The sequence below is a fragment of the Corynebacterium casei LMG S-19264 genome (assembly GCF_000550785.1).
Taxonomy (GTDB): Bacteria; Actinomycetota; Actinomycetes; order Mycobacteriales; family Mycobacteriaceae; genus Corynebacterium; species Corynebacterium casei.
Genome location: NZ_CP004350.1, coordinates 1,897,224 through 1,954,894, shown reverse-complemented (window position 1 = coordinate 1,954,894; position 57,671 = coordinate 1,897,224). Strand labels below are relative to the sequence as shown.

At 56.0% G+C, this 57,671-nt stretch carries 45 protein-coding genes, 1 tRNA gene and 1 pseudogene (2 of these 47 cut by a window edge); 23 read left to right on the top strand and 24 right to left on the bottom strand.

Annotated elements, in window-relative coordinates:
* Both CCASEI_RS08915 and CCASEI_RS08910 read left to right on the top strand, forming a co-directional pair.
* Nucleotides 1-1,629, top strand: the 3' portion of a protein-coding gene (locus CCASEI_RS08915) for a carboxylesterase/lipase family protein (RefSeq protein ID WP_025387753.1). The gene continues 171 nt to the left of window position 1, outside the view; the window shows 1,629 of its 1,800 coding nt (coding positions 172-1,800); the start codon falls outside the window, past its left edge; the stop codon is at nt 1,627-1,629.
* Nucleotides 1,630-1,803: 174 nt separating this feature from the next.
* Nucleotides 1,804-2,742, top strand: coding sequence for a hypothetical protein (locus CCASEI_RS08910; protein WP_025387752.1), 939 nt, complete (start codon nt 1,804-1,806; stop codon nt 2,740-2,742).
* An 83-nt stretch (nt 2,743-2,825) separates the two neighbouring features.
* Here CCASEI_RS08910 and CCASEI_RS08905 read toward each other — a convergent pair whose 3' ends face one another.
* Nucleotides 2,826-3,377 carry a hypothetical protein gene (locus CCASEI_RS08905; protein ID WP_038575125.1) on the bottom strand — a complete coding sequence of 184 codons (552 nt, stop codon included), beginning with the start codon at nt 3,375-3,377 and terminating at the stop codon, nt 2,826-2,828.
* Nucleotides 3,378-3,511: 134 nt separating this feature from the next.
* Between CCASEI_RS08905 and CCASEI_RS08900 the strand changes: the two genes are divergently transcribed.
* The gene (locus CCASEI_RS08900; RefSeq protein WP_006822915.1) at nt 3,512-4,765 is read left to right on the top strand and encodes an MFS transporter; all 1,254 of its coding nucleotides are present in this window, start codon (nt 3,512-3,514) and stop codon (nt 4,763-4,765) included.
* A gap of 230 nt (nt 4,766-4,995) precedes the next feature.
* Nucleotides 4,996-6,357: a YjiH family protein gene (locus tag CCASEI_RS08895; protein WP_025387750.1), complete on the top strand. Its 1,362-nt coding sequence runs from the start codon at nt 4,996-4,998 to the stop codon at nt 6,355-6,357.
* Here the strand turns inward: CCASEI_RS08895 and hutG are convergent.
* Entirely contained in the window at nt 6,347-7,297 is a 951-nt protein-coding gene (hutG, locus tag CCASEI_RS08890; protein ID WP_025387749.1) for a formimidoylglutamase, read from the bottom strand. The two genes, CCASEI_RS08895 and hutG, sit on opposite strands and share 11 nt — an antisense overlap.
* A 49-nt stretch (nt 7,298-7,346) precedes the next feature.
* On the opposite strand from hutG, the gene CCASEI_RS08885 reads away from it, so the two are divergent.
* The 5 genes from CCASEI_RS08885 (at nt 7,347) to hutI (ending at nt 13,809) form a co-directional block, all read left to right on the top strand.
* The gene (locus CCASEI_RS08885; RefSeq protein ID WP_170316203.1) at nt 7,347-8,129 is read left to right on the top strand and encodes an IclR family transcriptional regulator; all 783 of its coding nucleotides are present in this window, start codon (nt 7,347-7,349) and stop codon (nt 8,127-8,129) included.
* Nucleotides 8,130-8,134: 5 nt separating this feature from the next.
* On the top strand, nt 8,135-8,806 hold the full coding sequence (locus CCASEI_RS08880) for a GntR family transcriptional regulator (protein WP_025387747.1): 672 nt from the start codon (nt 8,135-8,137) through the stop codon (nt 8,804-8,806).
* A gap of 186 nt (nt 8,807-8,992) precedes the next feature.
* Nucleotides 8,993-10,546, top strand: coding sequence for a histidine ammonia-lyase (gene hutH / locus CCASEI_RS08875; protein ID WP_006822921.1), 1,554 nt, complete (start codon nt 8,993-8,995; stop codon nt 10,544-10,546).
* A gap of 274 nt (nt 10,547-10,820) precedes the next feature.
* A complete protein-coding gene (locus tag CCASEI_RS08870; protein WP_025387746.1) occupies nt 10,821-12,500 on the top strand; it encodes a urocanate hydratase in 1,680 nt (559 codons plus the stop codon).
* 106 nt (nt 12,501-12,606) lie between these two features.
* The gene (hutI, locus tag CCASEI_RS08865) at nt 12,607-13,809 is read left to right on the top strand and encodes an imidazolonepropionase (RefSeq protein WP_025387745.1); all 1,203 of its coding nucleotides are present in this window, start codon (nt 12,607-12,609) and stop codon (nt 13,807-13,809) included.
* On the opposite strand, the gene CCASEI_RS08860 is transcribed toward hutI, so the two are convergent.
* The 3 genes from CCASEI_RS08860 to CCASEI_RS15285 are packed head-to-tail and all read right to left on the bottom strand — an operon-like array spanning nt 13,806 to nt 16,506.
* A complete protein-coding gene (locus tag CCASEI_RS08860) occupies nt 13,806-14,492 on the bottom strand; it encodes a response regulator transcription factor (RefSeq protein WP_006822926.1) in 687 nt (228 codons plus the stop codon). The genes hutI and CCASEI_RS08860 overlap by 4 nt on opposite strands.
* A gap of 10 nt (nt 14,493-14,502) precedes the next feature.
* Nucleotides 14,503-15,924 carry a sensor histidine kinase gene (locus tag CCASEI_RS08855; protein WP_025387744.1) on the bottom strand — a complete coding sequence of 474 codons (1,422 nt, stop codon included), beginning with the start codon at nt 15,922-15,924 and terminating at the stop codon, nt 14,503-14,505.
* A gap of 45 nt (nt 15,925-15,969) precedes the next feature.
* Nucleotides 15,970-16,506 carry a hypothetical protein gene (locus CCASEI_RS15285; RefSeq protein ID WP_006822928.1) on the bottom strand — a complete coding sequence of 179 codons (537 nt, stop codon included), beginning with the start codon at nt 16,504-16,506 and terminating at the stop codon, nt 15,970-15,972.
* Nucleotides 16,507-16,910: 404 nt separating this feature from the next.
* Here CCASEI_RS15285 and CCASEI_RS08845 point away from each other — a divergent pair, with 404 nt between their 5' ends.
* Nucleotides 16,911-18,950: a DEAD/DEAH box helicase gene (locus CCASEI_RS08845; RefSeq protein ID WP_025387743.1), complete on the top strand. Its 2,040-nt coding sequence runs from the start codon at nt 16,911-16,913 to the stop codon at nt 18,948-18,950.
* A 500-nt stretch (nt 18,951-19,450) separates the two neighbouring features.
* Here the strand turns inward: CCASEI_RS08845 and CCASEI_RS08840 are convergent, their stop codons facing one another.
* The 3 genes from CCASEI_RS08840 to putP form a co-directional block, all read right to left on the bottom strand.
* Nucleotides 19,451-19,897, bottom strand: a complete 447-nt coding sequence (locus tag CCASEI_RS08840) for a hypothetical protein (protein WP_025387742.1) — start codon at nt 19,895-19,897, stop codon at nt 19,451-19,453.
* Between the two features lie 76 nt (nt 19,898-19,973).
* On the bottom strand, nt 19,974-20,777 hold the full coding sequence (locus CCASEI_RS08835) for an HNH endonuclease family protein (protein ID WP_051461200.1): 804 nt from the start codon (nt 20,775-20,777) through the stop codon (nt 19,974-19,976).
* A 355-nt stretch (nt 20,778-21,132) separates the two neighbouring features.
* Nucleotides 21,133-22,689 carry a sodium/proline symporter PutP gene (gene putP / locus CCASEI_RS08830; RefSeq protein ID WP_025387740.1) on the bottom strand — a complete coding sequence of 519 codons (1,557 nt, stop codon included), beginning with the start codon at nt 22,687-22,689 and terminating at the stop codon, nt 21,133-21,135.
* Between the two features lie 401 nt (nt 22,690-23,090).
* On the opposite strand from putP, the gene CCASEI_RS08825 reads away from it, so the two are divergent.
* The 8 genes from CCASEI_RS08825 to CCASEI_RS15230 all read left to right on the top strand — a co-directional run bounded on the left by CCASEI_RS08825 (nt 23,091) and on the right by CCASEI_RS15230 (nt 32,996).
* A complete protein-coding gene (locus CCASEI_RS08825) occupies nt 23,091-26,201 on the top strand; it encodes a DEAD/DEAH box helicase (protein WP_025387739.1) in 3,111 nt (1,036 codons plus the stop codon).
* 3 nt (nt 26,202-26,204) lie between these two features.
* Nucleotides 26,205-27,317 carry an SWIM zinc finger family protein gene (locus CCASEI_RS08820; RefSeq protein WP_025387738.1) on the top strand — a complete coding sequence of 371 codons (1,113 nt, stop codon included), beginning with the start codon at nt 26,205-26,207 and terminating at the stop codon, nt 27,315-27,317.
* A gap of 47 nt (nt 27,318-27,364) precedes the next feature.
* Nucleotides 27,365-28,528, top strand: coding sequence for a metallophosphoesterase family protein (locus CCASEI_RS08815; RefSeq protein WP_006823413.1), 1,164 nt, complete (start codon nt 27,365-27,367; stop codon nt 28,526-28,528).
* Nucleotide 28,529: 1 nt separating this feature from the next.
* Nucleotides 28,530-31,184 carry an AAA family ATPase gene (locus CCASEI_RS08810; RefSeq protein ID WP_025387737.1) on the top strand — a complete coding sequence of 885 codons (2,655 nt, stop codon included), beginning with the start codon at nt 28,530-28,532 and terminating at the stop codon, nt 31,182-31,184.
* A 171-nt stretch (nt 31,185-31,355) separates the two neighbouring features.
* Nucleotides 31,356-31,832 carry a MarR family winged helix-turn-helix transcriptional regulator gene (locus CCASEI_RS08805; RefSeq protein ID WP_006823411.1) on the top strand — a complete coding sequence of 159 codons (477 nt, stop codon included), beginning with the start codon at nt 31,356-31,358 and terminating at the stop codon, nt 31,830-31,832.
* Nucleotides 31,833-32,017: 185 nt separating this feature from the next.
* Nucleotides 32,018-32,242 (top strand): PspC domain-containing protein, encoded by a 225-nt coding sequence (locus CCASEI_RS08800; protein WP_006823410.1) that lies wholly within the window; start codon nt 32,018-32,020, stop codon nt 32,240-32,242.
* Nucleotides 32,243-32,390: 148 nt separating this feature from the next.
* Nucleotides 32,391-32,705 (top strand): hypothetical protein, encoded by a 315-nt coding sequence (locus tag CCASEI_RS08795; protein WP_006823409.1) that lies wholly within the window; start codon nt 32,391-32,393, stop codon nt 32,703-32,705.
* A 117-nt stretch (nt 32,706-32,822) separates the two neighbouring features.
* Complete coding sequence (locus CCASEI_RS15230; RefSeq protein ID WP_006823408.1) at nt 32,823-32,996, top strand: hypothetical protein; 174 nt, start codon at nt 32,823-32,825, stop codon at nt 32,994-32,996.
* A gap of 146 nt (nt 32,997-33,142) precedes the next feature.
* On the opposite strand, the gene CCASEI_RS08790 is transcribed toward CCASEI_RS15230, so the two are convergent.
* The 7 genes and pseudogenes from CCASEI_RS08790 to CCASEI_RS08765 all read right to left on the bottom strand — a co-directional run bounded on the left by CCASEI_RS08790 (nt 33,143) and on the right by CCASEI_RS08765 (nt 39,914).
* A tRNA-Arg gene (locus CCASEI_RS08790) sits at nt 33,143-33,216 on the bottom strand.
* A 78-nt stretch (nt 33,217-33,294) separates the two neighbouring features.
* Complete coding sequence (locus CCASEI_RS15705) at nt 33,295-33,588, bottom strand: alpha/beta hydrolase (RefSeq protein ID WP_404825304.1); 294 nt, start codon at nt 33,586-33,588, stop codon at nt 33,295-33,297.
* A 543-nt stretch (nt 33,589-34,131) separates the two neighbouring features.
* Nucleotides 34,132-34,548, bottom strand: a pseudogene (locus tag CCASEI_RS15700) (alpha/beta fold hydrolase); the annotation flags it as partial.
* Nucleotides 34,549-35,055: 507 nt separating this feature from the next.
* Nucleotides 35,056-35,685: a LutC/YkgG family protein gene (locus CCASEI_RS08780; RefSeq protein WP_006823406.1), complete on the bottom strand. Its 630-nt coding sequence runs from the start codon at nt 35,683-35,685 to the stop codon at nt 35,056-35,058.
* Nucleotides 35,686-35,688: 3 nt separating this feature from the next.
* Nucleotides 35,689-37,221, bottom strand: coding sequence for a LutB/LldF family L-lactate oxidation iron-sulfur protein (locus tag CCASEI_RS08775; RefSeq protein ID WP_025387735.1), 1,533 nt, complete (start codon nt 37,219-37,221; stop codon nt 35,689-35,691).
* On the bottom strand, nt 37,221-38,006 hold the full coding sequence (locus tag CCASEI_RS08770) for a (Fe-S)-binding protein (protein ID WP_006823404.1): 786 nt from the start codon (nt 38,004-38,006) through the stop codon (nt 37,221-37,223). Before CCASEI_RS08770 ends, CCASEI_RS08775 begins: the two co-directional genes overlap by 1 nt.
* Nucleotides 38,007-38,243: 237 nt before the next feature.
* The gene (locus CCASEI_RS08765) at nt 38,244-39,914 is read right to left on the bottom strand and encodes an L-lactate permease (RefSeq protein ID WP_025387734.1); all 1,671 of its coding nucleotides are present in this window, start codon (nt 39,912-39,914) and stop codon (nt 38,244-38,246) included.
* Nucleotides 39,915-40,293: 379 nt separating this feature from the next.
* Between CCASEI_RS08765 and argS the strand changes: the two genes are divergently transcribed.
* The 4 genes from argS (at nt 40,294) to thrB (ending at nt 45,921) form a co-directional block, all read left to right on the top strand.
* A complete protein-coding gene (argS, locus tag CCASEI_RS08760; RefSeq protein WP_025387733.1) occupies nt 40,294-41,946 on the top strand; it encodes an arginine--tRNA ligase in 1,653 nt (550 codons plus the stop codon).
* A gap of 4 nt (nt 41,947-41,950) precedes the next feature.
* Nucleotides 41,951-43,288: a diaminopimelate decarboxylase gene (lysA, locus tag CCASEI_RS08755; protein WP_006823401.1), complete on the top strand. Its 1,338-nt coding sequence runs from the start codon at nt 41,951-41,953 to the stop codon at nt 43,286-43,288.
* Nucleotides 43,289-43,626: 338 nt separating this feature from the next.
* Nucleotides 43,627-44,961 (top strand): homoserine dehydrogenase, encoded by a 1,335-nt coding sequence (locus tag CCASEI_RS08750; protein ID WP_006823400.1) that lies wholly within the window; start codon nt 43,627-43,629, stop codon nt 44,959-44,961.
* Nucleotides 44,962-44,991: 30 nt separating this feature from the next.
* Entirely contained in the window at nt 44,992-45,921 is a 930-nt protein-coding gene (gene thrB, locus CCASEI_RS08745) for a homoserine kinase (RefSeq protein ID WP_006823399.1), read from the top strand.
* Nucleotides 45,922-46,078: 157 nt separating this feature from the next.
* Here thrB and CCASEI_RS08740 read toward each other — a convergent pair whose 3' ends face one another.
* A complete protein-coding gene (locus tag CCASEI_RS08740) occupies nt 46,079-48,016 on the bottom strand; it encodes an ATP-binding cassette domain-containing protein (RefSeq protein ID WP_081748481.1) in 1,938 nt (645 codons plus the stop codon).
* A 23-nt stretch (nt 48,017-48,039) separates the two neighbouring features.
* Complete coding sequence (gene modA / locus CCASEI_RS08735; protein WP_025387731.1) at nt 48,040-48,807, bottom strand: molybdate ABC transporter substrate-binding protein; 768 nt, start codon at nt 48,805-48,807, stop codon at nt 48,040-48,042.
* Nucleotides 48,808-49,061: 254 nt separating this feature from the next.
* Between modA and CCASEI_RS08730 the strand changes: the two genes are divergently transcribed.
* A complete protein-coding gene (locus CCASEI_RS08730; protein ID WP_025387730.1) occupies nt 49,062-51,953 on the top strand; it encodes an FAD-binding and (Fe-S)-binding domain-containing protein in 2,892 nt (963 codons plus the stop codon).
* On the opposite strand, the gene CCASEI_RS08725 is transcribed toward CCASEI_RS08730, so the two are convergent.
* The 7 genes from CCASEI_RS08725 to CCASEI_RS08695 form a co-directional block, all read right to left on the bottom strand.
* On the bottom strand, nt 51,943-52,716 hold the full coding sequence (locus CCASEI_RS08725) for a helix-turn-helix domain-containing protein (RefSeq protein WP_006823395.1): 774 nt from the start codon (nt 52,714-52,716) through the stop codon (nt 51,943-51,945). The two genes, CCASEI_RS08730 and CCASEI_RS08725, sit on opposite strands and share 11 nt — an antisense overlap.
* Before the next feature lie 136 nt (nt 52,717-52,852).
* Nucleotides 52,853-53,113, bottom strand: a complete 261-nt coding sequence (locus CCASEI_RS08720) for a DUF2249 domain-containing protein (RefSeq protein ID WP_025387729.1) — start codon at nt 53,111-53,113, stop codon at nt 52,853-52,855.
* Nucleotides 53,114-53,228: 115 nt separating this feature from the next.
* Complete coding sequence (gene mobA, locus CCASEI_RS08715; protein ID WP_025387728.1) at nt 53,229-53,861, bottom strand: molybdenum cofactor guanylyltransferase; 633 nt, start codon at nt 53,859-53,861, stop codon at nt 53,229-53,231.
* Nucleotides 53,862-53,910: 49 nt separating this feature from the next.
* Nucleotides 53,911-54,387, bottom strand: coding sequence for a cyclic pyranopterin monophosphate synthase MoaC (gene moaC / locus CCASEI_RS08710; protein ID WP_025387727.1), 477 nt, complete (start codon nt 54,385-54,387; stop codon nt 53,911-53,913).
* Between the two features lie 97 nt (nt 54,388-54,484).
* Nucleotides 54,485-55,804, bottom strand: a complete 1,320-nt coding sequence (locus CCASEI_RS08705; protein WP_025387726.1) for a molybdopterin molybdotransferase MoeA — start codon at nt 55,802-55,804, stop codon at nt 54,485-54,487.
* 11 nt (nt 55,805-55,815) lie between these two features.
* Complete coding sequence (gene moaA, locus CCASEI_RS08700; RefSeq protein ID WP_006823390.1) at nt 55,816-57,018, bottom strand: GTP 3',8-cyclase MoaA; 1,203 nt, start codon at nt 57,016-57,018, stop codon at nt 55,816-55,818.
* A 61-nt stretch (nt 57,019-57,079) separates the two neighbouring features.
* Nucleotides 57,080-57,671, bottom strand: the 3' portion of a protein-coding gene (locus CCASEI_RS08695; protein WP_025387725.1) for a helix-turn-helix transcriptional regulator. 197 nt of this gene lie beyond the right edge of the window; 592 of the gene's 789 nt are visible here — the last part of the coding sequence; the start codon falls outside the window, past its right edge; the stop codon is at nt 57,080-57,082.

Genomic DNA, 57,671 nt, shown 5'->3' with positions numbered 1-57,671 from the left:
GAAAAGCTCACCATTAAAACCAACAGTGGTTGGGTACATGGCCGCCTCGAGGACGTTGACGGAAAATTCATACGCTCCTGGCGCGGCATTCCTTTCGGCGCTGACACCTCCGGCCCCAATCGCTTTCGTGCTCCTCAACCGGTCGAGCCGTGGGAGGGGATTCGATATTGCAACGAGTTTGGTCCCGTAGCGCCGCAGCCGACTTATTCTTGGCATGACCGGATCATCGGCAGTGAAGATTGCCTGCACTTGGACGTGGTGCGCCCCGATACGGATGAGGAGCTACCGGTTGTGGTCTATTTCCATGGCGGGTCATTCATTGTTGGTTCCTCTCACATGTTGATGCTTCGCGGGTTTCAGCTGGCTGAGGCCATGAATGTGGTTTATGTGTCGATTAATTTCCGTCTTGGCGCTTTAGGTTATCTGGATTTGCGATCTCTTTCCGATGACTGCGTGGCCAATCCAGCAGTCATGGATCAGCTTTTGGCGTTGCAGTGGGTCCAGGACAATATCTCAGCCTTCGGCGGCGATCCGAATAGCGTGACCGCGATGGGCGAGTCGGCGGGTGGCGCTGCGGTTTTGACGTTGATGGCAAGTCCAGCGGCGAAGGGCCTGTTCCATCGCGCCATCGCGCAGTCTTCGCCGGTGGGCATGATCCATTCGCGGACTCAGTCGACGTGGTGGGCTAGGGAGCTGGTCAAGCGCATGGCCTTGCCGCGTGGCTCGACCGTTGATGCATTGCGGGAGGCTGAGGGCGCGGACATTGTGCGCGCTGGGCAGTCCATGATGTGGCGCAATGGTGAGATTTTGCATTTGAACTCCTCCTATTCGCCAACGGTTGATGGAGATTTGATTCCGGACCACCCTCTGGAGGTCTTTGCACGCGGCGAGCAGATGGATATTCCGCTGCTGATTGGCACCAATAGTGATGAGGCCAGCTTTTCCAAGTTCGTCTTTCAGCGCGAGCACATTCGCCAGCGCGCGGCCCTGCGGCTGTTGGCTTCTTATGATGAAGACAATGCGCCCGGGGTGGTGGAAGCTTACGGTGGTGCAGCAAACCGTTCCGAGTTTGCAGAGTTGCTTGCCGATGCCCTCTTCTGGGCGCCGTCGATTCGGGTTGCGCAGTCCCATGCTTTGAAGAACTCGACGTGGATGTATCGCTTCTCCTATGCGTCGAAGGCGTTGCGTGCGTTGGGCCTGGGGGCGATGCACTCGATGGAGCTGTCGAATGTATTTGGTGACTTGAGTGCCTCCCGGGCGTCGTTGTTGCTGAAGATGGGCAGCTCGGAAGAAATGGAAGAACTGACCGTGGTGATGCAGCGTCATTGGGCGAACTTCATCCACTTCGGCCGCCCTGGTGATGACTGGCCGATTTATACGACCTCGGCATCGGATGCAAAAGAAAACAAGCACCCGGCACCGGATGCTGAGCGCCATGGCCTGGCGTTGCAAGGAAAGCCGCCGGTGCACCGGGCCACCATGGTCTTTGATGTGCCGCACACGGTGGTTTATGACCCGCGGGGAGAGCGCCGGAAGGCATGGAATGACTACAACATGTTGGAGTGGGGACTTGGCCGACCAGATATCTTGGCAAAAATCGAGTTCTTAATCGAAGGATTAAGCCCATAGTGTCGGCCTTCTTTCATGCTGTGTGCTGGCATAAGGGAGGTTGGGAAGTTGTGAAAAACTGCCCAGATTGGCTGCCCAAGTTTGTAGGATCGCGGTAGGCTTGGGCGACGGCAGCGAACACACCCGTTGTCGCACGGCCCACGCTTTTTTATCAACAAGGACGGATTGCCAGATATGAGCTTTTTCGAGAACATTGCAGCGGCCTTGGATGCCGAGGGTATTGAGTCTCGCGTCAATGACGACATTATGTTTGTGCCGATTACTTCGGACTTGGAAATCCAATTCGTTGAAATCGATCCATTGCTGCCAGCAGCCAATGTCTACATCGCAGCAGCTGATGTTGATGAAGACGATGAGGACTTTGAAGCAGTACTAGTGTCTGTGGCTTTTTCCGTTGAAGATGCAGTAGAAGCAGTGGCACGCCACATTGCCACTGACCAGGTTGTCACTGTGTTGCGTGACTTGCTGGAAGGCACTGATGAGCGCATCGCTGAACTGGAGTTCATGCAAGATGAATTCAACCCGAACCTAGTCGTGGCAGAGGTTGCCAATGACTCGGAGCTTCGCGTGTTGGTCGAAACCGTGGATGGTGTTCCTTCGGCTATCGTGCGCTTCTTGTCATTCGCGTACACCGAAGATGACCTCGAAGGAATTGAGGACACATCAGAGGTTGATGACTACGATGATGCAACTATTCAAGAACTGTGGGATGTGGATTCTGAGCAGGGCGTTGCTTCCGAAGAGCCATTGAGCGACGACGAATACCAGTTGCTGTTGGAGTCTTCGATGTTTGATGGCACTGAGCCCATTATCGAAATCCCTGCAGAGACCCTTGAGTTGGGCACCTACATTGACTTTGACCGTCTCTTCGATGTCCTCGGTCTCGTTGTTGAGCGCGCATTGGACTGGGAGTCACAGCTGGTTCCTTTCGATGCTGAAGAGTTTGATGAGCCAGATGTGTATGACATCTATGGTGAGGACACCCTTGATGAAGAGCTCGAGAGCGAACTCGAAGGTTACGACGAGGACGATGATGACGACGACCTCGAAATCCACGAACTATCCGGCTCTCGTGGCGATGATGCCGGCGAAGATTCTGGAGGTAAGAACTAGGCACCACACCAGCTCTTGAGAGCTAGTTTCATGCCCGCGGTAGTGCTCGAAATTCTCGAGTACGGCTGCGGGCTTTGTGCTGTCTAGGCTGCGCGGTCAAGGCCTGCGAACATGGAACTCGGGGAGCGCAGGGGTTGGTATTCGCGGTCAACCATCCATACAAACGTGATGGCTTGGCCGGAAGGAATCTCATGGACCGCAGTCGCTGCGTGCGGTGGGATGAGTGCGCGAACCCAACCTTCTGCAATTTCGGGGCGGACCTCGAAGCCGGTGGGGTCAGTGAGACGCAGTCGAATAAGGTAGGCGGGCTTGCGGCGCTCGCCGTAGCCGTGGATGCGCGACATCGCGCGGGGACCGACACGGAAGCGGGAGATGCTCGCGGTCAGCTCGCCATGATCGATGACCCTGGGGAGCTGCTTTATTGGCGGGCGCCAATTGGCTATGTCTCGGTTGAGGGAGCGCGGGTGACGCATTATCGACTGCAGGGCTTCAATGGTGTCCGAATGGGCGAACATGACCTCTGTGGCCACCGTGGCGGCATCGGCGAGCGGAATGCGAGGCGCATGCGACTGCGAACGAGACTGGGAAATGGACCGTGGGTGGATGGTTGCTGGAATGTTCTTGTGCTTTTTCATGTTTGACACATTAGGACCATCTTCGGACATCCGTTCTAAAGCCCTCGAATGTTTATAGAACATTCGTTCTAAAATGTTCGGTGGTTTCGAGCGAAAAGACTTTATTGTTGATAAGGGCTAGAGTTAAGCAAGCTATGAAAAATATTGAATCTACCTCCCCGGATGCGGAACTGGTTGCGGAGAAGGACCAGCCGAAAGTCCCGCGCGAAATCTGGGTTCTGGTCGTCGCGGCATTTATCATTGCTTTGGGCTATGGACTGATCGCGCCGCTTTTGCCGCAGTTCATTGTTTCTTTTGATGTCTCCATGGCCGCCGCGGGCTTGGTAGTTTCAATTTTCTCGGTCTCGCGCCTGGTCATGGCGCCTGGTGCTGGTGTGCTGGTGGATAAGCTGGGTACGCGCGCGGTGTACATTACTGGCCTACTCATTGTTGCTGTGACCACCGGTTTAGTGGCCGGTGCCATGGAATATTGGCACATTGTTGTGCTGCGCGCACTGGCCGGCATTGGTTCCACCATGTTCACGGTCTCGGCCATGGGCTTGATTGTGAAGATGGCGCCGCCGACTATTCGCGGCAAGTGTTCGGCAATCTATGGCACGTCATTTCTGATTGGCAACGTCATTGGTCCAATCATGGGCGCTGCACTGTCCTTCTTGGGATTTAGGTGGCCTTTCTTGATCTATGGCATCGGTGTTGCACTCGCGGCACTCGTTGTGTGGATCATGATGCCGAAGGTGGACAAGGTCACAGAGGCGACCACCACGAAACCGCCAATGAAGCTGAAAGAAGCATGGGGAGACACAGCATTTCGTGCGGCGCTAACCTCGAACTTTGCCCATGGCTGGGCGAATATGGGCGTGCGTGTTTCTGTAGTGCCGCTGTTTGCCGCGGCAATGTTTAACAACGGTGCGGCGGTGGCTGGATTCGCACTGGCTGCTTATGCTTTTGGAACCGCCGTGGTACTGCAGGTTTCAGGACGGATGGCCGATAGTATCGGCAGGCGTCCGCTGATCATTGCAGGACTTACGGGCACGGCAATCTTCGTTGGTATCTTCGGCTTTGCGGAATCCGCGCCGGTTCTAATTATTCTCTCGGCGCTGGCGGGTGCAGCGGGTGGCTTTACCAATCCAGCGCAGCAGGCAGTAATTGCAGATGTTATTGGCAATGAGCGCTCCGGTGGTCAAGTATTATCCTCGTTCCAGATGGCGATGGACTTAGGCTCTATTGGTGGGCCGATTATTGTTGGCTTCCTGGCAGATGTTTTTGGCTTCAAGATTGCCTTCGCGGTCTGTGGCGTGCTGTCGCTTATTGGCGTTGTTGCCTGGATTTTTGCGCGTGAATCACTGGAGAATCCGAAGCCGCGGATGCGGCGTTTGCCAAAGAAATAAATGCGCACCTTCGGGGGGTAGTGGGTGTAATCTCACGCGAAAAACTAGTGACTTTGTTGCGCAGGACACTTATTATGTTTCTAACTCGCGTCAGGCTGTCGCGCGGGCATGTTCTTAACTCGCAACATCATTTACTGTGTTGCCACACGTTGAAAAGCATGCCCTTTTTGCGCATGCTTGTGACCTCCGTGGCAAGTGGTAAATGTTAAGCCCACAGTCAGGAGTCAGTCATGACGACGCCCGAATCCGTCGTGAATCCGAGTGATAATAATTCACTTGATAATCAAGACACCTCAATCCCAGATGTCAAAGGTAAATGGCGTCTGCTTGTCTACAGCGCGATTGGCGCATTCGTATTCTTCTTTCCCATGGATTACCAGGGAAAGAACTCTATTCCCTTGGACCACATGGTCACTATTGTCAGGGAAGCAATCCCCGGCGTCGTGCCGTGGCTGATTCTAGCCCTGGCAGCGTTTGGTACTTACCGCGGTATCGCCACCAAGTCGTGGGAGCGCGGTTGGGTGCACGGCTTGTTCGCAGTACTCAATTTTGTTGGTCTCACCGTTTCCTTCCTGCACGTCATCGGCCAATTACCGTGGGTACTGGGCGAAGATGACTTGGTTCCATTCCTGTGGAACTCCATCGCTATTCCAGTGGGCCTGATTGTGCCCATCGGTGGCGCATTCTTGGGCCTGCTCATCGGCTATGGCCTGTTGGAATTCGTCGGCGTGTTCATGCAGCCGATTATGCGCCCGTTGTTCAAAACTCCTGGCCGCAGCGCGATTGACGCGGTGGCTTCCTTCGTGGGCTCGTACTCCCTGGGTATTTTGATCACGGACCGCGTCTACCAGCAAGGTGGTTACACCGGGCGGGAAGCAGCGATTGTGGCAACAGGCTTTTCCACGGTGTCCGCGGCATTCATGGTGATTGTGGCGAAGTCATTGGACTTGATGCACATGTGGACCACGTTCTTCTTCACTACCTTGGTGATTACTTTCGCGGTGACCGCGATTACCGTGCACATTCCGCCGCTGCGCACCATCCCGGATGACTACTTTGAAGGCTCGACTCCCTCGCCAGAGCAGATGGTGAAAAGCAACCGCTTTAAAGCTGCTGTACGCGAGGGCCTGATGACATTGGATCAAGCGCCGAGCCTAGCCATGTCGATTTGGATCAACTTCCGTGATGGCCTGCGGCTTGCAGGTGCGATTGTTCCATCGATCATGTCGGTTGGTCTCATCGGGCTGCTGATGCAGCGTTTCACCCCAATCTTTGAGTGGATCGGATACCTCTTTTACCCATTCGCGTGGCTGGTGCGCCTGCCAGAGCCACAGCAGGCCGGTGAAGCAGCAGCGCTGGGCATCGCGGAGATGTTCCTGCCTGCAACTGCGGTTGCCGGTAGCGATGACCTGGTGCTGAAGTTTGTTATCGGTGTGGTGTCAATCTCCGCGATTATCTTCTTTTCCGCGTTGGTGCCCTGCATCATGGCCACACGAATTCCAGTTTCTATCCCGCAGATGCTGCTCATCTGGTTTGAGCGTGTAGCGCTGACCATCGTCATCGCTACACCAATTGCTCACCTCATTTTGTGAGGTAGTGGGCCACAGCAATGTCATTGATCAACCGCGCACCCAACTTGGCTGTGCGGTTGTCTTGATCAAAGCGCGGGTTAATCTCCACAACATCAACTAAAGCCAGCTTTCCGGTTGAAGCAATAGCCACTGCGATGGCACGGATGCGATCAAAGCTCACGCCCAACGCCGCTGGAGCAGACACACCCGGCGCCTGGTCGGCAGGCAAAACGTCCATGTCAATGGAGAGATGAATGCGTTCGTGCGGCGAGTTGTTGACCAAGTCGCGTGCTAGTTGCGCGGATTCTTTGACGCTCATTTCCGCAAGCTCCTCGTCGACGGTGATGTGCACGCCGAGTTTATCTGCCGTTGCGAAAAGCGTGGTGGTGTTGTTGGGCACGGAAATACCCAAGACTGAGTAGTCGAATGATTCAGCGCCGACTAGTTCGGAAATCTGCAGAAATGGCGTTCCGGACGTCGGGCGGGATTCGGAGCGTAAGTCAAAGTGCGCATCCAAATTGATAATTTGTGCTGGTCCCTGGGCATTAAACAACCCGAGGTGGGAGCCGAAAGCGGTTTCGTGTCCGCCGCCCAAGATGATGGTGAGGTGACCGGCATCGATGAGCTGCTGCACACGCGTTGAAAGTTCGGCGTGTGCGCCCTCGAGGTCGGTGCCTTGGGTGGTGATTGTGCCGGCATCGAAAAGCGAAAGCGGCTCATGCACCGCCAAACCACCCAACGCTTGGCGCAATGCTGCCGAGCCTGCCGCCGCGCCCTGGCGCCCGCCGTTGCGTTCCACGCCTTCATCCGATGCGAAACCTAAGAGAGCAACTCCGGCAGGAGAATCTTGCTGAATAGGGCGAATGGTGCTGTGCCAGCGGGCATGTTCAGGGCCGGGGCCGTCATTGCGGCCAGACCACGTGGGGGCTGGGGCGTACAGGGGAGCGGTCTCAGTGTTCATGTACCCGATGATAAACCAGCTAATTGTCCGGTTCGTGTTCTATGGTGAAATGGTGAGCAAAATTCAGGTTCCTGCGGCGCGCAACACATTGCGCATTTTGGCATTGCTATCGAGTATTGATGTGCCGATATCTGCTGCGCGCATTCGTACGGAGTTAGATTTGCCGCGCTCCACCACCTACCATTTGCTCGCTGAGCTGGAGACTTCCGGGTTTGTGGTGCACCTTCCAGAGAATCAAACCTATGGTTTGGGGTTGGCTGCGTATTCGATGGCTTCGGCGTATACCACCCAGCAGCCTTTGGTGCGCATGGCCCAAAAGCCATTGGTGGAGGCAGCTTCGCTTGTCGATGGATCGGGGCACCTCGCGCGTTTGTCCGGCTCGGAGACTTTGTACCTGAGCGAGGTGCGCTCGGAACAGGCCGTTAGTTTGATCACCGAGGTGGGCGTGCGTTTGTCCGCGGCGCGCACCGCCTCAGGCCGGATCATGTTGGCGCATCTGCCGCAGGCGGAGGCCAAGGCGGCGCTAAGTTCTAGCGGTCTGGAGAAGTCCTGGCGTGAGATCAAGGAACGGTTGGAGCTGTTTCGGCGCCGCGGTTGGGCCGAGGAAATCGAAGAGGTCTCGCGCGGGCAACGCTCGGTTGCTGTGGCGATTGTGGATCACTTGCAGCGCCCGGCGGCGTCGCTGGCGGTGACCTACCGTGCGGATTTGGCTGATAGTGATGAGGCGGTGGATGTAGCAATCGCGGTGTTGATGAAGTCCGCCAAGTCCATCTCTAAGCGCATGTACGGCACGAAGGTCGATGCTCAGTATGAGTCGGAGCGACTAGGATAGCGGGTATGGCTTTAGGAAAACTCGGTGGGCAAACGCGCGTGAGTGATCGCGCATTCGAAGCGCTGTACATGGCGATTATGCAGGGGGATTTAGAAGCTGGACGGCGCCTGCAAGTCCGTGAACTTGCGGAATCTTTGGGTACGTCGATGATGCCGGTGCGTGAAGCTTTGAACCGTTTGGAAGAATTCGGCCTGGTGGAGACCTCGCCGTATCGGGGTGCGGTAGTCAAGACTTTTACCCAGGATGAGCTGTTGGAGATTTACTCGGTGCGCACCGTTTTGGAATCTGAGGCCGTCAAAGCGGGTATCGCGCATGTTGATGAACAGTGCGTTGAGGCGCTAAATGTGCAGCTGCAGCACATTCGCACCGCGCTGGAGGCCAAGGACTCCGCAGGGTTTTTGGATGCGGAAGAAGCGCTGCTGAGCTGCGTGTTTGAGCTTTCGGGTAACAGTACTTTGATGGGGTTTATTCGCACTTTGTGGGCGCGTTCGCGCTATTACAAGATGGTAGGCGTCAAGGATATTTTTGAAAAAGACAATGTTGCATTGCTTGTCGATGAAGCCACGCAGTTCGTTGCCGGCGCCACCGCGAAGGATGAGCAGATGACTCTGGATGCTCTGTTGGTCTCACTTCAGCGTGCTGAGGATGGAATCCAGGCGGAATTCAGGCGGAACTAAGCTAAGTGCGCCGGGGGCAGATACTACTTTTGAACTGCAAGGGCTGGTATCTGAGACACCCCGGTGTGTGATTGTGTGTACCACACCACATTGACTCTGTAGGTTTAATCTCAATCGAGCGCGAGCATTGAAAAACTCGACTCCCGCCGCCCACAAAATGCCTGAGATTAACTTTAAGGAGTTTGCATGTCGCGTCACTACCCAGAGACTGTCACCGTTGGAATCGGTGCGCTGTCTATTGAACAAGTTGTTGCAGTAGCTAGGCTTGGCGCACAGGTTGAGATTTCTGAGGAATCGCTTGCAGAAATTGGTGCAACCCGCGATCGCATTGAAGAGCTAGCTAAGGATCCAACACCTGTATACGGCATCTCCACGGGTTTCGGCGCGTTGGCGCGTCGGCATATCCCGGAGGAAATGCGTGCCCAACTGCAGCTGTCTTTGGTGCGTTCACACGCTGCCGGGTCTGGCCCTGAGGTAGAGACCGAAGTCATCCGCGCGTTGATGCTGCTGCGCCTGTCCACTTTGTGCACGGGACGTACCGGTGTTCGCCCCGTTGTGGCGCAGACCTATGCGGCAGCATTGAACGCAAAGATTCACCCAGTTGTGCATGAGTATGGCTCTTTGGGTTGCTCCGGTGACTTGGCTCCGCTGGCGCACTGCGCGCTGGCGCTATTGGGTGAAGGCCCAGTTCGGGTAGACGATGGCGATGTGCAAGACGCCGGTGATGCGCTCGCGGCAGCGGGTATTGAACCGCTCGTGCTGCGGGAAAAGGAAGGCCTGGCGCTGATCAACGGCACTGACGGCATGTTGGGCATGCTGTGTTTGGCCATTACTGACTTGCGCGATGCCGCCAAGGTCGCTGATATTGCCACCGCCATGACAGTGGAAGGTTTGCTTGGCACCCTGGCCGTGTTTGCCGATGACTTGCAGCAACTGCGCCCGCACCCAGGTCAAGCTGCGTCGGCGCGCAATATCCGCACCGTCGCTGCCGATTCCCCGATTTTGGAGCAGGCCTTCGAGGACTTCAAAAAGACCCAGGTCCAGGATGCATACTCGGTGCGCTGCGCGCCGCAGGTCGCCGGCGGATTCCGTGACACGCTGGACCACACCGCACTGGTCGCTGGCCGTGAGCTAGCAGCGGCAGTGGATAATCCGGTGGTGGCCCTTGATGGGCGCGTGACCTCCAACGGCAACTTCCATGGCGCGCCGGTCGCGTATGCGCTGGACTTTCTCGCCGTGGTCACCGCTGATTTGGCATCTATTTCTGAGCGTCGCTCCGATCGCTTCCTCGATGTTGCGCGCAGCCGTGGCCTCAACGCCTTCCTCGCTGATGATCCAGGAGTGGACTCAGGCCACATGATTGCCCAGTACACCCAGGCTGGCATCGTATCTGAGCTCAAGCGTCTAGCAACGCCAGCGTCCGCCGACTCCATTCCATCATCGGCGATGCAAGAAGATCACGTTTCCATGGGCTGGGCGGCAGGGCGCAAGCTGCGCAAGTCTGTCGATGGTCTTCAGCGCGTCCTCGCTATCGAGGTGCTCACGGCTGCGCGTGCCATCGACCAGCGCAACGCGAAGCCTGCCCCAGGCACCGCCTCTGCCATCGCAGCACTGCGTGCGGTGACCCCAGGGCCAGGACCTGACCGATTCCTCGCGCCAGAAATCGAGGAAGCCGTCCAACTCGTCCAATCTGGAAAGCTGGTTGAGGCTGTCGAGGAAAGCATCGGCAAGCTGGCGTAAAACCCTAAGACCTGAATCACCGTAAGCCGCTCTACGCCCCTATCTGCCTGGGTGAGTAGAGCGGCTTTTTGCATGCTTGAAGACCGCAAAAATAGCAAACGTAGTGCAAAGTCTGGTATTTCGGACACCTAGCCCTCTTGTGGCCTGTTGCACACGACTATTTCACTTTAAGTTAAGTAAGTGAACGCACAAGGAGGGGGACAGCCCCGGGAAACCGGCCCCACACCGCGTAAACCAGTCAACGCTTCACACCCTTGCTCCGAAAGGAAAAACAGTGTCTCAACCTCGCGAAGTCCGCGCCCCGCGCGGCACCGAACTCAACGCCAAGAGCTGGCAGACCGAAGCGCCTTTGCGCATGCTGATGAACAACCTAGACCCTGAGGTTGCTGAACGCCCTGAAGACCTAGTGGTTTATGGCGGCACCGGCAAAGCAGCCCGAAACTGGGAAGCTTTCGATGCAATCGTGGAAACCCTCAAGGACCTCGAATCCGATGAGACCTTGCTGGTGCAGTCCGGCAAACCAGTCGGCGTGTGGAAGACCAACGAATGGGCACCGCGCGTGCTGCTGGCTAACTCCAACCTGGTCGGCGACTGGGCGAACTGGGAGCACTTCCGCAAGCTCGAAGATGAAGGCCTGATGATGTACGGCCAGATGACCGCTGGTTCCTGGATTTACATCGCAACCCAGGGCATCCTGCAGGGAACCTATGAAACCTTCGGTGCTATCGCCCGCAAGCGTTTCAACGACACCTTGGCCGGCACCTTCACCCTTACCGGTGGCTGCGGCGGCATGGGTGGTGCACAGCCACTGGCCGTCACCCTCAACGGTGGCGCCGTGCTGATTGTGGATGTGGATGAAACCCGCCTCAAGCGCCGCCAGTCCAAGCGCTACCTGGATGAAGTCACTTCCAATATCGATGAAGCCCTCAAGCTGGTGCTCGACGCGAAGGAAGAAAAGCGCGCCCTGTCCGTCGGCCTAGTTGGCAATGCTGCCGAGGTCTTCCCAGAAATCCTGCGCCGCCACAAGGCCGGCGAATTCACTGTGGACATTGTTACGGACCAAACCTCCGCGCACGATCCGCTCAGCTACCTGCCAACGGAAATCAGCATGGAGAACTGGCACACAGAAGCCGAGGCTGATCCTGAAACCTTCACCAAGAAGGCCCGCGAATCCATGGCCGCGCAGGTCCAAGCAATGGTGGAATTCCAGGACGCCGGCGCGGAAGTCTTTGACTACGGCAACTCCATCCGTGATGAGGCTCGCCACGCTGGCTACACCCGTGCCTTCGAATTCCCAGGATTCGTTCCTGCCTACATCCGCCCGCTGTTCTGCGAGGGCCTTGGCCCATTCCGCTGGGCAGCACTGTCAGGCGACCCAGAAGACATCAAAGTCACCGACGCCGCGCTCAAGGAGCTCTTCCCAGAAAACGAGCACCTGCACAACTGGCTCGACGCCGCCGCAGAATACGTCGAATTCGAAGGCCTGCCAGCACGTATCTGCTGGCTCGGCTACGACGAGCGTCACAAGGCCGGCCTGTTGTTCAACGAGCTCGTGCGTGACGGCAAGGTTTCTGCACCAATCGCCATCGGCCGCGACCACCTTGACTCCGGCTCCGTGGCATCCCCATACCGTGAGACCGAAGCCATGCTCGATGGCACCGATGCCGTGGCTGACTGGCCACTGCTCAACGCCATGACCGCCGTGTCTTCCGGCGCGACCTGGGTGTCCATCCACCACGGTGGTGGCGTGGGCATGGGTCGCTCCATCCACGCCGGCCAGGTATCTGTGGCCGACGGCACCGAATTGGCCGCAGCGAAGCTGCGCGCCGTTCTAACCAATGACCCAGGCATGGGCGTTATCCGCCACGTTGACGCCGGTTACAACCGTGCCAAGGAAGTTGCTGATGAGCGCGGCGTACGCATCCCGATGCAGTTCCATTCCCGCGAAGACTAAACACACACTTTAAGCAGCCTTAGATAGATACCCTTATCTACTAAGGCTGCTTTGGCAATGAGACTTTGAAAAATGAGACTTTGAAATAAGAAACAAGGACAATGACATGAAGCTGTTTACAAACATCTCTGAACTTCGTACCGTGTCCGATGCCGGAACCATCAAGGACGCAGCACTCGTGGAAGACGGCGGGGTTATCGTGTGGGTCGGCCCTGCCAGCGAGGTTCCCGCCGACTACGCTGCGGCTGAGCACATCGACTGCGGCAACCGCGCCGTGCTGCCCGGCTGGGTGGATTCGCACACCCACATGATTTTTGACGGCAACCGTGCTGAAGAATTCGAAGCACGAATGGCCGGCTCCGACTACGCCGCCGGTGGCATTGCCGTCACGATGGAAGCCACGCGTTCCGCCGGCGCGCAGCGCCTAGAGCGACTTCTGGTTGAGCGCATCCAGGCAGGCCACGCCGGGGGCACCACCACCTTTGAAACCAAGACCGGCTACGGGCTAAACACCGAGTCCGAGCTCGAAGCCGCGCAAGTTGCCGCCGCTCACGTTGAAGACGTGACCTTCTTGGGCGCCCATCTGGTCCCGCCAGGAGCAGATGCCGAAGAATATGTCACCGAAGTAGTCGGCCCCATGCTTGAGCAGGTTGCCCCACACGTGGGCTGGATTGACGTCTTTTGTGAGCGCGGCGCGTTTAATGAAACCCAGTCGCGCCGGGTGCTGGAGGCAGGCCGTGCGGCGGGGCTGAGGTTGCGCGTGCATGGCAATCAGCTTGGCGATGGCCCCGGGGTCCAGCTTGCCGTAGAGCTCGGCGCCGCCTCCGTTGACCACGTCAACTACCTGACCGACGCGGATGTTTCGGCGCTCGCGGGATCGGAGACCGTGGCAACCATGCTTCCTGCATGTGACCTATCTACTCGGCAGCCGCTGGTAGAAGCCCGCCGGCTTATCGATGCCGGGGTCACCGTCGCCATCGCCTCCAACCTCAACCCGGGCACCAGCTACACTTCATCGATGAACTACTGCGTGACCACCGCGGTGCTGCAGCAGTACATGAGCTTGGACGAGGCCATTGAGGCAGCGACCTTGGGCGGTGCGAAGGCGCTGCGCCGCCAAGCGGTTGCTCACGATGGTGATGCGCGTGGCCTTGATGCGCAGGGTCGCCCGGCGAAAGGTCAGTTAATTGTTGGCGCGGCGTGTGACCTGCACATTTTGGATGCAGTAAACGCCATCAACCTGGCTTACCGCCCGGGCATGCCCGTAACCTATCAAACCTGGAAAGCAGGGGAGAAGGTCTTCGGCTAAAGCAGGCGATAGCCTGCGCCGCGGACGGTTTCGAGGCGCTGCGCACCAATCTTTTTGCGCAGCGTCGCAATATACACATCCACCACATTCGATCCGGGATCAAAGTCCAGACCCCACACGTGGCTCAGCAACTGCGCGCGGGATAAAACCATCCGAGGGTGTCGCATGAAAGTTTCCAAAAGTCCCAGCTCGCGCCGGGAGAGATCTTTCCACTTGCCGTCGACTTTTACCCGGTGCTGGCGCATGTCCAAGGTGAGCTCACCGTGATTTAAAGTGCCGTACTCCCGTGCTGAGGCGGTAGTTTCCGCATCGGCTGCCGGCGTGGAATCATGCAGGCGCAGCCGCACGCGCGCCAATAGTTCCGCGAACTGGAAAGGCTTTGGCATGTAGTCATTCGCGCCGCCTTCTAGCGCGCGGACGCGGTCTTTCAAAGCGGTGCGGGCCGTGAGCACGATGACCGGGACATCCACGCCGGCGCCGCGTAATTTGGTGAGTACATCAGTGCCATCAAGAAGCGGAAGCGACAAGTCCAGCACCACGAGCTGATACGTATTTGACTGCGCCAAACCCAAAGCGAGCGCGCCATTATCAGCGATATCGCAGACATAACCTTCTGCTTCGAGTCCGCGCTTGATAAAGCTTGCGATATCTTGGTCATCTTCAACAATTAAAATGCGGCTCATCGTGTCCTCGTCATGTCATTGTGCTTTCGATAGGGATTTCAATACCAAAGGTTGCGCCCTGCGGCGCCTGCTTGCTGTTCTCAGGTGACGCTACAAATGCGTGCCCGCCATGTGCCAGCGCGATGGCCTGCACAATGGACAATCCAAGGCCTGCGCCCTTACTGCTCGTGCGTTCTTGCTCGTCCTTATTATCTAAAGAACCACGGTGGAAGCGCTGGAAAAGTGCCTCTTGCTGCGCCGGGTCGACGCCCGCGCCGAAGTCCGTGACAGTAAAACGCGCTCTTCCTTCTTCGACAGTGGTCGCGATGTGGATGGGGGAACCCGCCGGGCTGTACTTGGCAGCATTGCGCACAAACTCCAGTACGGCTTCAGTAATTCGTGCTGAATCACAAGAAACCTGCCCCTCGCCGATGCCGACGACCTCGGAGCGGCCATCGGTAAGCATGTGCGCCTTGTCATCAATATCAATGGTCAGCTGCGACAAATCCACCTGCTCGATATTCAGGAAGTCTGAATCCGCCGACTCGGCGATAGCCAGTGTCAACAAGTCATTGACCATGCGCGTCATGCGGTCAAGCTCAGAGATACACAGCTCGATGGAACGCTCCCGCTCAGCCGGTGTCGCAGTATCCAGCAGCTCCAGATTGCCGCGCACAATCGTAATCGGCGTGCGCAGCTCATGTCCGGCATCATCAATAAACTGCCGCTGGGAACGATATGCCTCATCAATGCGGTCCAACATGTGATTAAAGGTGCGCGCTAATTGCGCGACTTCATCATCCCCATGTACTGGCACACGTGTGGTCAGATTCGATTGGGAAATGCGCTCTGCCACATGGGCGACTTCACGCACCGGGGCAATAATGCGAGAAGAGATAACCCACGCAATCGCCGCCGCCATCGCTAAGCTAATAAGCCCCAGACCAGCAAAGATAAGAGTCTGCCGGTTCAGGTCGGCATAGACTTGCTCAGTGGATACCAGGACCACAACGTAGTCCAAGCCCTCTGCGGACGGCACCGTAATCTTGCCCCAGTGAATTCCATCCGTGATGCCCGAGGCCGGCTCACTAATCACGATCGAGCGAACCATCGGGCTAAACGCCCGGGCATCCACATCGGGACGCGTTAGCGAATCTAGCTGCTGAAACACCAGGCGATCATCAATGACCCCGACCAACACCTCATTAGCCTCTGGGACTTCGTGGCTGAGATAGGTCTCAATAAGTTCTGCGCTTGAGGAATGCCCGCCCGGTAGACGCGAATGCGCCTCCACTTCGACCGCTGTTTTCTCTACGGCTTCATTAGCTAAATCGTGCACGTCAGCGCGGCGCAAGGAATCGGTGAAATAAATCATCGATGCCAGCGCCGCGAAGACGACGACGATAATCCACGCCAAGATGGAAAAGCGCAGGGAAACAAAGAAACTATTCATAGGGTGTCAGTGAATGTTGGATACTCTGTGCCGACTTATGCCGACTTAGTCGTCATCATCATCGTCGTCCCAGTCATCATCCCAATCATCGTCGTCCCAATCGTCATCGTGGTCATCATCCCAGTCATCGTCGTCCCAATCGTCATCGTGGTCATCATCCCAGTCATCATCGTCATCGTCCCAATCCTGGTAAGTCAGTGGGACCTGTGGAGTGATGTAGGCAGGAGCCTGCTGGTCGCTGATATCGGATGGCCGGTCATCGAGATCATCGCGGTCGTCACGGTCATCCCAATCGTCGTCATAGCGATCATCATCGTGGTGCGCACGTGATGTGGTGGTTGCGGAAGTCGAGGTTGGGCGCTCGGGTGTTTCCTCGGCGCTTACGGATGCTTCAACGGTGACGGCAGAAGGATCGATTTCCGGCGCCGTGCGGGTATTCGCCAGGGCGGTGCCGGCAACAACGATGGTGCCCATCAGCGCAACGACGCCAGCAAGGGGAGCGAAGCGCCTGACAGGAGAAGCTTTGGCTTCGTCTTCGGGCTGAAAAGCGGAGGTGTTCGGGGTGTGTGGAGCCTCGGGCATGATGAAAACCTTCTTTCAAAAGTTCTGGGTCAAAAAGTAGCACGTTTGAACTACTTTCGGTGGGGTAATTAGAAATGGCGGTGGTGGCTGTCTGAAATCGCAGAATGATGGGGCTCAGTCGATGGGAATGGCGAGTTGAGGACTCCTTTTCATTACCTTTTGTTGGTTGAACACTTACAAGTATGAAAAGCCACAGTGAAATAGCGATGAGCCAATTATTAGAACTTCTTAATGTTGCTTTATTGCTGCTGAACTGCAGTTTTAAGCACTGCCTTTGTTAGGTGAGGATTGCTAATGGTGAGGGCGGGGCAGAAAGTCGGGCGCTGTGTTTACCGACACCATCGACAATTTTAAGTAGCTATTAATAGTATTTCCCTCGCACCTAGCGTAAGGTTGTGCGAGCAATGAGCATTACCGATAACGCCACCGGCGGCGCAATGGAGCCGGAAGATAATTTCAACCAGTCGGAATCTCAGGATAAAACGCAAGGTGACGCAGTAGATACTGCACAGGTCACCGGGGCTGCGGATACTTCTGAGGACACCGGCGCTGAGGATAAGAACTCAGCCAACGATAATCCCCAGGGGTTCGCCAATTTGGGCCTTCCTGACAACGTTCAGGACGCCGTAGCCAAGGTTGGTTACACAACCCCTTCACCAATTCAGTCCGAAACCATCCCAATTTTGATGGAAGGCCGCGACGTCGTCGGCCTGGCACAAACTGGTACAGGTAAGACTGCAGCATTCGCGCTGCCTGTCTTGTCCCAAATCGATATCAATGCCCGCCATCCGCAGGCATTGGTGCTGGCTCCAACTCGTGAGCTCGCGCTGCAGGTCGCAGATTCATTCCAGTCATTTGCAGATCACTTGGGACGCATTGAGGTGCTGCCAATTTACGGTGGACAGGCATACGGCATTCAGCTGTCTGGCCTGCGTCGTGGCGCACAGATCATCGTGGGTACTCCAGGCCGTGTCATTGACCACCTGGAAAAGGGCTCGCTGGATATTTCCCAGCTGCGTTTCCTCGTCCTGGATGAAGCAGATGAGATGTTGAACATGGGCTTCCAGGAAGATGTTGAGCGAATCCTTGCTGACACTCCGGAAGAAAAGCAGGTCGCACTGTTCTCGGCAACCATGCCGAACGGTATTCGTCGCCTGTCCAAGCAGTATTTGAACAATCCTGCTGAGGTCACCGTCAAGTCGCAGCAGCGCACGAATGACAACATTAAGCAGCGCTTCCTTCTGACCGCACACCGCGCAAAGCTGGATGCCTTCACCCGCATCTTGGAAGTCACGGACTACGACGCAATGATCGTATTCTGCCGCACCAAGCATGAGACTGAAGAAGTTGCAGAAAAGCTTCGCGATGCAGGTTATAACGCTGCCGCCATCAATGGCGACATCGCGCAGAACCAGCGTGAGCGCACCGTTGACCAGCTGAAGGATGGCCGTTTGGACATCCTGGTTGCAACTGACGTTGCAGCTCGTGGCTTGGACGTTGACCGCATCACTCACGTGGTCAACTTCGATATCCCGAACGATACTGAGTCTTACGTTCACCGCATTGGCCGTACCGGCCGCGCGGGTCGTACCGGCGAGGCAATCTTGTTCGTTACTCCTCGTGAGCGTCGCATGCTGCGTTCCATCGAGCGCGTAACCAACGCCCGTCTCGAAGAGATGGAACTGCCTACCGTTGATGAGGTCAACGCAAAGCGCAAGGAAAACTTCGCTTCTCAGATCACTGAAGTTCTTGGCGATGGCCAGATGGAACTCTTCCGTGGCCTAGTTCGCAAGTACTCCGAGACCAACAATGTAGCGATGGATGACATTGCTGCAGCGCTTGCGGTCAAGCTGCAGGGCGGCTCTGAGTTCCTGGTCAAGGACATGCCTGCTCCTAAGCGTGACCGTCGTGAACGTGACCGTTTCGATCGTGATGATCGCGGCGGACGTGGACGCGACCGTGACCGCGGTGGCCGTGGCCGTGACCGTTTCGACCGCGACGATCGCGGTGGACGCGGCGAGCGTCGTTCCGACGGCGACTTCCAGACCTACCGTCTGGACGTGGGCAAGCGTCAGAACGTTCGCCCAGGTGCCATTGTTGGCGCTATCGCGAACGAGGGCGGCCTGTCCGCTAAGGACTTCGGACGCATCACCATTTCGGTTGGCCACACCTTGGTTGACTTGCCAAAGAAGATGGATCCTTCCGTTCTGGATCGTCTGCGCGACACCCGCATCTCGGGTCAGTTGATCAATATCCAGAAGGATACTGGTCGACCACCTCGCGACCGCGACTTCGATGACCGTGGTGGTCGTGGTGACCGCGGCGGTGACCGTGGTGGACGCGGCGGCCGTGGCGGACGTGACTTCCGTGGTGGCGACCGTGACCGTGGTGGTCGTGGTGACCGCGGCGGCGATCGCGGTGGACGCGGACGCTGGCGCGATTAATTCCGCAGCCTAGCTTTTAAATAGCTAAACCGAGAGCTTCCCTCCAGTTCAATGGAACTGGAGGGAAGCTCTTCTTTTTGTCTTTTCTCTTTACAGCATTTCTTTCATCCTGCGGATTCAACCCGCCATTCCCACGGGCCGCTGACTGTCTATCTCCCGCGTACCCTCGCGCTCACCAGAACAGCGCTCCTCGCTAGAAGACCATCAGGTGTGAGCGCGAAAGGTACACGAGCACTAACTACGCGCGCAGTCCTGGGCAGTGCGCCCTCGCTTCCGGCTCTCCGCAGCTCCTCAGTACTCGCCGTCGTCCTCGAGACCGTCGGCGCCTTTGATTCTGGCCGCGTGCCCTTCGCGATCACCGAAGGACGGCTGCTCACCAGAGCGCTTGCGCTAGTGAGCGCCAAAGGGACATGTGCGCCTCAGCGACTGGCTGGGGCACGAGGATCAAAAAGCTCCTCTCAGCCACATGGCTGGAGGAGCAAGCAGTGCGATGTTGGAGATTAGACGAACATCAGCAGTGCGGTGATGATCCACAGAAGGTTGAAGATGCCGCTGAACATGGACAGCTGCTTCTTTTCCTTGGCGAAGTCAACAACCTGGTCGCCGCCTTCAAGGGCTGCGAGGGTCTTCTTCTGACGTGGGATGATTACAGCGATGAGGATTACCCACGCGATGACTGCCAGCAAGATGGAAATGTGGAAGCGTCCCTCGGAACCAAATGCGCTCAAATTGGTGAGGAAGACTGCGATACCTGCAACAGGAACGATTGCGGACAGTGGGCCATACTGGCTGGTCAGACGATGCAAGGTGGTTGCAGCGCCGAGGGCCTTAGTATCGCCATCCTTCGCCTTCATCATTTGACCCTGGTATGCCGACACGGTGATCATTACTGGGCCCATCAACAGGACCGCAGCCAAAACGTGAATTGCGATAAGAAGTGAAGTCATGGGGGAACTTCGCTGCCTTTCTATTGTTTTATGTACGCCGCCCACTTCGGCCGCGCTCAGTAAAACAGCCTAGTCATCACATGAATGGAATGCCCAACTGACATCGACGTTTCATGGTGGTGATGTCTGTTTCAGCCAGCGTTAATGAGTATGCGGCAGCAACCCCAGCAACGCGTTCGGCATACCAACAGTGGGCAGCAGGGTTGGGTGGTATCCACTCACCGGGCAGGCTGTCAGACTTGGATTGGTTCAAGGTACGTGACGTGGCCACGAGATTGAGCGGGTCGTTGGCAAAGTGTTTGCGGGTGTCGTCGTCCCACGCATATGCACCATGGTCCCACGCGGCAGAGAGCGGAAAGATGTGGTCAACTTCGATATTGGCGTTAGGAATGAGGCTCTGGCTGTACGGATCAAATAGTTCCGTGCTTTCGGTAGTGCAGTCGGAGACACTGGGCGACTGACTGGAAATTACTACCTGCCTGGTATCGCAGGAACTTCCTGGCGCAATAGCCCAGTCGGCGCCGAACACTTCACGCTTGTATCCCAGTATCTTGTGTCGCGCGGGAATGGTGTCGATGTTCTGTAGGGAAGTCTTGAGGTTGGGCAGTCCTTCCTGGCTGTACGGATGAAGCCGAGGTGAGAGCATCGACAAAGCGAATAGTGCGGTGGCGATGGTGAGAATAATGAGGAACGCATTTCTAATGCGCGCCACTAGAGCTGCTTTTCGCGCCAGCTCAGCGGCGTCTTCGAAGGTGCTTGGCGTATCTGAGGTTGTAAATTTTCGCGCCCGGCTGGTGGGAGTGGTAAATACCGTGACGTGATAGGGCTGGGATGGGGTGGACGGTCGCGTGCGGTGCGGAGTGTTCCCAGGTTTTCCCATAACTGCTTAGACCCAGATTGCGCCGAAGAGGTTCCCTTCACGCCGGATGTACCTTTCGCGCTCACCACCGCAGCCCAACTTGCCAGCGGCGTAAATACGGTGAGCACGAAGCGCACGGGGACGGCTCGAGTCGTGGGGGCGCCGCAACAAAACTAGGTGGCGTACCCTTCGCGCTCACGGGGGAAGAGCAAGTTGCTTTTCGATGCTCCCCAGTGAGCCCGAAGAGTACGCGGGGCGGTGGGGAGACGGGCAATGCGAGGTAAAGCGTAGTGGGGCAGAAAACTGGAAGAAGCCTTCCGGCGCACCGGCGAGGGTGCATCGGAAGGCTTCGGGGAAGTGCCGGATGTCTAAGGGATTAGATCTTGTCGGCTGCTTCCTGGAAGTCGAGGTCTTCGTCTTCAGCAGCCATGTGTGCAAGCTTGGCTGCGCGGTCGAACTCTTCGCGAACTTCTTCGGAAGGTTCCTTGGTCAACAGGGTGACAACAACTGCGACAACCAAGTGGGCGATGAAGCCTGGAACGATTTCGTAGATCAGGGAGGAAGTCGCTGGGACCATGCCCCAGACCATGGAAACCACAGCACCGGTGACCATACCGGCGATAGCACCCTTGGAGTTGAGACGCTTCCAGTACAGAGCCAACAGAACCAGTGGGCCGAAGGCGGAGCCGAAACCTGCCCAAGCGAAGCCAACCAGACCCAGGATGGAGTCGGATGGGTTAATCGCAAGGACACCACCGATAACGGCGATGACAAGAACTGCGCCACGGGACAGGTTGATCAGAGTCTTCTCGCCGAGCTCCTTGTTGGTGACCATCTTCCACAGGTCCTCAATGAGGGAGGAGGAAACGATCAGCAGCTGAGAAGACATGGTGGACATGATTGCTGCCAGAACAGCGGTCAGAACCAGGCCAGCAACAAGTGGGTGGAACATAACCTGAGCCATGTCCAAGAAGATGGTTTCGAAGGACTCTTGGTCAGTGATGGAGTAGTCGTTCTGGGTAAAGAAGACCGTACCGATGATGGCGGTAAATACCGCACCTGTGACGGAGAGGATCATCCAGGAGATGCCGTATGCGCGGCCGGCCTTGGCATCGGAAGCCTTACGCATCGCCATGAAGCGGACGATGATGTGTGGCTGGCCAAAGTAGCCCAAGCCCCATGCAGCGTTACCGATGATGGCTGCAGCCGAAACACCGGCGATCATGTTGAAGTAGTTCGGGTTCTCAATTCCGGTGGTGCCATAAGGATTCTCAGCGGCGAAGGAGAAGATTTCTGATGGGTTATCCAAAGAAACCAGCGCCATGATTGGAACGATGATCAGGGCAGCGAACATCATCACGCCCTGAACAGTGTCGGTGTAGGACACTGCCAAGAAGCCGCCTACTAAGGTGTAGATGAGGGTGACAGCGGAGACAATGAGCAAGCCGGTCAAGTAGTCACCATTGAACGTGGCCTCAAAGTAGCGGCCGCCTGCCACCATGCCGGAGGAGACATAGAAGGTGAAGAAGAAAATAATGATGATTGCGGCGATAACGCGTAGTGCACGGGAGTTATCGCGAAGGCGGTTCTCAAAGAAGGATGGAACCGTAATCGAGTTGCCGGCAATCTCTGAGTAGGAGCGCAGTCGCGGCGCAACCCACTTCCAGTTCGCCCAAGCACCTACGGTCAGGCCAATGGCAATCCACAATTCAGACATACCGGTGAGGAACAGTGCACCAGGCAGACCCATGAGCAGCCAGCCGGACATATCTGATGCGCCCGCCGACATAGCTGCGACGAATGGGTGCAAGCCACGTCCACCTAGGACGTAGTCGTCATACTTATCGGTTCTCTTGTAGCTCCAAAAGCCGATGGCAAGCATGACTGCCAGATAAATGACAATGGCAATCACGTACCACGTTGATTGACTCATAATGGTCTCCTTAGACCTGTCGAAATGTGTTGGTTAAGCCAGTAATTCAAAAATTTGATCAAATCCGCAGGTCGCCGCAGAATGCGGTTTGCGGAACAGAGTTACTTTAACGAGAGGATGTGCTCCACCCAACTTTTTACACGTCATTTCACAGTCAAAACCCAGTTATGTGTGGTCAGAACGGCATGACTTACTGGCGTTATAACGGTGCGATAACGATTGCCTGTGTGTGGACGAATTTTAGTAACTTCACTCGGAAACACATTCATTAGTGATGTGTAGCACAAATTAACCACAGTGGATTGGGCAAAACCGCATTAGCGGGGCAAATGGTGCCTGAAAAGCTATGTAAGCAGAATCTAAGGCTGAGCAATATCGAAGACTGCGATATACTGGCGCTTATGGCTTCTTACCTTATTCACGGACTCTGGCTGCCCGTTTCAGGCTTGAGTTTGTGGATTGAGCAGGTAGATGGGCACAAGATTGTTACTCCACAAGCAGTGCCAGAGGGGACTTTCCCGCCAGGCATTGGCAAGATGTTGGAGAAGAAGTCTTTCCGCACTCGCTCGCGTGTGTATTTGCGTACGCCGAAGGGCAAGAACGTTGAGTTGATGGCTCCGATGGCACGCTTTGGGCCTGCCGATGCCGTCGTGGCGCTATCTCAATTGGCGTATCTAGATGACGAAGAACAACGCGGAGTCATTCCCGCAGAGCAGCGCGCGGCCATCGCCCCGGACCTGCAGTGGATTATTCGCGCTTACCGCGGACTGACCCGCTTCGCGCGGGCAGGACGTGTGACCATCCGCCTGAGCTATCAGGCCGGCGAGTGGTATCCAATGTGGCAGCTGGCTAATGGTCTGGGGGAGCGCGGCTGGCTGGCAGAGATGGTGGCGGCTGCACCGGGGATTTTGACTATCAATAACCGTTCCTTGTCAGAGGACATGGCGGATGATTTAACGCACTGGATTGTCTACACGCAGTTGGCAGATCTGACCAGCCATCCGCGTCCTTATCCATGGCACGATTTTGCCAAGGCGTTGCTGCAGACCACTCCAATCGCGCGTGGTCGCGCGCAGCTGCTGCGCGGGCTTAATGAGTGGAAAGATTCCATCACTGCAGTCGATCTGGGTGTGGTGTTCATTGTTGAAGAACCGTTTGAGACAGAGTCTGAAGTAGATGACTCACCGTCCGCACCGAAGACATCGGAAAGCGCGTTGTGGCCAGTGCGCGTGTGCGTTCGCTCGGGTGCAGATTCCCCGCGGCCAATTCATGAGGGTCGCTTGGACCGCAGTAGCTTGGAAAAGCTGAAAGAATCGCGTCGTCGTGCGATAAGTATTAGCCCGCGGGTGGATCCGCAGGCTTCGAAGACCCCGAACTATTTCGATGAAGGTGCCGGCGACTGGGACGTCTACCTGGACACTTCAGCATTGGTGGAGTTTGTCAGTGACGATGCATCGGCACTGAAAGCAGCAGGCTATACGGTCATGTTGCCAAAGGCGTGGACACAGATGGCGGCCTCAGCCAAGTTGGTAACCAAGGAACTTAGCGGGGATTCGCCGCTGCAGAAGAAGCTTGGCATGGACCAGCTGGTCGAATATGACTGGAAGCTCTCGGTTGGCGATATGGAGTTGTCGGATGAAGAGATGCAACAGCTGGTCAACTCCAAGACCGGACTGATTCGTCTGCGCGGCGAGTGGGTCATGGCGGACCGCACCGCGCTGGGCAAAATCACCGAGTACATGGACCAGCTGGCGTCCAATTCCAAGACGCGCATGCGCAAGGAGCTGGACGCTTTGGCCCGCGAGGCCGAACGCATGCGCATGCTGGAAGAACCAGGTTGGCAGGACAAGGTTGCCGAGGTTGAGCGCAAGCTCGAAGAGTTTAACCTGCAGCTGAAGGAAGAAGACGCGGACTTCGGCGTGGCCACAATGGCTGAGCTACGAGAGCTCGCGCTGGAAGCTATGGCTAAGGAGCCGATTGAGTTTGCGGGCTCGCAGTGGCATTCCTCCATGTTGGGTGGCATGGAAACGCCAGCGCCGACGCGCGTGAAAATCCCAGATTCCGTGCATGCGGAGTTGCGTGATTATCAGCATCGCGGCGTGGATTGGTTGTATTGGATGTCGCGCAACAACGTGGGCGCAGTGCTTGCCGATGACATGGGCCTGGGCAAAACCCTGCAGCTTCTTACTTTGCTCGCGGTCGAAAAAGACCGAGGAGAATCCACCGGGCCGACATTGGTTGTGGCACCAACTTCGGTGGTGGGAAACTGGGTGCGTGAGGCGCACAAGTTCGTGCCGGATTTAAAGGTTATGGTCCACCACGGCTCAACTCGTGCGAAAGACCAGGAACTTCTGACTTCTGCCGCCGAGCATGATTTGGTAGTGACCAGCTATGGAACCATCAGCCGTGACTTCAAAGTCCTTGGCATGGTGGCATGGGATCGCGTGGTGCTGGATGAGGCGCAGGCGATTAAGAACTCTTCGACTCGTTCATCGAAAGCAGTGCGAAGTCTGCCTTCGCGGCATCGAATAGCGCTGACTGGTACGCCAGTGGAAAACCGCCTGTCCGAAATGCGTTCCATCTTGGACTTCTGTAATCCTGGTGTGCTGGGATCAGCGTCGTTTTTCCGCAACCATTTTGCTTCCGCCATTGAGAAGTACCAAGACGAGGACATGACCGATCGTCTGCGTCAGCTGACAGCGCCGTTTATCATGCGCAGGCTCAAGACTGACTCGGCGATCATTGATGACTTGCCGGAGAAGTCAGAAGAGATTTTGACGGTCACCATGACCTCTGAGCAGGCCGCGTTGTACACGGCGTTGGTGGAGGACATCCAGCTGCGCATGCAAAACGCGCCGAAGGGCATGGCGCTGCGCGGACTGGTGTTGTCCTCGCTGACGCGCATCAAGCAGATTTGTAACCACCCTTCGCACTACTTGGGTGATGGTTCTCCGGTGACGTCCAAGGGCCGGCACCGTTCGGGCAAGGTGGAAAAGCTGATGGAGATTTTGGACTCTGCGGTTACCCACGATGAACGAGTTCTGATTTTCACGCAGTACAAGGCTTTTGGCGATATTTTGCAGCCTTATCTGACTGCTCAGTTGGGCGCGAAGATTCCTTTCTTGCACGGTGGTGTGCCAAAGAATCGACGAGATGACATGGTCACGGAGTTTCAGGCTGCCGATGGCCCACCGGCGATGATCCTGTCGCTGAAAGCCGGCGGTACTGGTTTGAACCTGACCGCGGCAAACGTGGTAGTCCATATGGACCGCTGGTGGAACCCCGCGGTGGAAAACCAGGCGACGGACCGCGCTTTCCGCATCGGCCAGAGCAAGAACGTGCAGGTGTACAAGATGATTACTGCCGGTACGCTGGAAGAATCCATTCAGGATATTCTAGACGGCAAGACACAACTTGCTGGTGCCGTGGTTGGGGAAGGCGAAGGCTGGATCACGGAGCTGAATCCGGAGCAGCTGGCGCAATTGATGAGTTATCGAGAGAGGGAGAGTTAGGCAATGTCACCTCGAGATACTCCTGATAACAATAAGAAGGGCCGCGCAAAAGGTGTGCCGGGCCGTGGTGATGAAGACAATGTCACCTATGTGAACTTTGGCAAGCGCCGCAAGGTGGAATCCGCCGAAGAGACCCTGCCTGAGAAAGCCCAGACTGAGAAAGCCCAGCCCGAAAAGAAGCAGCCGGAAAGGGCGCTGACCCGGGAGTCGATTGAAGAAGCCGCAGTTGAGTTTCATAATCGGCAGCAGCCGCGCTGGTCGAAGCGGATTACGTCCGATAAACCACGCGATAGCATCTTCAATCCGGCTGCTGAGCGAATCATGAAGTTCGTGACCACTACGACGGATTCAGGCCGGCTGGCACGCGGACGCCAGTATGCACGCAGCGGCCATGTGGTGGATCTGGATTTGCGTGTGAGTGCAGTCCACGGCCAGGTTGCCGGCTCGCAGAATCAACCATTTTCTGTGTTGATTCAGTTGCCGTATCGGGACAAAGAAGACATCGAAAAGCTCACTGGCATGTTGGCGCGAAGTGCCAACTCTATTCGCGCCGCCATGCGCGGTGACCTGCACTCGGAGGTCCTTGACCTGCTGCTCGCGCCGACTGCCGATGACGTGCGGATGGATTGTGACTGTCCTGACTACGGCCATGTGTGCAAGCACATCGTGGCTGTTGCCGACCGCTTGGCGGCGCGTATTGATGCTGACCCGCTGCAGCTGTTTGCCCTGCGCGGAATAAATATCCAGGCCCTGGAAACCATGGTGATGGATGCCGCGCAAAAGGTCGCGGATGAATCAGCTGCCGAGGCAAGCGATGAAGACAGCGCGGACATGCCCGACAGCGTCACCTCGAATGCCGCTAGCGGATCAGGTACAGCACAGGGGGCTGCGGCGAATAATCCGAGCAAGGCCCGTTCGGTCAACAATGACTTGTTCTGGAATGGCCGTGACTTGCCGGATATGCCGGAGCCGAAGGTTGCTCCGGCGCTCGATGACTCGGACCCGGACCTGCTGCGCAAAGCAATGCGCGCAGTGTCGCACACCAATGTGGATTTGCTGCGCGCGGTGAGCGACATTGAAGATCTCTACCACTTTATGACGGATAAAAACTCCTAAAATTGCTGCTCACGGCGGATGTCCGAAAGGCATGCTAGAACGGTGACATGAACAAAACGACGTTTATTCATACCTCAGATTTTCAGCTGGGGATGCAGCGCTGGTTTCTCTCCGGCGAGGCCCAAGCCCGCTTTGATGATGCCCGGCTGGAATCAATTAAGCGGCTAGGGGAGTTGGCCGAGCGCACCGGCGCTGAATTTATCGTCGTTGCGGGTGATGTATTTGAACGCAATTCTTTGAGCAGCCAAGTCACTGGCCGCGCCCGGGAGGCACTAGAAAAGCTTCCCGTGCCGGTGTTCTTGCTGCCTGGCAACCACGATCCGCTCATTGCGGACTCGGTGTTTTTCACCGCGGTCAATAAAGAGACCGCGCCGGATGTTCACGTTATTGCTGATTATGAGCCCTATGTCTTGCGCGAGGGCGTAGAAATTGTGGGCGCGCCCTATAAGGCACGCACCGCAACCCACGACTTGGTGGCTGAGATGCTGGGGACACTGGAGCCGACTGCTGGAATCCGCGTCGCAATTGGCCACGGCCAGATTCACGGCTGGGGTGATGCAGACAAGCTGGACTCCATTGATTTGGGCAATGTCGAGTCTAAGGTTCGGGACGGCGTCATTGATTACCTGGCGCTGGGGGACACCCACTCAACCATGGAGCTGGGCAGCACTGGCGCCGTGTGGTTTTCCGGTTCGCCTGAGACCACAGATTTCAGGCATCTTCCCGCGGGCGGCGGGGAGTCTGATTCCGGAAACGCTTTGGTAATCACCATTGAAAAGGACTCAGCCGCGCAAGCCCAGGTCACCGTGGAGAAAGAAGCCATTGGGCAGTGGATCTTCGAATCCATAGACATGGATGTCAACAGCGAAGATGACGTCGAGCGCTTCATCCAGCAGCTCAATGATTATCCGGATAAACACCGCACGGTGATCAAGTATGGCCTGCGTGGAACTATTAACCTCGCTGCGCAAACCCGGCTTGATGCCGCGATTGAACAATTGGAGCCAGTTTTCGCATCACTGAAACCTCGTCAGCGGGTCATGGACTTATACCTGGCACCGGAAGAAGATGAGCTTGCCAACTTGTCTTTGACTGGCTTTGCCGCCAGCGCCTTGGATGAGCTGATGGCGGATATCCACAATGATCCTGACTCTATTTCTCGTGATGCTGCGAACTTGTTGTTTCGTCTGACTCGAAAGGATGCTTCTTAAGATGAAAATCCATTCCATCGAGCTCACCGACTTCCGCGGTGTTAATCATCTCAAAGTCAATGACATTCCGGATACTGGTGTCACCATCATCCATGGGCGCAATGAGGCCGGTAAGACAACCATTCTTAAAGGTATCGATGCGCTGTTCAACTATAAGTTCAGCAGTAAAGCGACAGCTGTTAAAGCGCTGCAGACGGTAAACGCCGATGTCAGCCCACAGGCCGCCATGGAATTTAGCGTCGGACCGTACCGTCTCAAGCTTTCTAAGCAGTGGATCAAGCAGGCTTCCGCGCTGTTGGAAGTACTCGAACCGAGCCACAATATGTACAAAGGTGAAGAGGCAGAGACCCAGCTCAATGAGTTTTTGAGCAGGCATCTCGACCGCAACCTCTTTGATGCCATGTTCTTGAACCAAGATGACCTGCATGAGGGCATCAAAGCAGCGGGCATTTCTAGCGTTGCTGGTGTTCTGAGCAATCAGACTGGGGAAGAAGCAGTTCTTGGCGAGGATGCTGAGGCTGCCACGAAACTGATGAAGCAGGTTGATGCGACTTATGAGCGCTATTACTCGCTAAAGACCGGTATTGAGGCCAAGGAACTCAAGGCAGCACGTGCAGAGCACAGTGCAGCTTCCGATGAACTTGAGTCAGCGTCCGAAGCTCTCGCAGCTCTAGCCGAATATGTGGAACGCTTCGAAAAGGCTCAGGAGCAGCAGCGCACTGCCGATGAAAAGATTCCAGGTGCGCGCAAGGAAGTTGAAGAGGCAGAACAGCAGCTCAAAGAGATTGAGGGACTGCAGTCCACTGTAAATGGCCTACTCAAAGACCAAGAAGTTGCGCGGCAGGGCTTGGAACTTGCGCAGTCCCGACGTGATGAACGCGCAAAGCTGCGTGAATCACTTGATGCGGCAGTCAAAGAGTCGAAAAAGATCAACGAGGCAGTCGAGTCTGCGGAAACGAAAGCTAAGGAAGAAGAACAAGAAGTCGCGGGGCTCAACGCCGAGGTCGAGTCTGCGAAGAAGCTCTATACCCAGGCACGAGAGCGCTCGAAGCAGGCGCGAATTTCACTGGCGGAGCTTCAGAAGAAGCGCCAGGCTCATGAACTAATTTCCAAGTCTGCTCAGGTTGAGGAACACGCTGAGAAGCTTTCTGCGGTCCGTTCCGAGGTTGAGAAGTTTGGACCCGCGGTGGTTGATAGGGATCTTCAACGCGTGGAAAAGCTTGAGCAAGAGCTAGAGCTTAATCGCCGCCTGCGTGAAGCTGCGGTGGCCAAATTGGTTCTGACTTCAGCGACTTCGCAGCAGATAAGCGTCAACGGTGAGGAGCTGGACGTTGGCGCTTCTGGCCAGAACGTGGAACTGACACCAGGGCTAACACTGAACATTGGGGACGTTACCGCGCGATATGAACCAGGCACGGGCGCTGACTCAGCCCAAGAGCTGGACCGCAAGATTACCGCAACCACTGAAGAGCTAGAGCTTGAACTAGAAAAGCTGGACTGCACTGATGTAGACGCGGTTCGTGCCAAGCGTGATAAATATCGAGAACTACTCCAACAGCGCGAACAGCATGAAGCTGAGCTCAAGCGGATTTTGGATGGCGAAGACCTTGAGGAGTTGCGCGCGCGGGCTGCAGCGGTTGAAGAAATCGATGAAGTCCCTGATTCAGCGGCAATTGAGAAGGCTGAATTGGAGATCTCGGAGGCTGAAGAAGCAGAAGAGAACGCTAATAATGCGGTGGAGAAGGCTGAGGCAAAGCTGAAGCCGTGGGCGGAGCGTCCTGCGCGCAATGCTTTGATCAAGATTCAATCTGAAGCTGAGCAAGCGAACAAGCAAATAGAACGCCTGGATCACGAACTCAAGGTGCTTAAGGAAACTACCTCTGACGAAGCGCTTGAGCAGCAAGCACTGGATGCCGAAACAGCTCTGGGGAAGGTCAATGAGGACGTAGCTCAAGCACGCGAAAAGCTTGAGGCAGCTAAACCAGACTTGGCGCAGAGCCTTGCTCGCGGTGCGCGGGCACAGTTAGACAACCTTCAGGCCAAACACCGCAATGCTGAGAATGAGCAGATTTCTATGACGGGGCACATCCAGATGCAATCTGGTGTGGCTGAGCGCGTGGAGAAAGCAGAAGCGGCTGAAGAATTAGCTCGCAATATTCTGCAGGCAGTTGAGCAACGTGCTTTGGCCGTCAAGCGTTTGCGTGAGGTTCTTCTAGGTCATCAACGTGAGGCACGGGAACGCTATGCGGCACCATTTGCTCAGAAACTAGGTCAGCTCGCCGGGCGTGTGTTCAACGGCGAGGTGCAATTCCACCTCAGTGATGATCTGGTTGTAGAAAAACGTACCCTAGATGGGGTTACTGTCGGCATGCAAGATCTCTCCGGCGGAGCAAGGGAACAAATGGCGATTCTAACCCGCTTTGCTATTGCTGAATTGCTCTCTACAAGCGGTGAACAAGGTGCTCCGGTTGTCGTCGATGATGCATTGGGAAGTACCGATGCCAGTCGTATCCAACTGATGGCAACGCTGTTTGCCGATGTGGGGGAGAAGTCCCAGGTCATTGTGTTTACCTGCGAGCCTGCACGCTATGACAGGGTGCCGGATAGCACCTTCCTGGACATCGATCAGCTCAAGTCCGCAGCACCAATAGGATAGGCTTTAGCCCGGTTCAAGAAATTCTTATTAGAACATAGTTACCGTGGCGCGATTTCTTATCGCAAACTATTGCTAATCTTATTGTGACCGGGAGTCTTATTCAATATGATTCGGGACTCCAAATAGTCACACCTATAAACCTTTCTAAAAAATTAGGGTAAATTATCTCCTATGATTGAACAGCCGCGGTGGTTAAGCGACGAAGAGCAAGAACTGTGGCAGCTAATTCTTGCCGCTACACGAAAACTAGATCGGGGTATGGAAAATACCTTGCAAGCTGGTGGGGAACTCTCCATGCCGGAATTTGCGGTATTGGCGACTTTGTCCGACGCAGAAAATCATCAAATGCGTCTTCGAGAGCTGTGCAACTTCCTGGAATGGGACCGTTCCCGAACTTCTCACCAGGTCACGCGAATGGAACGCCGTGGCTTTGTCAATAAGTGCAAGAGTGAGGGCGATGCTCGTGGCGTAATGGTCTGCTTGACCGATGAGGGCGCACGCCGCCTGGAATCTTCGGCACCAGACCATGTGGAATCAGTGCGCCGCTTGGTCTTTGACCATTTGAAGCCAGAAGATGTCCCATCCTTGCAGCGTTTCCTCAAGGGCATCTTGGATGTCAACAACGTTCCTGGTTACGGGGAATGCTAGTTAGCTTCTAACGCAGGTCGGACTCTCCGCGGAAAGTCCTAAGGGTAGGTTGCTGAACAATATCAGTGAAAACTCAGGGTGGATCCCCGATGCGCGAAGCATCTCAGATGCGTTTAATTATGGGTGTAGCGAAAAACAGTTAGTGCCAGGTTGGCACATACACCCATGAGGAGAAGTGAGACATTATGTCTAACCAATACGGTCAGTACAACGAGCAGCCAGTCCACCGTCGTAGCCTTCGCCGTTCAGCCACCAACAAGTACGTTGCTGGTGTTCTCGGCGGAATTGCAGAAACCTACAACATTGACGCAACGCTAGTCCGCGTTCTGTTCTTGCTGTCCTTCCTGCTTCCAGGACCACAGCTGCTGCTGTACTTGGTTCTGTGGGTAGTTATCCCAGCGGGTGACTAATAGCAGCAACCGGTGGAGGCTCATTCAAGCTAGTAGACACCTTCAGACCCTCCGCGTACCGCACTCGGTGATGTCACTGGCATCCCGAGTGCGGTTTGTATTTTGCCCAGCGAATGACAGGGGATAGGTGCGGGGTAGAATCAGGCGCATGATGAGCCAAGAGCTATTTGAGCGTCCTGAGAAGCAATACCAAAAATATTCAATCACTGCCTTTCCAGAGCAGTCTAAAATCATCGGGGATCCGGCCGTCTTTGAGACCGCGGAACCAAGCGAAGAACAGGAAGCAGCGATGGAGTCCATCTTGGATTCTCATCCAGAAGCCGCGCTAACTTTTGATGAAACCACTGGCCTGTGGATTGTTGGCGAGGAAGACAACCTGGAAGCTATGTTTGCTGACCGCGACGTATTCGTGGATGCCCTGGAGTCTGATGATGGCTCGGCACGCGTAACGGAATCCGACTAGTCATTTTGACCTACACGTGAATGGGGTAGGCGCCCATTTATTAAAGGTTTAGAATTGAAAAATTCCTGTTATGATGAGGAAAGTTTAATAGCGCTCAGGTGAGTCGGAGGATTAAGAATGTCTGAATTAACACGTCATGAAAGTGATGTACACGAGGCAGAAGCTCGTGACGCCGAAGACGGTATCGTTCGTGAGTTTCTCGCGTGGATTCCAGCAGCAGCTGCCATGACCATTGGTCTGGGCGCTCTGCTCTACGGCATGTGGATGATTGACGTAGCAGCTCAGGTCTAATTTAGTTCCTTAAGCTTTTAAAATATCCCAGCGCATTGCACATGCGCTGGGATATTTTGATCTGCAGACAGGCCAGCCTGCACAAATGAAAACACCTAACTACCTGCACGAGAAATGCTGAATAGTTAGGTGATTAAAATAATTTGTGTCCCCGACAGGGATCGAACCTGCGACCTTCGGTACCGGAAACCGATGCTCTAATCCGCTGAGCTACGGAGACAAATTACACCGCTGCTTGATTCAAGCAACGGTGTAATTCTAGCCTATGAACTTCGTGGCTATGAAACCGACCCTCACACTAGGAATGCAGGCCCGGTGCGTTGGAAACAGTTGCGTTTCCGGTGCGCAGGTATTCCACCACAATGTCATCAACAACCTCGTTGCCGGCAGCGACGTGGCCGTGGCCAGGACCGTGAACAGTCACGACGTGAGAGTTCATCTGACGCGCCATCTCACCGTGGTAGCGGTAAGGCGTCTGTGGGTCACCGGTCGCGTTAATCTGCAGCGGGCGAACCTCCAGCTTGGATCCGTTCAAGGTTGGGTTCTTGGTCACCTCGCCACGGCCGTTGCAGGCCGCGCCGGACGCGAACATTGCGGGTGGAGCTGCGAAGATATCACCCACGACGTAGTTGTTCCACACAAAGCTTGGAATGGCAGCGTAGTCCGCCGGAACGGTGTTCTCATTACAGATGATGAGGTTTTGGAATGACTGTCCCTGAATCAGCTGTGCCTGCTGCAATTCGATTTCCTCAGCGCTCATGCCGCTGTAGCCCTGATCGATGCGTGCGGTGCCGTTGATGTGCTTTGCCAAGGTATCCCACTCAGCAGCGAGAGGAACCAGACCACGGGTCAGGCTCAACGTCACGGAGTAGGCCTGGTTTGCGCCCGGGTTAAGGGCTGCGTCACGCAGGTTCTCACCTTGGACACGCAGCGGGCCGGTGGCGGTCATGATGTCCGCGCCTGGCTGGCCAGCGAATTCGAGCCCTGGTGGCAAGTCACCAAGCTCCGCTCCTGGAGGAAGAGCCGTTGGGCGTGCGCCTGCCTCGCGGGCAATCACGCGGGACCAGCGCTCATAGACCTTCAGCGGAGTATTACCCGCCTTGTAGGTGGCGTCATTGTCTGCCATCCAGGTGAAAAAATCATTGAGCGCGTTGTTGTAGCCAGCTTCCTGGGAAGCCAAGATGCCGTTCCATGCAGCAGATGGCTTCATCGCGGAATCCAGCACTACGCGGTCGGTGTGCTGTGGGTACAAGGTTGCATAGGTGGAGCCGAGGAAAGTGCCGTAGCTAAGACCCATCACGGACAGCTTTTCCTCACCGAGAGCTTGGCGCACCATCTCCCAATCGCGAGCGGTGTTCTCAGTGGTTAGTGAGTTGGTATAGCCCGGGGTTGCCTTCTCACAGGAGGTGCGAATGTAGGCACCCATGTTCAGCATGGCATCCATGTCATCGCCGCCAGGGGCGGTGCAGTCTACTGGGGTGGATCCAGGCAAACCACGTGGCTGCACGCCAACGAAGTCCCATTCCTGACGGATTTCTTCTGGCCACACCATGGCGTCATTCGCCACGTAGGAGTAGGCGTCACCGCCCGGGCCACCTGGGTTGCCAAAGAGCACGCCACGTTTGGCGGATTGGTCCAGTGCCTTGACGCGGACGAAACCAACGCTGATGGATCCCTTGGAAGGATCAGAGTAGTAGGTCGGGACATCGATTCGTCCGCACTCAGCGCCTGAGTGGTTGACCTGCGGTGGGCATTCTTCCCAGGTAATTGCAGGGGAAGATTCTTGGGCCTGTGCCGCGACTGGCGGCGCTAACATTGCTGTGAGTGCTGCGACCGCAGCAACAACTAGACGTTGGGCTTTCACGCGCTGTCTCCTGAAAAATAGTCTGTGGAATTATCACTAAGTTCAAATGTTCCTTAGCAAACCCTAGCAGTTTCATGGCCACGATGAAGGGCGTATAACCCCGAACGGGAAATGAAAATTAGATAACAAAAAGGCGCTGCGAGAAAATCCCTTGGAGATCCATCCCCGCAGCGCCCCTTTGCGCCGAAGCTCTTGCTATTTCACAATGACCACAATCAGGTCACGCGGCCCATGCACGCCCTCGACACGGGAGAGCTCAATATCGGAGGTCGCCGAAGGGCCGGACACCAGCGCTGCCGGGCGTTCCGGATTGATTCGAGCAACCATCTCTGGCACGCCGAAAACAATGTCTGAACTGCGCACAATACACACGTGGCGGTCGGGGACCAAGGTTAGCGCGCGGCGGCCGTTGGTCTCACCTGATTCCAACACAATGGTTCCGGTCTGCGCACAAGACACCGTGGACTCGGTAATCACCGCGTCGACTGAGTCCAGCTCACGTGGGTCGACCGATGCGTCGTCGGCGGCGGCGTCGCCCGCGAAGGCATCGAAAAGCTGTGCATCCATGCCTGGAGCAAAGCGAACCGTGCGGCACTGGCGCTGCTCCAAAATGCCCACCACGGTGGATGCCAGGTCAGCTTCTGCGCACACATGCACGTCGGCTTTGTAGTCCTCGAGGCGATCAATAAGCAGCTCACGCAGCTGCTCAGCATCCGTGGTGCCAGAAACCACATAGTTGCGCGGGGCATTAACAAATTCCGGCAACTTGGCGGATTTTTGCGCGGTGCGAATGCGCGCGAGGATCTCAGATTTTGCAGAAGCCATAATCTATTTCTCCTCTTTCTGCAGGTTGTTTTGCGGAATACCCTCGGCGCGTGCGGCAGCGAGCAACGCTTGCGCATCATCGGAATCAAACCACTGGCGGAAAGATTTCTTCGGAGGCACCGCGGTATTGCGGCCATCAGACCAGCCAGACATAAACAGCGGCAGGGATTCAATTACGCCGTTGAACCCACCCAGCACGCGGCCGGCAAAGACCATGCGCGTGATCTGGTTCCACAAAAATGGGTTCTTCCACGCCATTTCCACAACTTTGAACAGCTTGGATTCCACCGGCGGGGTGGCATGGGTGACCTTTTGGTAGCGGTTTTCCAAGATGACATCAGACAGCGGGATCTTCACGGGGCAGACCTCATCGCAGCGCCCGCACAGTGAGCAGGCATAAGGCAAGCTTGCCGATGGATCATGATGATCCTTCATGCCTGTCAGCTGCGGGGTGAGCGCGATTCCGATGGGGCCGGGATACACAGAACCGTAGGCGTGCCCGCCGGCGCGCTCATAAACCGGGCACACATTTAGACACGCGGAACAGCGAATGCACTTGAGTGCCTTGGAACCAATCTCACTGGATAATGCAGCGGTGCGGCCATTATCCAGGAGGACAATGTGGAAGTTCTTGGGCCCGTCTTCGTCTGTCACACCCGACCACAAAGAGGTATAAGGATTCATGCGCTCAGCGGTAGAAGAGCGGGGGAGCAGCTGCATGAACACTTCCAGGTCTTGGAAAGTGGGCAGCAGCTTTTCGATACCCATCAGGGTAATCAGCGTCTCTGGCATGGTCAGGCACATGCGGCCATTGCCTTCGGATTCTACGACGCAGACATTGCCAGTTTCTGCGATACCGAAGTTTGCGCCAGAGATTGCAACCTTGGCCTTCATGAACTTCTCGCGCAGAAACAGTCGCGCTGCTTCCGCGAGCTCCGGCGGGTTGGTGGACAGCGAGTCATCCGTATTGGGCATCTTATTAACAAAGATGTCCCGAATTTCCGCGCGGTTGCGGTGGATGGCGGGGACCAAGATGTGCGATGGTTTGTCATCGCCAAGCTGCACGATGAGCTCCGCGAGGTCGGTTTCCTGGGCGTGGATGCCGACTTCTTCCAAGTGCTCATTGAGCCCCGTTTCCTGGGTGGCCATGGACTTGACCTTGACCACCTCAGTCTCACCGGTCTCACGAATGAGATCCGTGATGATGTCATTGGCCTCTTTGGCATCCCGCGCCCAGTGCACAATGCCGCCGCGGGCGGTCACGGACTTCTCAAACTGCTCAAGCAACTCCGGCAAGCGTGCTGCCACGTCTTCTTTGATGCCGGAACCGGCATCACGCAGATCCTGCCAATCATCAATCTCATCGACTGCATGCTGGCGCTTGTTGCGAATAGTGGTGGTGGCGTGCAGCAAATTGCGGCGCTGGGTGGCATTGTTCAGGCCATCGTGGGCGGCGGGAACAAACCCGCGCTCACCACGCAGATTGCCGTAGTCCTCCGGCGCTCGCGGTGGAGTGGTGTCTAGAAAGGTAGCCATTAGAGCATCTTCTCCCTGGAGTAGACGGCGGTGGTGGGCGTCCACGGGTGCTCCTTTGTGGAAGCCAAAATCTCTGCCATGTGGACTGCGCGGACACCGGTTTGCTGGCGCGATAGAGAACCACCGATGTTCATCAGGCAGGAGGAGTCACCGCCGGTGACGTATTCTGCGCCGGTCTCTTTGATGTGGCGAACCTTGTCAGAGACCATCGCCTGGGAAGTCTCAGCGTTTTTAATGGCGAAGGTGCCGCCGAAACCGCAGCACTCTTCGGCATTGGCAAGCTCAACAAGATCGATTCCCTCAACTTCCCGCAGAAGCTGATAGGGCCGGTCTGCCAGTTTGAGAAAGCGCAGTCCGTGGCAGGAAGAATGGTAGGTGACCTTGTGTGGGAAGAATGCGCCGACATTGGTGACTCCGGCGATATCAACCAAGAACTCCGGCAGGTCCAAGGTTTTCTGGGAGGCCTGCTTGGAGCCATCCACGTCTGCGGAAGAACCGAAGCGGTCTGCTAGGCGGACGTGCTGCTCGCGCACCGCGCCAACACAGGAACCAGACGCGGCCACAACATAGTCAATGGAAGGATCCGCGAAAGCGTCGTTATAAGTGCGGATCATGCCCAAGGCCTGCTTTTGGTAGCCGGTGTTGATGTGCATCTGCCCGCAGCAGGTTTGTTCCTCGGGGAAGACCACCTCGTGGCCTAGGCGGGCCAAAATGATGGCGGTTGCTTTGTGTGCATCAGGAAACAGAGAGTCTCCAATGCATGTTGAAAATAATGCGATACGCAAAATTCTGCTCCTTTTCGTCCCTCACTCGTGTGCGCGTCATGGGGGTGGGCACGCACATAAAGTCAACGAGCTGTATTCGAAGGGTTTGTACACTTCATGCTACCCGCGAAAGCCTGAAAACGGGCGCATTTCAGTGAATTGAAATTAGCGATGGCCAGCGGCTATTTCCGCAACACTAGTATTGCGGAAAGCTGCGGTTGATGGTCCATTGCGCGTTCGAGCTTTTCGGAAATTGAACTAGCCGACTACCGGTGCCATGAAGCTCAAAACGTTGGTTTGCAGGAAGACCAAGATACACAGCAGGATTAGGAAGAAGGTGGAATAACCAATAACTGCCTTGAAGATCTTGGACTCTTCGCCTTCCATCTGCACGGCGGTTGCAGCGATGGCCAGCGACTGCGGGGAGATCATCTTGCCGGTCACGCCACCTACGGTGTTAGCTGCCAGTAGGAGGTCTGGGTTAATGCCAATGTTGTTTGCGGCGGTGACCTGCAACTTACTAAATAGTGCATTGGCAGAAGTGTCAGAGCCGGTGACTGCGGTACCAATCCAACCCAGAACCGGTGCGAGGAAGGCGAAGATGCCGCCGAGGGCTGCCAGGTATTCGCCCATGGCCACGGTCTGGCCGGAGTAGTTCATGACATAGGCAAGCGCCAGCACCAGCACGATGGTCAGTGCTGCCCAGCGCATGCGGAATGCGGTGTCAGTAAAAGCACCCCAGACCTGGCCGGCCTTCAGTGGGTACTTTCCGTTGTCGTTGAAAATGCTGTAGAAGACCGCGACGATGATGCCGGAGATGAGCAGCAAGGAACCAGGGTTGCTGAGTACCGCGATGGAGTAGGCGGTGTTAACCTCGGCACCGTTGGCGTCCGCAAGAGTGCCCGTGAGCAGCGGCCAGTTGAAGGAAACGGTGACCTGGGACAAAAGACCTGGCAGCCAGGAACCAAGGTTGGCAAGGCCGAAGATAAGGGTCACAACGGCATAAGGCATCAATGCCATCCAGATACGGCGGCCTGGAAGATCAATATCGGTCTCATGTGGCCCAACGTTGAGGCGCTCACGCAGCTCTGGCACGCCCTTTGGATCCCATACGCGCAAGAACGCGAAGGCTGCGCCCAGTGAGACGATACAAGCCACAACGTCGGTGAGCTGGTACGCGAAGAAGTTCGATGCCGCCCACTGTGCGATTGCGAAAGACAGGCCAATGACAAATGCAGCTGGGGCTGCTTCCTTCACGCCGCGGAAGCCGTCGAGGACGAACAAGATGATGAAAGGCACGATGAAAGCCAGAAATGGTGCCTGGTGGCCGACGATGGCCGCAATGTTTTCCGTCTGTTCTAGGGTACGTCCACCAACTTCACCGGCGGTGGTGATTGGAATTGCAACCGCACCGAATGCCACCGGTGCCGTGTTTGCAATAAGTACGACTGTTGCCGCGCGCAGTGGCGGAACCCCCAGCGCCAAAATCATGGTCGCGGTAATAGCAACCGGTGCGCCGAAACCAGCCAGGGCTTCCAAAAGACCACCGAAACAGAAAGCAATCAAGATCGCCTGAATTCGGATATCGCCCCCACCGAGGATGTCAAAAGTCCGACGCAAGTCCTCAAAGCGACCCGATGCAACCGTGATTTCATAGAACCAAATTGCCATGACAATCACGAACACGATTGGCAGCAGACCAAAGAGTGCACCGCGTCCTGCGGATGACAGCGCCAAGTCAACGGGCATTCCCATGCCGAACAGCGCTACAAGAATAGAAACAATCAGTGCCACAGCACCCGAAGTATGGGCACGAGCCTTGACGCCCAACAGCATTACGAAGAACGTCAGCAGGGGAATTGTGGATACCAGCGCGGTTAATCCCAAACTACCGCCGATGGCGACTGTATCAATAGTAAATCTCTCCAAGGTGGTTTCCTTAAATCACGGGGATGGATGGTGGAATTTATGATGGATAATCATGTGTGAGTACCCTCACTCCAACTGTAGATCGTTAGCAATACTTCCAAATATTTGTTTGATCTCGCTAGACATTTCTGCAATTGTGACAGAAGTAACAATAAGTTTCAAGCAATCCACCCCCATCTACCCGCTTCGTTGAGGGTATTTCCGGATAAATCCACTTTTTTGAAGAAATTTGACCGCGAAATGTCTGCTTGAAAGGGTCTGAAAACGGCGCACCCAAAAGAGTGGGTCGGCACTGCGCGCCCGCTGTGTGTCCACCCTGAGAGGCGCCTGAGGAACTCTCTTCAGTAGTTACAACACCAGTGCGTTAAACTACTGTGCTATGACTCCAGCTGATTTAGCCCAATTGATCAAAGAGTCCGCTTCGACGGTCTTTGAACGCCATGATCTAGACGCATCTGTTTTGCCTGACACTGTCACGGTAGAGCGACCACGCAACCCAGAGCACGGCGATTACGCCACCAATGTTGCGTTGCAGGTTGCGAAGAAGGCTGGCGTAAACCCACGCGAACTGGCGACGTGGTTGGCTGAAGCTTTGGCTGAATCAGACGCGATTGATGTTGCAGAGATTGCTGGTCCAGGCTTTTTGAATATTCGTCTCGCTGCGGCCGCACAGGGTGAGATTGTTGCCAAGATTGCTGCCGCTGGTGAACAATATGGCCACGGCGAGGCCATGGCCGACGTTAAAGTCAACCTTGAGTTCGTCTCTGCGAACCCAACTGGCCCAATCCACTTGGGCGGTACCCGCTGGGCAGCTGTGGGTGACTCTTTGGGTCGTATCTTTGAAGCAGCCGGCGCGGTTGTGACCCGTGAGTACTACTTCAATGATCACGGTGGCCAAATCGACCGTTTCGCTCGCTCCCTGGTTGCTGCGGCCAAGGGCGAACCCACCCCTGAAGATGGTTACGGCGGACAGTACATCCACGACATTGCTGCCGATGTCATCGCGCAGAAAGCGGATGCCCTGGAAGGGTCTGTTGAAGAGGTACAGGAGAACTTCCGTTCCTTGGGTGTGGAGATGATGTTTGAGCAGATCAAGTCGGACCTGCGCGAATTCGGTGTGGACTTTGATGTCTACTTCCATGAGAATTCTCTGTTCGAATCCGGCGCTGTTGATAAGGCGATTGAGCAGCTCAAGAACTCTGGTCAGATGTATCAGGGTGAGGGCGCGTGGTGGCTAAAATCCACCGATTACGGCGATTCCAAGGACCGCGTAGTTATCAAGTCTGATGGCAATGCTGCATACATTGCTGGTGATATCGCGTATGTTGCGGACAAGTTTGACCGCGGCCACAACCTGAACATCTACATGCTGGGCGCTGACCACCACGGTTATGTGCCACGTCTGAAGGCAGCGGCAGCTGCATTGGGCTATGACGCGGATGCTGTTGAGGTTCTCATTGGCCAGATGGTGAACCTGTTGCGCAACGGCCAGGCGGTGAAGATGTCCAAGCGTGCTGGCACCGTCATCACCATGAATGACTTGGTTGAGGCAATCGGTGTGGACGCAGCGCGTTACTCCCTGGTGCGTTCTTCCGTTGATCAGTCCATCGACATTGACCTGGCGCTGTGGGCTGCACAGTCCTCCGATAACCCGGTGTACTACGTGCAATACGGCCATGCGCGTCTGTGCTCCATCCAGCGCAAGGCTGAAGAAGTCGGCGTGAATTCCGATTCCGCGGACTTGGCGCTGTTAACCCACGAGCGTGAGGGCGACCTCATCCGCACCTTGGGCGAGTTCCCAGCAGTGGTGGCAGAAGCAGCTGAACTGCGTGAACCTCACCGTGTTGCGCGCTACGCGGAGGAGCTCGCATCGGTCTTCCACAAGTTCTATGACCAGTGCCAGATCTTGCCCAAGGCTGGGGAAGAGGCGGAGCCAATTCATGGTGCTCGTCTTGCGCTGGCTCAGGCAACCCGTCAGGTCCTGGCCAATGCCCTGGGCATGGTCGGCGTTTCAGCACCGGAGAAGATGTAATTTTATGGCTGATTTCAATGAACTACCGGCCCAGGTGTGGCCACGCAATGCCCAGCGCCAGGAAGATGGCGAAGTAACTATTGGTGGCGTGCCGCTTTCTGAAATTGCAGAAGAATACGGCACCCCGGTCATGGTCTTTGATGAAGATGATTTCCGTTCCCGCTGCCGTGATATGGCAGAGGCCTTCGGCGCACCGGAGCGCGTGCACTATGCGTCGAAAGCTTTCCTGTCCAAGCGCATCGCGCGCTGGGTCAACGAAGAAGGTCTTGCGATGGACGTTGCTTCCTTGGGTGAGCTGCGTATCGCGCTAGCAGCGGATTTTCCGGCTGAGCGCATTACTGTGCATGGAAACAACAAGTCAGCGAACTTCTTGCGCGCCTGCGTTGAGGCACAGGTTGGACATGTGGTCATAGACTCCGCGCAGGAACTGGAACTGCTGGATCTGATCGCAGCGAAGGCACAGCGTGTCCAGCCGGTTCTGATCCGCGTGACCCCAGGTGTGGATGCACACACCCATGAGTTCATTGCTACCAGCCATGAAGACCAGAAATTCGGCATCTCCTTGGCTACCGGTGAAGCCTTCGCTGCAGCGCAGGCGTGCCTGCGCGCGGAAAACCTCACCTTGGTTGGTCTGCACTGCCATGTTGGTTCCCAGGTCTTTGATGCCGAAGGCTTTAAGCTTGCAGCAGAGCGCATCATGGCCCTATACAGCCAGATCCACAATGAACTGGGCTACGCGCTCAAAGAGATTGATTTGGGCGGCGGCTACGGCATTCCATACACCGCGCATGAATCTCCATTGGACATCAAGGCAGTGTCCAAGGACTTGCTGGCAGCAGTTGCACACACTGCCGATGAACTCGGCATCGAACCACCAACCGTTTTGGTGGAACCAGGCCGTGCGTTGGTCGGCGCATCCGCTGTGACCGTTTACGAAGTTGGCGTGATCAAGGACGTCACCACTGGTGATTCGGCAACGCCGCAGCGTCGCTACGTGGCTGTCGATGGAGGCATGAGTGATAACATTCGCCCCGCTCTATATGGAGCGGAGTACGACGCACGCGTGATCAATCGCTATACCGATGGCGAGGAAATTCCATCCCGCGTGGTTGGTTCGCACTGTGAATCCGGCGATATCCTCATTGAAAACATCAGCCTGCCCAACGACGTCGCAGCAGGGGACTTCCTGGCCACGGCAGCAACGGGCGCTTATAGCTATTCGATGAGCTCACGCTACAACGCCGCATTCCGCCCAGCGGTAGTTGCAGTTCGTGCCGGCATGATTAAGCCAATGTTGCGCCGCGAGACCCTCGACGACCTGTTGTCGCTCGAAGTGGACTAAATGCGCACAACCAAAACACACACCATCAGCTAGGCGTAACGCAGCCCAGCAGCACCACGAATACGCCGGAGCATCACTACTGTTCCGGCGTATTTTATTCAGTTTTGACACATAAACCTCGTGTTAAGTAAGTCTGAAGCAGGGTTAGGAAAACTTATATTCTCTTAATTGTGGCAAGCTTGCCCGTCATCGGTACTGGTATTAGGCATTGGCGCACTTTTCTACCGTCTTCGTATGCCACTAAATCCAAGCCCAGAGGCTGAAATAGACCGCTTGTTCTGTATGATGGCCATGGAATGAAATTCACATCTCACAACACGTAAATTTGGGGAGTACGCATGTCTTCGAACGTCCAAGATCTCAACCGCACCGGCAAGGGTGAAGGTCAGCCAGTAGGGATTGCGCTTTTGGGCTTCGGCACCGTTGGCGCAGAAGTCTTTCGTCTTCTGACCGACTATGCGAATGACTACACGCAGCGCATTGGCGGCCCAGTTGAGGTTCGCGGTATTGCGGTCTCTGACCTGGCTAAGAAGCGTCCGGGTGTGCCGGATGAGCTGATCACTGATGATGCTCGTGGGCTGATTGCTCGCGATGACGTCGACTTGGTGGTTGAGGTTATCGGCGGTATTGATTACCCACGCGAACTGGTGTTGGCAGCGCTTAACGCGGGCAAGTCCGTAGTAACCGCAAACAAGGCCCTCGTGGCAGCGCACGCTGATGAGCTTGCCGCGGCTGCCGATGCCGCTGGTGTTGACCTCTACTTTGAGGCTGCAGTTGCCGCAGCAATCCCAGTTGTCGGCATGCTGCGCCGCTCCCTGGCAGGTGACCATGTGCAGCGCATCTCCGGCATTGTCAACGGCACCACCAACTTCATCTTGGATGCCATGGAAACCACCGGTGCCACCTATGATGATGCACTGGCTGAGGCAACCCGCCTGGGATACGCCGAAGCAGATCCAACCGCTGACGTTGAAGGTCATGATGCTGCGTCTAAGGCAGCAATTATGGCATCGCTTGGTTTTTACACCCGCGTGAACTTTGAAGACGTGTACTGCGAAGGCATCTCAAATGTCACCTCCGAAGATATCGCCGCAGCTAACCAAGCTGGCTACACCATCAAGCTTCTTGCTATCTGTGAGCGCGTGACCCGTGAAGATGGTACCGAGGCAGTTAATGCTCGAGTTCACCCAACTTTGGTACCGAAGGAACACCCATTGGCTACTGTTTCTGAGTCATACAATGCAATCTTTGTCGAAGCAGAAGCAGCCGGTTCTTTGATGTTCTACGGTAACGGCGCTGGTGGCTACCCAACCGCATCTGCTGTTGTTGGTGACATTGTTGGCGCAAGCCGCAACATTGTTCACGGTGGTCGTGCGCCAGAGGACAACACCTACGCTAATCTGCCAATTGCTGATGCTGGTGAGGCATTGACCTGCTACCACATTGATATGCAGGTGGATGAGCGCACCGGAGTTTTGGCAGCCATCTCTTCTGAGTTCGCAGCCAACGGCGTTTCCTTGCGCACCGTCCGTCAGGAAGGCTCCGAAGACGACGCACGCTTGATCGTGGTTACCCACACCGCGCGTGAGGCAGTTCTGCGCAACATCGTGGAGACCCTGACTAACCTCGATGTGGTTAAGGAAGTAAAGTCTGTCCTCCGTCTTGATAGCTAGTGCGCTGATCACGGCTAAGATAGTCCAATTATGAGTACTGAATTAGAAGTTGGCACCAAGGTTGTAGTCTCTGTTCCCGGTTCTTCCGCGAACTTAGGCCCAGGCTATGACACGTTGGGCATGGCAGTGTCCATTTATGACACCGTCGAAGTTGAAATCATCCCATCCGGTTTGAAGGTGGAGATCTTCGGCGAAGGCGAAGAGGACCTTCCGCGTGATGGTTCGCACCTGGTGGTCAAGGCCATTCGCTCTGGCTTGAAGGCTGCCGATGTTGAGGCGCCTGGCCTGCGCATTGTTTCGACCAACAACATTCCGCAGTCTCGCGGCTTGGGTTCTTCGGCTTCGGCTGCAGTGGCCGGTGTGGTTGCGGCCAATGCGTTGGCGGGTTTCCCTTTGGATGATGCGCAGATTGTGCAGCTGTCCTCGGCGTTTGAGGGCCACCCTGATAATGCTGCAGCTTCCGTACTAGGCCAGGCTGTGGTGTCGTGGACGACCATCCCGGTGGATGGCCGTTCCCAACCGCAGTACAAGGCAGCACAGATCAAGGTGCACAAGGACATTCGCGCCACCGCGCTGGTTCCTAACTTCCACGCCTCCACGCAGGCGGTGCGCCGAGTGCTTCCTTCACACGTCACGCACGGCGACGCAGCATTCAACGTCTCCCGAACCGCGGTTCAGGTTGCAGCGCTGCAAAGCTACCCAGAGCTGCTGTGGGAGGGCACGCGTGACCGCTTGCACCAGCCTTACCGTTCAGATGTTTTGCCGGTTACTGCAGAGTGGGTTAATCGTCTACGCAACCGTGGCTACGCCGCCTACCTGTCAGGTGCTGGCCCAACCGTGATGGTGTTGCACACCGAACCTATCGATGAAGAAATACTCGAGGACGCACGCTCCCAGGAACTGCGCGTTATCGAACTCGAAGTCGCAGGTCCTGTCACCGTCGAGGTCACCCAGGCTTAAGCTTCAAAGCCGAAGCTTAGCGTTCACGCCAAAAAATTTAGGTTTGAACGCCTCAAAATGGAAAAGCTCCATGCCGCTGATTTAAAAACAGCATTCGGCATGGAGCTTTCTTGTGCGCATCACCCGTGGTCTATTCCAGCAACGCCATGGAACGGAACTAGTGCTGGTAGACGCGAACTTTAGAAATGTCGATGGTGCAATCAACTTCATCGACGGAGTTGATTGAGGCATTAAGTGCGTGTGAGGCGTCCACCGGTACGGTGATGAGTTCACTGCCCACTCGCACGCTCACGCTTAACTGGGACAAGCTGTCAGCGGTGACAGAGTGCACCGTGCCGCGAATAGTAGTGGCGCCGGGGGTCTTGCCCAAAGGTTCTAAGTGCAGCTGCACGTCATAAGGGGAGAAGACCACAGTGGCTTTTTCACCCTTCGATGGAGACACTTCTGATAGAACGGATTCCGGTGGGCTGGTTCGAATCTCTAGTACGCCATGGATGTCCTGGTTGTGGGAATTGATGACGGTCTGGCCGTCTGCGTCGATCGACTGGATGGTGCCAGTCAAGCGGTTTAGCCCGGCAATGTCTGCTACGAAAGAGGTGGGCGGAACGCTGAGAATCTCATTCGTGGGGCCAAATGCCACGACGCGTCCTGCTTCCATTACGGCGATGTTGTGAGACAGCCCGGCAACATCCAACGCATTATGCGTGACCAACAGGGTGGTGCGGTCAGTGGCAGTTGCGTGTAGGAAACGGCGCCAGCGAGCAGCAGAAGACACATCAATCGCGGCGAGTGGCTCGTCCAAAATGAGTGCTTGCGGGCGCGCTGCGAGTGCGCGCACGAGCGCGACTTGCGCAGCCTGACCACCAGAAAGCGTAGAGACACGAACATCACTCAGCGCCGAGAGTCCGGCAGCAGCAAGAAGCTCTGCTGTCCGTGCTGAACTCCTAGTTACCATGGTGATGGCCTGGTTGACGCTCGCGTTCTTGGGCAGACCGGGGTTCTGCGTGAGCAGGACTACCTTCGGATTATCGTGCAAGGTGAAATTGGCGGAGGTTAAACGCCCAGCAATCAGGCTCATCAGGGTGGTCTTGCCGGAGCCATTCATGCCAATCACGGTGGTGGTCTCACCGGATGGAAAGTGTGTGGTTTGCCCGTTGGAGGTCACTTTAATGTCAGGACCTGTCACGTCCGGCTTTGTGAGCTCTCTGAGTTTTTCCACATCCATGAACCCGAGAACCTGCGCCTTTTGTGTTGCCTGGCGCGAAAATAGCATGGGCAGGCCAGCCACGATGAGGCTGAGCACCGCAATGCCGATCAGGATGGCAGATAACGCGTAGGCATTTTCCGCACTGATCTCACGCTCAAGATAGATTCCCAGCGGCAGGGTGCGGGTAACACCAGGCATGGAACCAGCAAAGGTGACGGTGGTGCCAAATTCGCCGAGGGAGCGCGCAAAAGCTAGTCCCAAGCCCGTCAAGATTGCCGGGGCGATAGTGGGCAGCGTGATGCGGCCTAGAATCATCCATTGGCCAATGCCGACACCGCGCGCGGAGGCGGTGATCTCAGAATCTATCTGCCGCAGCGCGGAATCAACCGCCACCACAACGAAGGGGAGTGTGACAAACACGTGGGCTGCCACAACGCCGGGAAAGGCGAAGGCTAATTGCCAACCGAAGAAATCAAGCACGGGGGCAAGCAAACCGCGGCGGCCCACAAACGCGGTCAGTGCCAGGCCAGATACCACCGGCGGCATGGCCAGCGGCAAATACACTAAAAGCCGGACGGCAGATGCCCCGCGACGCAGTTGTGATAACCACAGCGCCAAGCCAATGCCCAACACCGTGGCAATGATGGTGGACAGTGCTGCTGCTGACAATGTGGTCTTGAGCAGCTCTATTGTCTCTGGCACGGAGGCTATCTCAGAGAAATCTCCCCAAGGCACACGCAGCGCGAGCGCGATGACCGGAAAAGCAATGTAGGCAATCGCAATGATGCCGATTGCTACAAATAGCACCGGTACTTTATGCGTGACTGTCTTGAGCTGCGAAGCCATGGCAGTGCCACTCGCTGCGGTGTTAGCAGGGGAGGAATTCATTGTGCACCAGAGTCATTAGAAAATTAGTCTTCTGGGGTAAAATCGTAGTCGGTCCAGACCGAATCAAAGTCATCAGCCAGCAGATCCAGCAGCTGTTGTGCGGACTCCGGATTTTCAGACTCAGCAACCACTGCGCCGAAGATGCTGTTGGTAAATTCTTCAGCGCCTTCGATTTCGATGACCTCTACTGCATCTCCGGCAGCGGCAGCATCGGTGGCATATACCCAGCCGGCGTCAGCTTCACCAGAGGTGACCTTGCCCAGCACGTCTGCTACCTGGTGCTCCAGGGAATCAGCGGTGACATCCAGGCCCTTAGCTTCAATGATGGACTCAGATACGGTGCCACAAGGAACCTGTGGGTCACACAGCACGAAGGTGGTGTCTTCCGTGATGTCCTCAACGGATTCTAGACCCGCTGGGTTTCCTGCTGGAACAACCATGACCATCACATTAGAGGCCAGCTGCACTGGATCATTGACCACGTCGGCATCCTGCGCATCCGTCATGTTCTTTTTATCCGCAGTGATCAGAACATCGCCCGGCGCGCCATCGACAAGCTGCTGCACCAGAGTTGATGATCCGGCGTTGTTGATGAGCAAGGAGACTGATGGATCAAGCTCTGCGGCCTGCGCTTCGAGTTCTTCATTGAAAACTCGGGTGGAAGATGCTGCCAGGAGGTTGAGCTCGACCTTTTCCGCTGGTGCTTCCGCGGAATCTGCGGAATCTGAGCAGGCAGTCAGTGCAGTCGCAACTGCAACGATGGCCAAAGCTGGAAGGACTCGGGTCCTCATGTTTTCTCCAAATTAAACGGCAATTTACGTGTTTAAGTACAAATTAAGGTTAACACCCGCACGGATCGTAAGTCCGGGCTTAGCAGGTATTTAGAGGGTGGAGTTGGTTCAAACTAAGGTTGGCCATGATTGCTGCCACCATGCTGGTGAGTAAAATCACTCGTATCTCACCAGGCTCGGGCTGCGCATCCAATGGGCTTGGTCGAACAACAGGTGAATTCACTCAAGCTAGACAATCGAAGAAGGTCCTTCCCATGACTACTGCGTCCCCAGATGCTTCACATTCTCAGCCTGACCATCACGACCATCACGAGCACACCCATGGCACTGGGGTGCACAGCGCCCTGGAATCCCAAGTTCTGGAAAGTCTGCGTGCTGTCATCGCGGATGATGATGTGCGCACGCGCCTAATTGACCGGGTGGCTTATGCCAGCGACGCCTCGCACTATTACAACGTGCCCAAAGCTGTCATTGTGGCAACCGATATCACGGAAGTCGCCCATGCCTTCAAGGTGGCTGCGGATCATGATTTGTCGGTGACGTTGCGTTCTGGTGGCACATCGTTGTCGGGTCAGGCTTCCGGCGATGGGTTGTTGGTGGATGTGCGACGCGGGTTTAGAAATATGAGCGTGCAAGATAATGGTCGCATCATTCGGGTGCAGCCGGGGATGACCGTGGCGCAGGTCAATGCGCGTTTGGCGTTGTATAACCGCAAGCTTGGCCCGGACCCAGCGAGTGAGTCGGCCGCGACCATCGGCGGGGTGGTCAATAATAATTCTTCTGGCATGGCGTGCGGTACGGAATTCAATACCTATCAAACCTTGCGCGGGCTAACTTTAGTCCTGCCATCGGGCACCATCATTGACACCAGTGCGGATGATGCAGATGCCAAGCTTTATGCGCTTGAGCCGAAGCTGGCCGAAAAGCTGCTGCAGTTGCAGCGCAGAGTTAAAGACAACCCAGAGTCGGTAGAGATTATTCAGCGGCACTTCGCCATCAAAAACACCATGGGCTATGGCTTGAATTCCTTCCTCGATTTCGAAGGCCCGGCCAAGATCTTGGAGCACCTCGTGGTGGGCTCCGAAGGCACCTTGGCGTTTGTGGCGGAAGCCATCTTTGAAACCATCCCAGTGGCAAAGCTTGCCACCACAACGGTGGCGGTATTCGCCGACCTGCACGGCGCGACCTCGGCATTGCCGGACTTGGTGGGCACGGGCGCTGCTACGTTGGAACTCATGGATGCAGCATCCATCAAGGTCGGGCAGAGCTTTGATGATGCGCCGCAGTCCATTCTGGGTTTTGATGTGGATAAACAAGCAGCGTTGCTCATTGAATACCATGCCCAAACAGCAGATGAGCTGGCTGAGCGTGAGCACATTGGACAAAAGCTACTGGGGGACTTGGAATTGTTTAAGCCCTCGGCATTTTCCACCCAGACTGCCGACCGCAACAGCGCATGGCAGTTTCGCAAAGGCCTGTATGCCAAGGTGGCCAAAGCCCGCCCGTCAGGTACCACAGCATTGTTGGAAGATGTCGCCGTTCCAGTAGAACGCCTGGCCAATACGTGTGCAGGATTGCAAGAGCTTTTCGACTCCAATGGCTATGAAGAAGCCGTCATCTTCGGCCACGCTAAAGACGGCAATATCCACTTCCTCCTCACCGACCGTTTCGAAGGCGAAGACAATCTCAAACGCTACAACAGCTTCACCGATGACATGGTGGACCTCATATTGTCCGCAGAAGGAAATCTCAAAGCTGAGCACGGCACGGGACGTGCGATGGCACCCTTTGTGCGCCGTCAATACGGCGATGAACTCTATGAAGTGATGCAGGAGCTCAAACAAGCTATTGACCCGCGCGGGATCCTAAACCCCGGAGTCATCCTAGATGAAGACCCCACCGCGCACATTAGCAATGTGAAGCTCAACCCCACGGTGGAAGAAGAGATTGATACCTGCGTCGAATGCGGCTACTGCGAACCGGTCTGTCCTTCCAAGGATCTAACGCTGACCCCACGCCAGCGCATCGTGGTGCGCCGGGCGCGCGCTAAAGCTGAGGGGCAAGGCGACTATGCCACAGTCGCCGAATTGGATAAGGACTACGAGTACATGGGCAAACAGACTTGTGCCGTGGATTCGATGTGCCTGCGCGCCTGCCCGGTGGGCATTGACACCGGTAAATTCATCAAACGCCTGCGCCGCGAGGATTCCAACACGGTTGAACAAAGCGTTTGGAAGACTGCTGCCCAAGGCTGGTCCACGGTCAACTTGGGTGCCTCCGTTGCACTTAGCGGCGCGCACCGCCTACCCACTAGCCTGGTCAAAGCAGTCACAGATGTTGGCCGCAAGCTAGTTGGCACAGAAACCTTGCCACAGTATCAACCCGAATTGCCTAGTGGTGGCAGTCGGCGCTCGAAACTAGGCAGTATAGTCGGGGATAAGACCGCCGAGGTCCAAGCAGTGTACGTGCCGGCGTGTGTTAATGCCATGTTCGGCGCGCAAAAGGGTGGCATCGGTGTCACCGAGTCCTTTATCCGCCTTGCCGAGCGCGCCGGGGTGGCTCTTTCCGTGCCAGAGGGCATTGATTCGCTGTGCTGCGGCACGCCATGGACATCCAAGGGCATGGCAAAAGGCCATGAGGTGATGCAGGAAAGAGTGCGCACAGTGCTTGCCGATTCCACCCAGGGCGGCACACTGCCCGTCATCGTGGATGCGTCGAGCTGTACGGAGGGCTTTATTGCGATGCTGAAAGACACTGGTATCACCGTGGTGGATTCCATTGCTTTCACAGCGGAGCACCTGGTGGGCAATTTGCAGGTGACTAAGCAACAGGATTCGGTGACTATTCACCCGACCTGTTCAGCACAGCACTTGGGTTTGATGCCGGCGATTGAAGCAGTAGCGAATGCGGCTGCTAAGGACGTGGACATTCCACTTAGTTGGGGTTGCTGTGGCTATGCGGGAGACCGCGGCATGCTGCACCCGGAACTTACCGCGAGCGCTACCGCGCGCGAGGCTTCAGAGGTCAAAGGAATTGACGGTGAGCACCACGTGTCAACCAACCGCACCTGTGAGCTGGGAATGACCCGTGCCACCGGCAAACCTTACCGCCACGTGTTGGAGGTTTTGGAGCTAGCTACGCGCTAGCAGATGGCGCGCTAGTAGATACCCCTGTGGAGCACTGGTGAGCAGAGCAGGGTATCGCGACAATATCGCAGGATGCGCGGGCGCTGCGCGGAAACAGCGTCAAACGGATCTTGCCCTTGAGCTGCTCATCTAGAGTCTCACGCAGGTAAGCCTCGTGCACAGCGCAAATAAACTGCGAAGGCTGTGAGCCTGCTTTGACCAGAGGGCAGGCATTGAGCTGAATGACCGTGCCTGCGGTGGATTCCTCTACCGGGTGCGGGGCACGCTGCTTGAGCGGATCAGGCCCCATCTGCCGAAAGAGCATGAGCAGGGAGGCGATGGCATTGTCATGGCCATCAGTATCACCCAACTGGGAAGGTACTTCCTGTGCCCAGCGGCGCCCGATATCACGGGCACGCGCATGGTCCTCTCGAGTTATTTCGCCTTCCGGCTCCATGGCTTCGACCAGGATCTTGATGAGGCATAGATACTCTTGTGCGACGCCGACTACATCAGGCATACGAACTTGGAAGACCAGGGTGGGGCGGCCGCGTCCACCGCTGGGAGCGGAAGAAACGCGGACCAAACCTTGTTCCTCGAGTTCTTCCAAGTGTCCGCGCACGGTATTGACATGCACGCCCAAGACAGTGGAGATTTCGGCAGCGCCAGTGCCATTGGGGTAACCGTTGAGGGTGTCAAGAACCTCACGCTGTTTAGCGGAGAGACTGAGTGATTCGGGGAATAAGCGAGTGGTTGAAGGCGGTGCTGCAAATACTGCGTCCATAGGGGGAAGGATGCCTCTCTTAACCTCTTAAATTAAGCCTAAAGTCTGCACAATCATAACACGATGTTTGATTTGTGAATATAACCAAAAGCCTGAGTTTGCCACTCGCACGAAATGCTAGGGGATAGCGTTCGGTTTAGGAGATCCGGGTGAACTTGATGTGGTATTCCTTTGGTTCTTCCTTGAGGTATTCCAGCTCAAACCTTTCTTCACGAGCCTCAACCTCTTTCAGAAGTGGGACCGGGTTGTGAGGAGCCACCAGAATGAGGGACTCTCCAACTTGGCGAGTTCCCAGCGCGCCGTGGATTGCGCCGTGGCGAATTGCGTGCGGGATGAGGTTTGCCTGCAGGGTAGGGATGTCCTTGACTGTGTTGGCTTCAGTGAGACCGAGATCCATGGGGAAATCACTTTCTATGAGGGCGGGCCAGTAAATACAGTTTTCATCCTAGGCCGATATTAAACACGGATCCAGTCGTGGATATTGAATCTTCCATTCGGGGTCAATCCACAACTCACCCAAACTGTGCGCGTGTGAGATTTACTGTGGCTGAAGATGCATAGTCATCGGCTTCTTTGCGGGTGTCATAGTCGCGCTCTTGACCTGTGCCGGGAACCGCAATGATGCGACCAGCATGGGCGAGCAGGCGCCGTACTGATTGGTTGCGGGGGCTACCAAGTTCTTTGAAAGCGTGCGTCAAAGCATCGGTTCGCCATAGAGCACAGAGATTTTGCAAGCTGCCATCCTGGCTGCGAATTAGTGCGACACCTGCGCTAGCGTCAGCCCTCATAGCTTCTACGAGTGGCGGAAGGATATGTGGTGAATCCGGGGCATCGACGGGAAGGATGGCGAGATACTCAATGTCGGGGTGGTCCAAAATAAGGTATTCATATCCCGCGTGGATTCCTGCGACCGGCCCGCCAGAAGGTGGCTGCTCACAAGTTGCGGGAAGTCCCAGTTCGCGCGGGGAGACCACCACATAATCTGTATCTATGGGTAACTGGGCGATGAGGCGGTCTACTAAGCGCACACCGTGGACTTCCACACTGGCCTTATCAACCCCACCCATGCGGGTGCCTTGGCCACCGGCAACGATGATTGCGGCTAATGTGCTTTTTTCAGCGCGTCCCAATTTTTTTCGTCCCATTGTGTGTTTTTTCCTACTGTGCCTTGGTTTGTCCTAGGTGTGCCCGTGATTAGTGCGGAAACTCGCGTGACCAGTCGCCTGATCTTCCCCCGGATTTTGCGGTGATGGCGCATCCGCGGATATACGCGCTGCGGTCCACACCCTTGACCATGTCAATAACCGCAAGTGCTGCGACATTGACTGCAGTCAATGCTTCCATTTCTACGCCGGTGCGGTCTGCCGTGCGCACCGTGGCTTCAATGAAGACGTGATCTTCTCTAATCTCCACATCAACCTTGGCGCCATGAACGCCGATAGTGTGCGCTAGCGGCAGTAACTCCGGGACCTTCTTCGCGGCAGCAATCCCAGCAATGCGTGCAACGGCGAGAACATCACCTTTCGGCACAGTTCCGTCCTGGAGCGCCTGGAGAATTTCAGGGGAGCACGCTACTTCACCTTGAGCAGTTGCCGAGCGCACCGTGGGGGTCTTCTCCGTAACGTCAACCATGTACGCTTCACCAGCGTTATCGAGGTGAGTAAATTTCATAAATCGTGCTCTACTTTCTATATTTCCAGCTTTACATCTAGTCCTATTTCCAGCGCTCGTGCTAGAACTAGCACTGGCGCTGTCTCGAACTAGGTGATTACCAGGTGGTAGACGGGATGAGTAATACATCCACCATATCGCCCTCAGAACAAGGTAGTTGTCCACTGCGCACACGGAACAGTCCGTTGACTCCAACTAGAGCGCCAATCATATGCGAGCCCACCTTGCGGCCATTAAAGGGCGTGACCTGTGCAGGCTGCGCAGCGAAATCAATAATCGCTGGAACCAGCACATCCTTATCGCGTGCCACTGGCACCTGGCCAACTAATTCTGCCGAGACGCTTGGGATCCCAGATGTATTCTTACTACCGCTGAGCTGCGCTAGCAATGGACGGACATATAGATAGAAGGACACAAAGGCTGCAACTGGATTACCCGGCAACGAAACCACCGGTACCTGTTCTGACTTAGAGCCCCGCCAAACAGACTGGCCTTGGTGGGAACCTGGTTTGTGGTTCACTTTGCCAAACCATGCGTGCGCTGCATGATTGACCAGGACTTCGCGCACGACGTCAAAAGCTCCAACGGCCACGCCGCCCGTGGTGACAATGACGTCATGGTCGGCTGATAAAGCATCAAAAAGCGTGCGCAGCCCCGCGGGGCTATCAACACTGTGGGCGATGGTGACATCGAACTGGCCGCTGGTACGGACAAGCGAGGCAAGCATGGGGCTATTGGAATCCGGAATCTTGCCAACGCTCAAAGCTTGGCCAATGGGCGCAAGTTCATTGCCTGTAGAAATCACCGCCACCCGTGGACGAGCAAAGACCTCTACTTCCTCTATACCTGCGGAGATGAGCGTTGACAGCAGACCAATATCAACAACCTGGCCAGCCTGGGCAAATATCTGTCCGGACTTTAGGCTTTCGCCTCGGAAGCGGATATGCAGGCGGTCTACATCAAAGCCTTGAACCGCGACCTTGTCAGGCAGTTGCTGCGGGCCCGGCGCGATATTGGTGTATTCCACCGGCACAATTAGTAGACCGTCGACCGGATCGCTGACTGGTGCGCCGGTCATAATACGGGTGGCGCAGCCGCGCGCCGGGTGAAGTGGGGCATCGCCCGCGGTGACGTCTCCAGTGACAATTAGTTCAGCACTGCCGGTGGAATCAAGATCAGCGCGGTTAACGAGGAAACCATCCATGGCCGAGTTATTAAAGGGCGGAATAGCATTGACCGCTACTTGGTTTGTTGCCAAGACACGGTTGACTGCATCAGCGTTGACGGAAATCGTCTCCGTGGTGGGCTCCAGCGCTGATACCAGGATGGCATCACGGTGTTGCTCAATCGTGCGCTGTTGTGGACCGTGATGATCCGCTTGGGTCACCGGTGGTTTAAGAAATTCCCCGTGGCTCATAAGAATCGACTTTAGCCGCCAATAGCGGACATTGGGCGGTCTGGCTGTAAGAAGCCTTCATCATCCATTCCATGTCCGGGTTTCTTACGCCACATCTCACCAGCCCACGCTGCCATGACTTCATCATCACTAGCGCCCGCGCGCATCAGGTCGCGAAGGGAGGTTTCAGAATTTCCGAAGAGGCAGTTGCGCACAGCGCCGTCGGTGGTCAGGCGAGTTCTGTCGCAGTCACCGCAGAAAGGCCGAGTGACCGATGCAATGACACCAATGCTGCCGGTAAGCGGGCCAGTGGCGGAGCCATTGATGGAACCGGTGTCATTGGGCAGTACTGCATTCCAGAGTTGCGCTGGCGCAGAACCGCGGGGTTCTTCGGCTGGAGTCAAGTCCAACTTAGCTGATAGGCGCTCAAGGATTTCTTCTGCGGTGACCATGTCGGAGCGCTTCCACTTCTCGCGTGGACCCAGCGGCATCTGCTCGATAAACCGCAGCTGCGCACCTGTGCGTAACGCGAACTTTGCCAACGGGACGATGTCATCTTCATTGATTCCCGGCATGACCACAGCGTTGATTTTGACCGGGTTCAGCCCAGCAGCGATAGAAGCGTCGATGGCTTTCATCACTCCGTCCAAGCGGTCACGTCGTGTCAGCTGCGCATAGCGCTTATGGTCAATGGTGTCGAGGGAAATATTGACGCGGTCCAGTCCTGCTTCTTTGAGTTTGTGAACACGGCGGTCCAGTCCTAACCCATTGGTAGTCATCGCGATTGACGGCGGCTTGCCCTCATCAGTGCGCAGCTTTTTGGTCTCCGCAATGATGTACTCGAGCGATTTCCTCAGCAGCGGCTCGCCACCGGTGAAACGAATCTGGCGGATTCCCAGTTGTGTCACGGCAAGGGTGATGAGGCGGATGGTTTCATCATCGGAAAGCGTTTGCTCCGTTGCCATCCACTCCAAACCCTCCGCCGGCATGCAATAAGTGCAGCGCAGGTTGCAACGGTCAGTCAAAGATACGCGCAAGTCACGCGCGACGCGGCCGAACTTATCTTTCAACCGCCGGGAGCCATCTTCTTCTGCCGGCGGCAAATCTTCTGGAAGATGAGGCGCGGTGCCTGCCGATGCATGATTAAGGCCCAATTGGGGAAGGCCAAGAGACACAGAATTGTTCTCAGCTGCTTGCCCTGCATGGGTGTTAGGGGAAGAAATCTGAAGTGTCATGTCTGTCCTATTCTAGGCGCTTAACCGTGAAAACCCCAGTTTGTCCTACTCTTGCGCAGGTTCATCGTGCAGGCTTAGTGCCCTCAGGCTGAGAAGCTTCAGGTGAGCGACGGGTACTGAGATTGATGGAACACACTCCCGGGCGAGAAAGTGGATGAAGCTCCAAGCGCAGACGAGGATCGACATCGGCGTCGGTGAGATAGCCGAGGAAACCTTCGTGGACAGCGCACACAAAAGGGTGCGGGCGATTGCCATTGACTGTTAACGGACAAGCGTGCAGATCTAGGTCTGAACCTTCTTCGGAGTCCAGATCGCCTGCTGGAGGTGAGGGATCAAAACCGAGGTCGCGCAGCTTGGCAAAGAGAGACTCCAAGGCGTCTTTATCGCTGACTACATCAACGGGAGCAGCGCCTGCGGGATCTTTCTTCTCCATGGTTCGAGCCCACATGCGGCCAACATCGATGGCGCGGGCATAGGCTTCATTACTGAGAGTTTCTTGCTCGACGAGCATGCTGGTGAGCACACCAATGAGGGAGACATATTCTTCAGCGATTGTTTCTGTCTTCGGTGCGCGCACATGGAATACGAAAGACGGGCGGCCGCGGCCCTGCGCCGGTGCGGGCATGACCTGGACGGCGTCTTTGGCAATGAGT

What these genes read in the sequence shown, in the direction of transcription:
- CCASEI_RS08910 (WP_025387752.1), top strand. Translation starts at nt 1,804, where the DNA reads ATGAGCTTTTTCGAGAACATTGCAGCGGCCTTGGATGCCGAGGGTATT.
- CCASEI_RS08905 (WP_038575125.1), bottom strand. Translation starts at nt 3,377, where the DNA reads ATGAAAAAGCACAAGAACATTCCAGCAACCATCCACCCACGGTCCATT.
- CCASEI_RS08900 (WP_006822915.1), top strand. Translation starts at nt 3,512, where the DNA reads ATGAAAAATATTGAATCTACCTCCCCGGATGCGGAACTGGTTGCGGAG.
- CCASEI_RS08895 (WP_025387750.1), top strand. Translation starts at nt 4,996, where the DNA reads ATGACGACGCCCGAATCCGTCGTGAATCCGAGTGATAATAATTCACTT.
- hutG (WP_025387749.1), bottom strand. Translation starts at nt 7,297, where the DNA reads ATGAACACTGAGACCGCTCCCCTGTACGCCCCAGCCCCCACGTGGTCT.
- CCASEI_RS08885 (WP_170316203.1), top strand. Translation starts at nt 7,347, where the DNA reads ATGGTGAGCAAAATTCAGGTTCCTGCGGCGCGCAACACATTGCGCATT.
- CCASEI_RS08880 (WP_025387747.1), top strand. Translation starts at nt 8,135, where the DNA reads ATGGCTTTAGGAAAACTCGGTGGGCAAACGCGCGTGAGTGATCGCGCA.
- hutH (WP_006822921.1), top strand. Translation starts at nt 8,993, where the DNA reads ATGTCGCGTCACTACCCAGAGACTGTCACCGTTGGAATCGGTGCGCTG.
- hutI (WP_025387745.1), top strand. Translation starts at nt 12,607, where the DNA reads ATGAAGCTGTTTACAAACATCTCTGAACTTCGTACCGTGTCCGATGCC.
- CCASEI_RS08860 (WP_006822926.1), bottom strand. Translation starts at nt 14,492, where the DNA reads ATGAGCCGCATTTTAATTGTTGAAGATGACCAAGATATCGCAAGCTTT.
- CCASEI_RS08855 (WP_025387744.1), bottom strand. Translation starts at nt 15,924, where the DNA reads ATGAATAGTTTCTTTGTTTCCCTGCGCTTTTCCATCTTGGCGTGGATT.
- CCASEI_RS15285 (WP_006822928.1), bottom strand. Translation starts at nt 16,506, where the DNA reads ATGCCCGAGGCTCCACACACCCCGAACACCTCCGCTTTTCAGCCCGAA.
- CCASEI_RS08845 (WP_025387743.1), top strand. Translation starts at nt 16,911, where the DNA reads ATGAGCATTACCGATAACGCCACCGGCGGCGCAATGGAGCCGGAAGAT.
- CCASEI_RS08840 (WP_025387742.1), bottom strand. Translation starts at nt 19,897, where the DNA reads ATGACTTCACTTCTTATCGCAATTCACGTTTTGGCTGCGGTCCTGTTG.
- CCASEI_RS08835 (WP_051461200.1), bottom strand. Translation starts at nt 20,777, where the DNA reads ATGGGAAAACCTGGGAACACTCCGCACCGCACGCGACCGTCCACCCCA.
- putP (WP_025387740.1), bottom strand. Translation starts at nt 22,689, where the DNA reads ATGAGTCAATCAACGTGGTACGTGATTGCCATTGTCATTTATCTGGCA.
- CCASEI_RS08825 (WP_025387739.1), top strand. Translation starts at nt 23,091, where the DNA reads ATGGCTTCTTACCTTATTCACGGACTCTGGCTGCCCGTTTCAGGCTTG.
- CCASEI_RS08820 (WP_025387738.1), top strand. Translation starts at nt 26,205, where the DNA reads ATGTCACCTCGAGATACTCCTGATAACAATAAGAAGGGCCGCGCAAAA.
- CCASEI_RS08815 (WP_006823413.1), top strand. Translation starts at nt 27,365, where the DNA reads ATGAACAAAACGACGTTTATTCATACCTCAGATTTTCAGCTGGGGATG.
- CCASEI_RS08810 (WP_025387737.1), top strand. Translation starts at nt 28,530, where the DNA reads ATGAAAATCCATTCCATCGAGCTCACCGACTTCCGCGGTGTTAATCAT.
- CCASEI_RS08805 (WP_006823411.1), top strand. Translation starts at nt 31,356, where the DNA reads ATGATTGAACAGCCGCGGTGGTTAAGCGACGAAGAGCAAGAACTGTGG.
- CCASEI_RS08800 (WP_006823410.1), top strand. Translation starts at nt 32,018, where the DNA reads ATGTCTAACCAATACGGTCAGTACAACGAGCAGCCAGTCCACCGTCGT.
- CCASEI_RS08795 (WP_006823409.1), top strand. Translation starts at nt 32,391, where the DNA reads ATGATGAGCCAAGAGCTATTTGAGCGTCCTGAGAAGCAATACCAAAAA.
- CCASEI_RS15230 (WP_006823408.1), top strand. Translation starts at nt 32,823, where the DNA reads ATGTCTGAATTAACACGTCATGAAAGTGATGTACACGAGGCAGAAGCT.
- CCASEI_RS15705 (WP_404825304.1), bottom strand. Translation starts at nt 33,588, where the DNA reads ATGTTCGCGTCCGGCGCGGCCTGCAACGGCCGTGGCGAGGTGACCAAG.
- CCASEI_RS08780 (WP_006823406.1), bottom strand. Translation starts at nt 35,685, where the DNA reads ATGGCTTCTGCAAAATCTGAGATCCTCGCGCGCATTCGCACCGCGCAA.
- CCASEI_RS08775 (WP_025387735.1), bottom strand. Translation starts at nt 37,221, where the DNA reads ATGGCTACCTTTCTAGACACCACTCCACCGCGAGCGCCGGAGGACTAC.
- argS (WP_025387733.1), top strand. Translation starts at nt 40,294, where the DNA reads ATGACTCCAGCTGATTTAGCCCAATTGATCAAAGAGTCCGCTTCGACG.
- lysA (WP_006823401.1), top strand. Translation starts at nt 41,951, where the DNA reads ATGGCTGATTTCAATGAACTACCGGCCCAGGTGTGGCCACGCAATGCC.
- CCASEI_RS08750 (WP_006823400.1), top strand. Translation starts at nt 43,627, where the DNA reads ATGTCTTCGAACGTCCAAGATCTCAACCGCACCGGCAAGGGTGAAGGT.
- thrB (WP_006823399.1), top strand. Translation starts at nt 44,992, where the DNA reads ATGAGTACTGAATTAGAAGTTGGCACCAAGGTTGTAGTCTCTGTTCCC.
- CCASEI_RS08740 (WP_081748481.1), bottom strand. Translation starts at nt 48,016, where the DNA reads ATGAATTCCTCCCCTGCTAACACCGCAGCGAGTGGCACTGCCATGGCT.
- modA (WP_025387731.1), bottom strand. Translation starts at nt 48,807, where the DNA reads ATGAGGACCCGAGTCCTTCCAGCTTTGGCCATCGTTGCAGTTGCGACT.
- CCASEI_RS08730 (WP_025387730.1), top strand. Translation starts at nt 49,062, where the DNA reads ATGACTACTGCGTCCCCAGATGCTTCACATTCTCAGCCTGACCATCAC.
- CCASEI_RS08725 (WP_006823395.1), bottom strand. Translation starts at nt 52,716, where the DNA reads ATGGACGCAGTATTTGCAGCACCGCCTTCAACCACTCGCTTATTCCCC.
- CCASEI_RS08720 (WP_025387729.1), bottom strand. Translation starts at nt 53,113, where the DNA reads ATGGATCTCGGTCTCACTGAAGCCAACACAGTCAAGGACATCCCTACC.
- mobA (WP_025387728.1), bottom strand. Translation starts at nt 53,861, where the DNA reads ATGGGACGAAAAAAATTGGGACGCGCTGAAAAAAGCACATTAGCCGCA.
- moaC (WP_025387727.1), bottom strand. Translation starts at nt 54,387, where the DNA reads ATGAAATTTACTCACCTCGATAACGCTGGTGAAGCGTACATGGTTGAC.
- CCASEI_RS08705 (WP_025387726.1), bottom strand. Translation starts at nt 55,804, where the DNA reads ATGAGCCACGGGGAATTTCTTAAACCACCGGTGACCCAAGCGGATCAT.
- moaA (WP_006823390.1), bottom strand. Translation starts at nt 57,018, where the DNA reads ATGACACTTCAGATTTCTTCCCCTAACACCCATGCAGGGCAAGCAGCT.